Origin of the sequence: Streptomyces sp. NPDC004266 (genome assembly GCF_042874095.1) — a bacterium.
Lineage (GTDB): Bacteria > Actinomycetota > Actinomycetes > Streptomycetales > Streptomycetaceae > Streptomyces.
This window is the reverse complement of the sequence record NZ_JBIAMM010000003.1, coordinates 56358-114028: the sequence shown is the minus strand read 5'-3', so window position 1 is coordinate 114028 and position 57671 is coordinate 56358. Positions and strand designations below refer to the sequence as shown.

General features: G+C 73.3%; 49 protein-coding genes (1 of these 49 only partly in view). 36 read left to right on the top strand and 13 right to left on the bottom strand.

The genetic code is table 11. The features are described from left to right. The 8 genes from glmS to ACFYUZ_RS08415 all read left to right on the top strand — a co-directional run. A protein-coding gene (gene glmS / locus ACFYUZ_RS08450) for a glutamine--fructose-6-phosphate transaminase (isomerizing) (protein WP_389307133.1) crosses the window boundary here: on the top strand, positions 1-284 show its 3' end. The gene continues 1564 nt to the left of window position 1, outside the view; 284 of the gene's 1848 nt are visible here — the last part of the coding sequence; its start codon lies beyond the left edge, outside the window; it ends in the stop codon at positions 282-284. Positions 285-291: 7 nt separating this feature from the next. After that, the gene (locus tag ACFYUZ_RS08445; RefSeq protein WP_190157440.1) at positions 292-660 is read left to right on the top strand and encodes a holo-ACP synthase; all 369 of its coding nucleotides are present in this window, start codon (positions 292-294) and stop codon (positions 658-660) included. A gap of 57 nt (positions 661-717) precedes the next feature. Beyond that, positions 718-2169 (top strand): NAD(P)H-hydrate dehydratase, encoded by a 1452-nt coding sequence (locus ACFYUZ_RS08440; protein ID WP_389307132.1) that lies wholly within the window; start codon positions 718-720, stop codon positions 2167-2169. Positions 2170-2263: 94 nt separating this feature from the next. Further along, entirely contained in the window at positions 2264-3160 is an 897-nt protein-coding gene (locus tag ACFYUZ_RS08435) for a L,D-transpeptidase family protein (RefSeq protein WP_389307130.1), read from the top strand. 20 nt (positions 3161-3180) lie between these two features. Next, on the top strand, positions 3181-4329 hold the full coding sequence (gene alr / locus ACFYUZ_RS08430) for an alanine racemase (RefSeq protein WP_389307129.1): 1149 nt from the start codon (positions 3181-3183) through the stop codon (positions 4327-4329). Between the two features lie 6 nt (positions 4330-4335). Next, positions 4336-5502, top strand: coding sequence for an alpha/beta fold hydrolase (locus ACFYUZ_RS08425; protein ID WP_389307128.1), 1167 nt, complete (start codon positions 4336-4338; stop codon positions 5500-5502). Positions 5503-5512: 10 nt separating this feature from the next. Further along, entirely contained in the window at positions 5513-6034 is a 522-nt protein-coding gene (gene tsaE, locus ACFYUZ_RS08420; protein WP_389307127.1) for a tRNA (adenosine(37)-N6)-threonylcarbamoyltransferase complex ATPase subunit type 1 TsaE, read from the top strand. Between the two features lie 110 nt (positions 6035-6144). Continuing rightward, positions 6145-6300 (top strand): hypothetical protein, encoded by a 156-nt coding sequence (locus ACFYUZ_RS08415; RefSeq protein WP_389307126.1) that lies wholly within the window; start codon positions 6145-6147, stop codon positions 6298-6300. 63 nt (positions 6301-6363) lie between these two features. Here ACFYUZ_RS08415 and ACFYUZ_RS08410 read toward each other — a convergent pair whose 3' ends face one another. Next, on the bottom strand, positions 6364-6930 hold the full coding sequence (locus ACFYUZ_RS08410) for a hypothetical protein (RefSeq protein WP_389307124.1): 567 nt from the start codon (positions 6928-6930) through the stop codon (positions 6364-6366). A gap of 96 nt (positions 6931-7026) precedes the next feature. On the opposite strand from ACFYUZ_RS08410, the gene tsaB reads away from it, so the two are divergent. The 8 genes from tsaB to ACFYUZ_RS08370 all read left to right on the top strand — a co-directional run bounded on the left by tsaB (position 7027) and on the right by ACFYUZ_RS08370 (position 12962). Then, positions 7027-7683, top strand: coding sequence for a tRNA (adenosine(37)-N6)-threonylcarbamoyltransferase complex dimerization subunit type 1 TsaB (tsaB, locus tag ACFYUZ_RS08405; protein WP_389307122.1), 657 nt, complete (start codon positions 7027-7029; stop codon positions 7681-7683). Between the two features lie 32 nt (positions 7684-7715). Next, positions 7716-8180 (top strand): ribosomal protein S18-alanine N-acetyltransferase, encoded by a 465-nt coding sequence (rimI, locus tag ACFYUZ_RS08400; RefSeq protein WP_351192155.1) that lies wholly within the window; start codon positions 7716-7718, stop codon positions 8178-8180. After that, positions 8180-9280, top strand: coding sequence for a tRNA (adenosine(37)-N6)-threonylcarbamoyltransferase complex transferase subunit TsaD (gene tsaD / locus ACFYUZ_RS08395; RefSeq protein ID WP_389307121.1), 1101 nt, complete (start codon positions 8180-8182; stop codon positions 9278-9280). Before rimI ends, tsaD begins: the two co-directional genes overlap by 1 nt. Then, positions 9277-9531, top strand: a complete 255-nt coding sequence (locus ACFYUZ_RS08390) for a hypothetical protein (RefSeq protein WP_389307120.1) — start codon at positions 9277-9279, stop codon at positions 9529-9531. Before tsaD ends, ACFYUZ_RS08390 begins: the two co-directional genes overlap by 4 nt. Before the next feature lie 46 nt (positions 9532-9577). Then, positions 9578-10420 (top strand): polysaccharide deacetylase family protein, encoded by an 843-nt coding sequence (locus ACFYUZ_RS08385; protein ID WP_389307119.1) that lies wholly within the window; start codon positions 9578-9580, stop codon positions 10418-10420. Positions 10421-10518: 98 nt separating this feature from the next. Next, the gene (locus ACFYUZ_RS08380; protein WP_389307117.1) at positions 10519-10884 is read left to right on the top strand and encodes a YciI family protein; all 366 of its coding nucleotides are present in this window, start codon (positions 10519-10521) and stop codon (positions 10882-10884) included. A 61-nt stretch (positions 10885-10945) separates the two neighbouring features. Further along, positions 10946-12151, top strand: coding sequence for an RNA polymerase sigma factor (locus ACFYUZ_RS08375; RefSeq protein WP_389307738.1), 1206 nt, complete (start codon positions 10946-10948; stop codon positions 12149-12151). A 145-nt stretch (positions 12152-12296) separates the two neighbouring features. After that, entirely contained in the window at positions 12297-12962 is a 666-nt protein-coding gene (locus tag ACFYUZ_RS08370) for a hypothetical protein (protein WP_389307116.1), read from the top strand. Here the strand turns inward: ACFYUZ_RS08370 and ACFYUZ_RS08365 are convergent. Continuing rightward, positions 12901-14091 carry an SAM-dependent methyltransferase gene (locus ACFYUZ_RS08365; RefSeq protein ID WP_389307114.1) on the bottom strand — a complete coding sequence of 397 codons (1191 nt, stop codon included), beginning with the start codon at positions 14089-14091 and terminating at the stop codon, positions 12901-12903. The two genes, ACFYUZ_RS08370 and ACFYUZ_RS08365, sit on opposite strands and share 62 nt — an antisense overlap. Positions 14092-14191: 100 nt before the next feature. Between ACFYUZ_RS08365 and ACFYUZ_RS08360 the strand changes: the two genes are divergently transcribed. From ACFYUZ_RS08360 to groL, 4 genes are all read left to right on the top strand, one after another. Further along, positions 14192-15142 (top strand): polysaccharide deacetylase family protein, encoded by a 951-nt coding sequence (locus ACFYUZ_RS08360; protein ID WP_389307113.1) that lies wholly within the window; start codon positions 14192-14194, stop codon positions 15140-15142. After that, a complete protein-coding gene (locus ACFYUZ_RS08355; protein WP_389307112.1) occupies positions 15139-15378 on the top strand; it encodes a hypothetical protein in 240 nt (79 codons plus the stop codon). Before ACFYUZ_RS08360 ends, ACFYUZ_RS08355 begins: the two co-directional genes overlap by 4 nt. Positions 15379-15524: 146 nt before the next feature. Then, a complete protein-coding gene (gene groES / locus ACFYUZ_RS08350; RefSeq protein WP_017239619.1) occupies positions 15525-15833 on the top strand; it encodes a co-chaperone GroES in 309 nt (102 codons plus the stop codon). Between the two features lie 119 nt (positions 15834-15952). Next, a complete protein-coding gene (gene groL, locus ACFYUZ_RS08345; RefSeq protein ID WP_389307111.1) occupies positions 15953-17581 on the top strand; it encodes a chaperonin GroEL in 1629 nt (542 codons plus the stop codon). Between the two features lie 64 nt (positions 17582-17645). Here the strand turns inward: groL and ACFYUZ_RS08340 are convergent, their stop codons facing one another. Continuing rightward, entirely contained in the window at positions 17646-18344 is a 699-nt protein-coding gene (locus tag ACFYUZ_RS08340; protein WP_389307110.1) for an ester cyclase, read from the bottom strand. A gap of 52 nt (positions 18345-18396) precedes the next feature. Between ACFYUZ_RS08340 and ACFYUZ_RS08335 the strand changes: the two genes are divergently transcribed. Continuing rightward, a complete protein-coding gene (locus tag ACFYUZ_RS08335; RefSeq protein WP_389307109.1) occupies positions 18397-21993 on the top strand; it encodes a hypothetical protein in 3597 nt (1198 codons plus the stop codon). 17 nt (positions 21994-22010) lie between these two features. Here the strand turns inward: ACFYUZ_RS08335 and ACFYUZ_RS08330 are convergent, their stop codons facing one another. The 5 genes from ACFYUZ_RS08330 to ACFYUZ_RS08310 form a co-directional block, all read right to left on the bottom strand. Further along, a complete protein-coding gene (locus ACFYUZ_RS08330) occupies positions 22011-23030 on the bottom strand; it encodes a hydroxyacid dehydrogenase (RefSeq protein ID WP_389307736.1) in 1020 nt (339 codons plus the stop codon). Positions 23031-23048: 18 nt separating this feature from the next. After that, positions 23049-23903, bottom strand: coding sequence for a carbohydrate ABC transporter permease (locus ACFYUZ_RS08325; protein ID WP_389307108.1), 855 nt, complete (start codon positions 23901-23903; stop codon positions 23049-23051). Next, positions 23900-24808: a carbohydrate ABC transporter permease gene (locus tag ACFYUZ_RS08320; RefSeq protein WP_389307107.1), complete on the bottom strand. Its 909-nt coding sequence runs from the start codon at positions 24806-24808 to the stop codon at positions 23900-23902. The genes ACFYUZ_RS08325 and ACFYUZ_RS08320 overlap by 4 nt, the downstream gene beginning before the upstream one ends. A 4-nt stretch (positions 24809-24812) precedes the next feature. After that, a complete protein-coding gene (locus ACFYUZ_RS08315) occupies positions 24813-26129 on the bottom strand; it encodes an ABC transporter substrate-binding protein (protein ID WP_389307106.1) in 1317 nt (438 codons plus the stop codon). A gap of 100 nt (positions 26130-26229) precedes the next feature. Further along, positions 26230-27375 (bottom strand): substrate-binding domain-containing protein, encoded by a 1146-nt coding sequence (locus ACFYUZ_RS08310; protein WP_389307105.1) that lies wholly within the window; start codon positions 27373-27375, stop codon positions 26230-26232. A 231-nt stretch (positions 27376-27606) separates the two neighbouring features. Between ACFYUZ_RS08310 and ACFYUZ_RS08305 the strand changes: the two genes are divergently transcribed. Then, the gene (locus tag ACFYUZ_RS08305; RefSeq protein ID WP_389307104.1) at positions 27607-29430 is read left to right on the top strand and encodes a DUF2264 domain-containing protein; all 1824 of its coding nucleotides are present in this window, start codon (positions 27607-27609) and stop codon (positions 29428-29430) included. A 93-nt stretch (positions 29431-29523) separates the two neighbouring features. Here ACFYUZ_RS08305 and ACFYUZ_RS08300 read toward each other — a convergent pair whose 3' ends face one another. After that, positions 29524-30297, bottom strand: coding sequence for an SDR family oxidoreductase (locus tag ACFYUZ_RS08300; RefSeq protein ID WP_225804349.1), 774 nt, complete (start codon positions 30295-30297; stop codon positions 29524-29526). A 62-nt stretch (positions 30298-30359) separates the two neighbouring features. Continuing rightward, positions 30360-31034, bottom strand: a complete 675-nt coding sequence (locus ACFYUZ_RS08295) for an MOSC domain-containing protein (RefSeq protein WP_389307103.1) — start codon at positions 31032-31034, stop codon at positions 30360-30362. 80 nt (positions 31035-31114) lie between these two features. On the opposite strand from ACFYUZ_RS08295, the gene ACFYUZ_RS08290 reads away from it, so the two are divergent. After that, the gene (locus tag ACFYUZ_RS08290) at positions 31115-32008 is read left to right on the top strand and encodes a LysR family transcriptional regulator (RefSeq protein WP_389307102.1); all 894 of its coding nucleotides are present in this window, start codon (positions 31115-31117) and stop codon (positions 32006-32008) included. A gap of 155 nt (positions 32009-32163) precedes the next feature. On the opposite strand, the gene ACFYUZ_RS08285 is transcribed toward ACFYUZ_RS08290, so the two are convergent. After that, positions 32164-32538, bottom strand: a complete 375-nt coding sequence (locus tag ACFYUZ_RS08285; RefSeq protein WP_389307101.1) for a WhiB family transcriptional regulator — start codon at positions 32536-32538, stop codon at positions 32164-32166. 431 nt (positions 32539-32969) lie between these two features. Here ACFYUZ_RS08285 and ACFYUZ_RS08280 point away from each other — a divergent pair, with 431 nt between their 5' ends. The 4 genes from ACFYUZ_RS08280 (at position 32970) to ACFYUZ_RS08265 (ending at position 37359) form a co-directional block, all read left to right on the top strand. After that, complete coding sequence (locus tag ACFYUZ_RS08280) at positions 32970-33581, top strand: response regulator transcription factor (protein ID WP_003948568.1); 612 nt, start codon at positions 32970-32972, stop codon at positions 33579-33581. A 243-nt stretch (positions 33582-33824) separates the two neighbouring features. After that, the gene (locus ACFYUZ_RS08275) at positions 33825-34427 is read left to right on the top strand and encodes a sigma-70 family RNA polymerase sigma factor (protein ID WP_030211429.1); all 603 of its coding nucleotides are present in this window, start codon (positions 33825-33827) and stop codon (positions 34425-34427) included. Between the two features lie 198 nt (positions 34428-34625). Beyond that, positions 34626-36128: an IMP dehydrogenase gene (gene guaB, locus ACFYUZ_RS08270; protein ID WP_389307100.1), complete on the top strand. Its 1503-nt coding sequence runs from the start codon at positions 34626-34628 to the stop codon at positions 36126-36128. A 106-nt stretch (positions 36129-36234) separates the two neighbouring features. Continuing rightward, the gene (locus ACFYUZ_RS08265) at positions 36235-37359 is read left to right on the top strand and encodes a GuaB3 family IMP dehydrogenase-related protein (protein ID WP_093874493.1); all 1125 of its coding nucleotides are present in this window, start codon (positions 36235-36237) and stop codon (positions 37357-37359) included. 59 nt (positions 37360-37418) lie between these two features. Here the strand turns inward: ACFYUZ_RS08265 and ACFYUZ_RS08260 are convergent, their stop codons facing one another. Continuing rightward, the gene (locus tag ACFYUZ_RS08260; protein WP_389307099.1) at positions 37419-38660 is read right to left on the bottom strand and encodes a nucleotide sugar dehydrogenase; all 1242 of its coding nucleotides are present in this window, start codon (positions 38658-38660) and stop codon (positions 37419-37421) included. A gap of 313 nt (positions 38661-38973) precedes the next feature. Between ACFYUZ_RS08260 and ACFYUZ_RS08255 the strand changes: the two genes are divergently transcribed. The 6 genes from ACFYUZ_RS08255 (at position 38974) to ACFYUZ_RS08230 (ending at position 52324) form a co-directional block, all read left to right on the top strand. Further along, positions 38974-40710, top strand: coding sequence for a glycerol-3-phosphate dehydrogenase/oxidase (locus ACFYUZ_RS08255; protein WP_389307098.1), 1737 nt, complete (start codon positions 38974-38976; stop codon positions 40708-40710). A gap of 626 nt (positions 40711-41336) precedes the next feature. After that, positions 41337-43493 (top strand): serine/threonine-protein kinase, encoded by a 2157-nt coding sequence (locus ACFYUZ_RS08250; RefSeq protein WP_389307097.1) that lies wholly within the window; start codon positions 41337-41339, stop codon positions 43491-43493. Between the two features lie 148 nt (positions 43494-43641). Then, on the top strand, positions 43642-46737 hold the full coding sequence (locus ACFYUZ_RS08245; protein WP_389307096.1) for a protein kinase: 3096 nt from the start codon (positions 43642-43644) through the stop codon (positions 46735-46737). Between the two features lie 112 nt (positions 46738-46849). Beyond that, the gene (locus tag ACFYUZ_RS08240; RefSeq protein ID WP_389307095.1) at positions 46850-48622 is read left to right on the top strand and encodes a serine/threonine-protein kinase; all 1773 of its coding nucleotides are present in this window, start codon (positions 46850-46852) and stop codon (positions 48620-48622) included. Positions 48623-48774: 152 nt separating this feature from the next. Next, a complete protein-coding gene (locus tag ACFYUZ_RS08235) occupies positions 48775-50442 on the top strand; it encodes a succinic semialdehyde dehydrogenase (protein ID WP_389307094.1) in 1668 nt (555 codons plus the stop codon). Between the two features lie 52 nt (positions 50443-50494). Then, the gene (locus tag ACFYUZ_RS08230; protein WP_389307093.1) at positions 50495-52324 is read left to right on the top strand and encodes a GMC oxidoreductase; all 1830 of its coding nucleotides are present in this window, start codon (positions 50495-50497) and stop codon (positions 52322-52324) included. A 710-nt stretch (positions 52325-53034) separates the two neighbouring features. On the opposite strand, the gene ACFYUZ_RS08225 is transcribed toward ACFYUZ_RS08230, so the two are convergent. Continuing rightward, positions 53035-53325 (bottom strand): chorismate mutase, encoded by a 291-nt coding sequence (locus ACFYUZ_RS08225; RefSeq protein WP_389307092.1) that lies wholly within the window; start codon positions 53323-53325, stop codon positions 53035-53037. 369 nt (positions 53326-53694) lie between these two features. On the opposite strand from ACFYUZ_RS08225, the gene guaA reads away from it, so the two are divergent. The 3 genes from guaA (at position 53695) to ACFYUZ_RS08210 (ending at position 57625) form a co-directional block, all read left to right on the top strand. Further along, positions 53695-55296 carry a glutamine-hydrolyzing GMP synthase gene (gene guaA, locus ACFYUZ_RS08220; RefSeq protein ID WP_389307091.1) on the top strand — a complete coding sequence of 534 codons (1602 nt, stop codon included), beginning with the start codon at positions 53695-53697 and terminating at the stop codon, positions 55294-55296. Between the two features lie 121 nt (positions 55297-55417). Further along, complete coding sequence (locus ACFYUZ_RS08215) at positions 55418-56206, top strand: class II aldolase/adducin family protein (RefSeq protein ID WP_389307090.1); 789 nt, start codon at positions 55418-55420, stop codon at positions 56204-56206. 186 nt (positions 56207-56392) lie between these two features. Then, positions 56393-57625 (top strand): hypothetical protein, encoded by a 1233-nt coding sequence (locus ACFYUZ_RS08210; protein ID WP_389307089.1) that lies wholly within the window; start codon positions 56393-56395, stop codon positions 57623-57625. The last annotated feature ends 46 nt before the right edge of the window (positions 57626-57671 follow it).

Below are 57671 nucleotides of genomic sequence, written 5' to 3'. Positions count from 1 at the left end.
TCGTGCCCTCGCCGCGCGGCCGCTCCGTCCTCCACGACAAGATCGTCTCCAACATCCAGGAGATCCGGGCCCGTGGAGCACGGACCATCGTCATCGCGGAGGAGGGCGACGAGGCCGTCGTGCCGTACGCCGACCACCTCGTCCGCATCCCCGCCACGCCTACGCTGCTCCAGCCGCTGGTCGCCACCGTGCCGCTCCAGGTCTTCGCCTGCGAGCTCGCCACCGCGCGGGGCAACGAGGTCGACCAGCCGCGCAACCTGGCCAAATCCGTGACCGTGGAGTGAGTGGGAAATGATCATTGGGGTGGGGATCGACGTGGCGGAGATCGACCGCTTCGCCGCGTCCATCGAGCGGACACCGGGGCTGCTCCAGCGCCTCTTCGTCGAGCGCGAAGTGCTCCTCCCGAGCGGCGAACGGCGCGGCCCCGCCTCGCTCGCGGTGCGCTTCGCCGCGAAGGAGGCGCTCGCGAAGGCGCTCGGCGCGCCGGGCGGACTGCACTGGACCGACGCCGAGGTGTACGTCGAGGGCAGCGGGCAGCCGCGGCTGCGGGTACGGGGGACGGTGGCGGCACGGGCGGCGGAACTGGGGGTCCGGCACTGGCACGTGTCGCTGAGCCATGACGCGGGGGTGGCGTCGGCGGTGGTGATCGCGGAGGGGTGACACCACGCCCGGCACGTGTGCCTGCGGAGAGGGCGGGCTCGCGGCAGACTGCTGGGCATGCGTACCGCTTATCGCGTGGAGACCGTCCGGGCCGCCGAGGCCGAGCTCATGGCGCGCCTGCCGCACGGCGCCCTCATGCAGCGCGCCGCCGCCGGCCTCGCCGCCGCCTGTTGTTCGCTGCTCGGGAAGGGGCGGGTGTACGGCGCCCGGGTCGTCCTGCTCGTCGGCAGCGGCGACAACGGCGGCGACGCCCTGTACGCCGGGGCCCGGCTCGCCCGGCGCGGCGCCGGCGTCACGGCCGTCCTGCTCGGGCAGCGGGCGCACGACGGCGGGCTCGCGGCGCTCCGGGCGGCCGGAGGACGCGTCGCCGACGAGCCGTTCGCCCCGCTCGCCCGCGCCGACCTCGTCCTCGACGGCATCACCGGCATCGGAGGACGCGGCGGCCTGCGCCCCGAGGCCGTGCCCGTCGCCCGGGCCGCGCGCGGCTCGGACGCCGTCGTCGTCGCCGTCGACCTGCCGAGCGGCGTCGACGCCGACACCGGGGAGGTCCGGGGCGAGGCGCTGCGGGCCGACGCGACGATCACGTTCGGGGCGTACAAGCCGGGGCTGCTCGTCGATCCGGCCCGGGAGTACGCGGGGGCGCTGCGGCTCGTGGACATCGGGCTCGGCGACGCGCTTCCCGGCGTGCCGGACCTGGAGGCCCTCCAGCACGAGGACCTGGCGTGGCTGCTGCCGGTGCCGGGTGCCGAGAGCGACAAGTACCGGCGGGGCGTCGTCGGTGTCCTCGCCGGTTCCGCCCGCTATCCCGGCGCCGCCGTGCTCGCCGTGTCGGGCGCGCTGCGCGGCGGGGCGGGGGCGGTGCGGTACGTGGGTCACGCCGGTGACGCCGTGATCGCCGCGCACCCCGAGACGCTGGTGCACCCCGGTCCCCCCGACAAGGCGGGTCGGGTCCAGGCGTGGGTCGTCGGGCCCGGTCTCGGGGAGGGCCCGGGCGCCGCCGTCGCCGTCGCGGAGGTCCTGGCCTCGGACGTTCCCGTGCTCGTCGACGCGGACGGCCTGCGGGGGCTCGCCCCGGACGCCGTCCGGGCCCGTACGGCTCCGACCCTGCTGACCCCGCACGCCGGCGAGGCGGCGGCGCTGCTCGGTGTCGCGCGGGAGGAGGTCGAGGCGGGGCGGCTCGCGGCGGTGCGCGAACTGGCGGGCCGCTTCGGGGCGACGGTCCTCCTGAAGGGGTCGACGACGGTGGTGTGCGGGGCGGACGGCGGTCCCGTACGGGTGAACCCGACCGGGACGTCCTGGCTGGCGACGGCGGGCAGCGGCGACGTCCTGTCCGGGCTCGCCGGCTCCCTCCTCGCGGCGGGCCTCCCCGCCCTGGACGCGGCCTCCTGCGCGGCCTATCTGCACGGGCTCGCCGCCCGGCGGGCGGCGGAGGGGGGCGCGCCGGTGACGGCGACGGAGGTGGCGGACTCGCTGCGGGGGGCGTGGCGGGACGTGACGGCGGGGGCGTAGGGCCGTCGGGATCACCCCCACTCGGGCGAACACCGTTGACCCAGCCGTGGGTTACCGCGCGCTGCCGGGGCGCGGGGCGGATTGGGTGGGTGGGGTGACCAGTTGGAGAAGTCGTACCGCCCCCCTGTGGCTCGTCCTCGCCGCCTCGCTCGCGTGGGGACCCGTCGCCCTCGCCGCCCCGCCGGACCCCGGCGCGCCCGCCCTCGCCGCTCCTCCCGTCGGCGATCCCGATCCGCTCGTGCCCGGGATCGTCGGCGCCGGGTCGGCCGAGTACCCGATGGACACGCCCGATCAGGTGCTGCCGCCCCTCCAGCCGGAGGGCGACATCCCCGTGCCCGAGCCCGAGGAGGAGGTCGACGAGCTGGTCGAGTACCTGCCGCGCAGCGCCGTCGGCGCCGTCGGCACCGCCTGCACCGCGAAGGCGAGCACCCATCAGCGGCGGGTCGAGCGGCTGCTGGGGCTGAGGGTCGACGGGAAGCAGTCCGCCGCCGACTGCCGGGCGATCCGCGCCTTCCAGGTGAAGGAGAAGATCAAGCCGGCCTCCGGGTACGCCGGGCCCGTCACCTGGGCCCGGGCCGAGCTGCTCGCCGCCCGGAAGAACCTCGACCCGGGGCGGCGCTGCCCGGTGAAGACGTACGCCGTCGCCTGCGTCGACCTCGACCGCCAGCTCATGTGGGTGCGAAAGGGAAAGAAGGTGACGTACCAGGTCGTCAACGTACGGACCGGACGGCCCGGTTACGCCACCCGCACCGGCTGGCACACCGTCTACTGGCGCCACAAGGACCACTGGTCGTCCATCTACGACACCCCCATGCCGTACGCCCAGTTCTTCAGCGGGGGCCAGGCCTTCCACGCCGTCTACGGGCAGCTCGCCACGCCCGGCGGCAGCCGTGGCTGTGTCAATCTGAGCCACGCCGACGCGCGGAAACTCTGGGGGGTCCTCCGTAAGGGTGACCGGGTCTACATCTGGGGAAAGCGGCCCGGGCACTGACACCTGAGAGACTGGGCGCGATGACTGAGACACCTCCGCCCCCCAGGGCCCGCGCCGAGATCGACCTCGGCGCGCTGCGTGCGAACGTCCGCACGCTGCGCGCCCGTGTCGCCCCCCACGTCCGGATCATGGCCGTGGTCAAGGCCGACGCGTACGGACACGGCGCCCTGCGCTGCGCCCGCGCCGCTCTGGAGGCGGGCGCGGACTGGCTCGGCACGGCCACCCCGCACGAGGCGCTCGCGCTGCGCGCCGCCGGGATCACGGACGTGCCCGTCCTGTGCTGGCTCTGGACCCCCGGGGACCCCTGGGACCAGGGCATCGAGGCCGGTCTGGACATGTCCGTGAGCGGGATGTGGGCGCTGGAGGAGGTCGTCGAGGCCGCCAGGGCGGTCGGGAGGACGGCCCGCATCCAGCTCAAGGCCGACACCGGGCTCGGGCGCAACGGCTGCCAGCCCGCGGACTGGCCCCAGCTGGTCGGGGCCGCCCTGAAGGCTGAGGTCGACGGGCACGTGAAGGTGACCGGCCTCTGGTCGCACTTCGCCTGCGCCGACGAGCCGCACCACCCCTCCATCGCCGCCCAGCTCGACGTCTTCCGCTCGATGCTGGACCACGCCGAGCGGGCGGGCGTCCGGCCCGAGGTCCGGCACATCGCGAACTCCCCGGCCACCCTCACCCTGCCCGAGTCCCACTTCGACCTGGTCCGGCCCGGCATCGCGATGTACGGGGTCTCGCCGAGCCCCGAGCTCGGCACCTCCGCCGAGCTCGGCCTGCGGCCCGTCATGTCGCTCAAGGCGAGCGTGGCGCTGGTCAAGCACGTGCCCGCCGGGCACGGGGTGAGCTACGGACACCACTACGTCACCGGGGGCGAGACCACCCTGGGACTCGTCCCGCTGGGGTACGCCGACGGGGTGCCCCGGCACGCCTCCGGGCGCGGTCCGGTCCTCGTCGCCGGCCGGGTCCGCACGGTGGCCGGGCGCGTCGCCATGGACCAGTTCGTGGTCGACCTCGGCGGGGACACCCCCGAGCCCGGCACCGAGGCCGTGCTCTTCGGCCCCGGCGACCGGGGCGAGCCGACCGCCGAGGACTGGGCGGTGGCCGCCGACACCATCGCGTACGAGATCGTCACCCGGATCGGGGCGCGCATCCCGCGCGTCTACCCGGGGGAGTAGCCCGCCATGGGGGAGTCGAGCGGGAGCAGCTGGCGGCGTGCCGGTTTCGCCGGTGCCGCGATAGGCGTCCTCGCCGCCGGAGCGGCCGCCGGGGTGGCCGTCGAGCGGCTCACCGTCGGCCGTTCCGTGCGGCAGAAGGCGCGGCTCGCGCTGGACGCCACCGGCCCGTACGGCGGGCTGCGGGGCACGCCCGGACGGGCGCTCGCCGACGACGGGACCGTCCTCCACTACGAGGTGGACGAGGTCGAGCAGGAGGCCTCGTCGGCCGGCCGCCGCCGACGGCTCTTCGGGCGGAAGGAGCCCGCCCCCGTCACCGTCGTCTTCAGCCACGGCTACTGCCTGAACCAGGACTCCTGGCACTTCCAGCGGGCCGCGCTGCGCGGTCTCGTCCGCACCGTCCACTGGGACCAGCGAGGCCACGGCCGCTCCGGGAGCGGGGCCTCCCAGGCCGGGCCCGACGGGGTGCCCGTCTCCATCGACCGGCTCGGCCACGACCTCAAGGCCGTCCTCGACGTCGCCGCGCCCGAGGGGCCGCTCGTCCTCGTCGGGCACTCCATGGGCGGCATGACGGTGATGGCGCTCGCCGAGCAGTACCCGGAGCTGATCCGCGACCGGGTCGTCGGCGTCGCCCTCGTCGGCACCTCGGCGGGGAAGCTGGCGGAGGTGTCGTACGGGCTGCCGCTCGCCGGCGTCAACGCCGTCCGGCGGGTCCTGCCGGGCGTCCTGCGGGCCCTCGGCTCCCAGGCGGAGCTGGTCGAGCGCGGGCGCCGGGCGACCGCCGACCTCTTCGCGGGGCTGATCAAGAAGTACTCGTTCGCGTCGAGGGACGTGGACCCGGCGGTCGCCCGCTTCGCGGAACGGATGATCGAGGCGACCCCGATCGACGTGGTCGCCGCCTTCTACCCGGCCTTCGCCGAGCACGACAAGGCCGCCGCCCTCGCCGCCCTGCGCGAGCTGCCGGTGCTCGCGCTCGCCGGGGACAACGACCTGGTCACCCCCAGCTCGCACACCGAGGCCATCGCCGCCCTGCTGCCGGACGCGGAGCTCGTCATCGTCCCGGACGCGGGCCATCTGGTGATGCTGGAGCACCCGGAGGCCGTCACCGACCGGCTGGCCGACCTGCTGGTGCGGGCCGGTGCCGTCCCGGCCGGGGAGCCCTTCCGCACGAGCTAGATTTGCCGGTATGGAAGCAGCGCACCAGCCCGTCTCCGGCGCCACCCCGCCCCCCTCCGGCGCCACCCTCTCCGTCGACTCCCCGCAGCAGATGCAGGAGCTCGGCCGCCGGCTCGCGAAGGTCCTCCGCCCCGGCGACCTCGTCATGCTCACCGGTGAGCTCGGCGCCGGGAAGACGACCCTGACCCGCGGCCTCGGCGAGGGGCTCGGGGTGCGGGGCGCCGTCACCTCCCCGACCTTCGTCATCGCCCGTGTCCACCCGTCCCTGGTCGGCGGCCCGGCGCTGGTCCACGTCGACGCGTACCGCCTCGGCGGCGGGCTCGACGAGATGGAGGACCTCGACCTGGACGTCTCGCTGCCCGAGTCCGTGATCGTCGTCGAGTGGGGCGACGGCAAGGTCGAGGAGCTGACCGACGACCGGCTGCACCTCCTCATCCACCGGGTGACCGGCGACACCGACGACGACCGGCGCACGGTCGTGCTGCGCGGGATCGGCGCGCGCTGGGCCGAGGAGGACCTCGCGCTGGTCTGAACGCACGTAGATTCCGACAACGTGTCGGGAAGGTGTTGCGTGGGTCCCACGAGCCGTGGTCACATGGATGCACGAGCTGGTTAGGTGTACCTAACCTACGGGAGGCATGCATGGCGACGCCCGAACGCGCGGAAACCGCCCGGGACCACGTCCCGATGAGTGAGCTGCTCGCGTCCTGCGCGGCCGCCCGAGCCCTCTCGACCCCACCGCCGGAGCCGTCCGAGCAGGGGGAAGGGGACGAGCCCGTACGGGACGAGGCGGCGTAGGCCCACGCCCCGGGCGGGCGGGAAGCGGGTCGGGCGACGAGCCCCGGGCGGGCGGCGGGCCGGTCAGGCGACGACGACGACCTTCGCGCCGATCACCGCGAACGTCCACATCAGATCGCCGTCGGCCCGCTTCATCCGGATGCCGCCGGTCTTCCGGGCCGGGTCCGGGGAGGGCGTCGAGCCGTCGACCGCCGCGCTGAAGCCGATCGCCACGTCCTGGGCCGTCGCGAACCGCACCACGTGCTCGATCTGCACGCCGTCCGAACCGCGCACCGAGCCCGAGCGCGAGGTCACCGTGTACGTGCCGGGGGCCGGGTCGACCGTGCTCGGCCACACCTTGAACGTACGGGTCACCTTGCCCGTCCCGTCCACGAGCCACACCCGGCGGTCGGTGAGCGCGTACACCACCCGCTCGCCGCTGCCCGAACCGACGGGGACGGCGAGGGGGTCCCTGGCCGGCTGCTTCGGGCCGCCGCTCGGCGAGGTCGCGGGGGCGGCCGTGCCCGAGGTCCGCGGCTTCGCCGACAGATCGGCCGGAGCGTTCGCCGAGGCCTGGTAGGCGAGGACGCCGACCGCGACGACGGCCGCCGCGGTGAGCCCGGCCACGAATCCCGAGCTGCTCCTTGCCACCGTGCCCACCTCTCGTACGTACGTATCGAAGGGTGACGGTAGCAGCCGCCGCCCCGAGGTTCGGGGCAGCATGCCCGGGAGCCGTAGGCTGTTCGCGTGCTGTTGCTCGCCATGGATACCGCCACCCCCGCCGTCACCGTCGCCCTCCACGACGGCGAGGCCGTCGTCGCCTCGTCGAGTCAGGTCGACGCCCGCCGTCACGGGGAGCTGCTGCTGCCCGCCGTCGACCGGGTCCTCTCGGAGGCCGGGCTGAAACTGGACGCGGTCACGGGGATCGTCGTCGGCGTCGGCCCCGGCCCGTACACCGGCCTCCGGGTCGGCCTCGTCACGGCCGCCGCCTTCTCGTCGGCGCTGGGCGTGCCGGTGCACGGCCTGTGCACCCTCGACGGCCTCGCGTACGCCTCCGGGATCGACGGGCCCTTCGCCGTCGCGACGGACGCGCGCCGCAAGGAGGTCTACTGGGCGCGGTACGCGGACTCCCGCACCCGTGTGGGCGACGCGGCCGTCGACCGGCCCGCCGAGATCGCCGAGGCCCTCGCCGGGCTCCCGGTCGTCGGCGCGGGCGCCCGCCTCTACCCCGAGGCCTTCCCGGACGCCCGCGACCCCGAGCACCAGTCGGCCGCCGCGCTCGCCGGGCTCGCCGCCGAGCGGCTCGCGGCCGGCGGGGACGGCTTCCTCGACCCGCTGCCGATGTACCTGCGGCGCCCCGACGCGCAGGTGCCGAAGAACTACAAGGTGGTCACCCCCAAGTGAGCGCCGCCGTGACCGGGGCCGTGCTGCGCGAGATGCGCTGGTGGGACATCGAGCCCGTGCTCGCGCTCGAAGCCGAGCTGTTCCCCGAGGACGCCTGGTCCGAGGGGATGTTCTGGTCGGAGCTCGCGCACGCCAGGGGACCGCGGGCCACCCGTCACTACGTGGTGGCGGAGGACCCCGCCGACGGCCGTCTCGTCGGATACGCCGGGCTCGCCGCCGCCGGCGGGCTCGGCGACGTGCAGACGATCGCCGTCTCCCGCGACCAGTGGGGCACGGGCCTCGGCGCCCGGCTCCTCACCGACCTGCTCAAGGAAGCCACCGCCTTCGAGTGCGAGGAGGTCCTCCTCGAAGTGCGCGTGGACAACACCCGGGCCCAGAAGCTCTACGAGCGCTTCGGCTTCGAGCCCATCGGTTTCCGGCGCGGCTACTACCAGCCGGGCAATGTCGACGCGCTCGTGATGCGACTGATCGTTCAAGGAACTGGGACTGAGATCTGATGGCTGCTGACGAACCGCTGGTACTCGGCATCGAGACCTCCTGCGACGAGACCGGCGTCGGCATCGTCCACGGGACCACGCTCCTCGCCGACGCCGTCGCCTCCAGCGTCGACACCCACGCCCGCTTCGGCGGCGTCGTGCCCGAGATCGCCTCCCGCGCCCACCTGGAGGCCATGGTCCCGACGATCGAGCGCGCCCTGAAGACGGCCGGGATCTCCGCGAGGGACCTCGACGGCATCGCCGTCACCGCCGGACCCGGCCTCGCGGGCGCCCTGCTCGTCGGCGTCTCCGCCGCCAAGGCGTACGCCTACGCCCTGGGCAAGCCGCTCTACGGCGTCAACCACCTGGCCTCGCACATCTGCGTCGACCAGCTGGAGCACGGCAAGCTGCCCGAGCCGACGATGGCCCTGCTCGTCTCCGGCGGGCACTCCTCGCTGCTGCTCTCCACCGACATCACCTCCGACGTGCGGCCGATGGGCGCCACCATCGACGACGCGGCCGGCGAGGCCTTCGACAAGATCGCCCGCGTCCTCGACCTCGGCTTCCCGGGCGGCCCGGTCATCGACCGGCTCGCCAAGGAGGGCGACCCCGGGGCGATCGCCTTCCCGCGCGGCCTCAGCGGCTCCCGCGACCCCGCCTACGACTTCTCCTTCTCCGGCCTCAAGACCGCCGTGGCCCGCTGGATCGAGGCCAAGCGGGCGGCCGGCGAGGACGTGCCCGTACGGGACGTCGCCGCGTCCTTCCAGGAGGCGGTCGTCGACGTGCTCACCCGCAAGGCCGTCCGGGCCTGCAAGGACGAGGGCGTCGACCACCTGATGATCGGCGGCGGCGTCGCCGCCAACTCGCGGCTGCGGGCCCTCGCCCAGGAGCGCTGCGAGCGCGCCGGGATCCGGCTGCGGGTGCCCCGGCCGGGCCTGTGCACGGACAACGGCGCGATGGTCGCGGCCCTCGGCTCCGAGATGGTCGCCCGGGGCAGGGCGGCCTCCGACCTGGAGCTGTCGGCGGACTCGTCCCTGCCGGTGACGGACCCCCACGTGCCGGGCCACTCCCACGACCACGACCACGTGCACGAGGTCAGCAAGGAGAACCTGTACTCGTGAGGCTCACGCTCATGTGGGAGGCCAGGGCCGCCCAGGGCCGGGGCGCCGAGCTCCTGGAGTGGGCGCGGGCCCAGGTCCTCGCCCGTGAGCCGGTCCGCCGGGAGCTCTTCCGGGCCCCGCAGGACCGGGTCCTCGTCCTCACCTGGTGGGAGGCGGAGGCCTTCGACGCGGAGCTGCCCGAGCTGCCGGAGCCGGACGCGGAACTGATCAGCCGTCCGGTCCACCGCTGGCGCTTCGAATCGGTCGAATAAGCGGGGATCGAGCAACCTTTCGAGCCTCTCGGGCATCCCACAGCGCGTGAAGAAGACGATCGCGCTGTGGGCGGCCCTGACCACCGTCGCCCTCCTGGTGACCGGCTGCACGGTGGAGGAGCCCGCCGCCGCCCAGACCCCCGCCCCGGCGAGGACGACCGCCCCCGCGGCCGCACACGAGGCCCCCGAAGCCCCGGGAGCCGCCGCTGCCGCCGCGTACCGGAGATGGGGCCTGAAGCCCTTCGCCGCCCCGCCCGCCCCGCCGGCGGTCAAGCCCGTGGCCCGCGCGGCCGGCGGACCGGTGCCCGTCATCAGCGAGATACCCACCCGCGAGAAGATCGTCTTCATCACGATCGACGACGGGGCCGAGAAGGACCCCGAGTTCGTCACGATGATGAAGGACCTGAAGGTCCCCTTCACGATGTTCCTCACGGACGCCGCCATCCGCGCCGACTACCGGTACTTCGCGCCGCTCGTCGCCCAGGGCCACGGCCTCGCCAACCACACCCTCACCCACCCGAACCTGCGCACCCTCTCCCCGGAGGCCCAGCGCCGGGAGATCTGCGGCCAGCAGACGAGGCTGAAGCAGCGGTACGGCACGACCCCGCGGCTCTTCCGGCCGCCGTACGGCAACTGGAACGAGGCCACGCGCGCGGCGGCGGGGGAGTGCGGCCTCGACGCGATCGTGCTGTGGCGCGAGTCCATGCAGATCAAGAACATGCAGTACCAGCGCGGCGACCGGAAGCTGCACCCCGGCGACATCATCCTGGCCCACTTCCGGGGCCCGTCCGAGCTCAAGGGCCGGACGATGACCGAGACGACGGCGACGCTGCTGCGGAAGATCCAGGAGCAGGGGTTCACGGTGGCGCGCCTGGAGGACTACGTCTGAGAAGTTCTCCGGGCGCGGTGTCGATGCGGACGGATCCCGTTCGACGTATGTGTGGACGGCGGGGAACGGCCCCGCCCACCGCACACCGAGGAGTCGTCATGCCCCGCTTCCTGTCCCTCGTCCGCATCGAGGAGAACACCATCGACATGGAGAGCGCCGACCCCGGCTTCGAGGAGCGCATGGGCGCCCTCTTCGAGGAGATCACCAAGGCCGGCGCCATGGTGGACACCGCCGGGCTGAGGCCGACCGCCGAGGCCACCCGGATCAGCTGGTCGGACGGGAAGCTGTCGTTCACCGACGGCCCGTTCACCGAGACCAAGGAGGTCGTCGGCGGCTACGCGATGCTCCAGTGCAAGGACATGGCCGAGGCGGTCGAGTGGGGGAAGCGGTTCCTGGCCGTCCACCCGCCGCACTGGAAGGTCGGCCTGGAGGTCCGCGAGGTCGAGGAGATGCCGGAGGGCTGATCCGCACTGTGCTGTCATGTGAGACGTGACGGTGGAGAGCACGCTGGAGACGGTCTTCCGGATGGAGTCGGCGCGGATCATCGCCACGGTGACGCGGATCGTCCGGGACGTCGGCATCGCCGAGGAGCTCGCCCAGGACGCGCTCGTCTCCGCCCTGGAGCAGTGGCCGCGGTCGGGCGTCCCGGACAGCCCGGGAGCCTGGCTGACGGCCGCCGCGAAGCACCGTGCCGTCGACCTCGTGCGGCGCCGCGAGACGTACGCCCGGAAGCTCGCCGAGGTGGGCCGGACGCTCGACGAGGCGTCGTACGACCCCGAGCCGTCCGGCCCCGGGGACATCGACGACGACGTGCTCCGGCTCGTCTTCACCACCTGCCACCCGGTGCTCTCCGCCGACGCCCGCGCGGCGCTCACGCTGCGGCTCGTCGGCGGTCTGCGGACGGACGAGATCGCCCGCGCGTTCCTCGTGCCCGAGGCGACGGTCGCGGCGCGGATCACCCGCGCCAAGCGGACGCTCGCGAGGACGGGCGTGGAGTTCGAGGTGCCGTACGGCCGGGAGCGGGCGGCCCGCCTCGGCTCCGTCCTGGAGGTCGTCTACCTGATCTTCAACGAGGGGTACGCGGCGACCGCCGGCGACGACCTGCTCCGCCCCGGCCTGTGCGAGGACGCCCTGCGGCTCGCCCGGGGCCTGGCCGCCCTGATGCCGGGGGAGGGCGAGGCGCACGGCCTCTGCGCGCTCCTCGAACTCCAGGCCTCCCGCACCCCCGCCCGCACCGGCCCCGACGGGCTGCCGGTGCTCCTCGCCGAACAGAACCGCAGCCGCTGGAACCGGCTCCTCGTGCGCCGCGGGTACGCCGCCCTCGCCCGCGCCGGGGACGGCCGCGCCTACGGGCCGTACGCCCTCCAGGCCGCGATCGCCGCCTGCCACGCGCGGGCCGCCTCGTACGAGGAGACGGACTGGGCGACCATCGCCGCGCTCTACGGACGGCTCGGCACCCTCACGCCCTCCCCGGTGGTCGAGCTGAACCGCGCGGTCGCCGTGTCGATGACCGAGGGCCCCGCCGCGGCCCTGGCCCTCGTCGACGCCCTCGCCGGCGAACCGTCCCTCGCCCGCTACCACTTGCTCCCGAGCGTCCGGGGCGACCTGCTCGCCCGGCTCGGCCGGACGGAGGAGGCCCGCGCGGAGTTCGAACGCGCGGCCGCGCTCACGAGGAACGAGAGCGAGCGGGAACTGCTGCGGGGCCGGGCCCGGAAGTCGGGCCGGGCGTAGGGGAGTCGGGCCGGGCGTGGGCGAGTCGGGCCGGGTACGGGGGAGCCGGGCCGGGTGCGGGGGAGCCGGCGGCGGCGGGGTCCGCGCCGAGGAGATCCAGGGGGCGTCCGGCCCTTCCGGCGAGGCGCGCCTTAGGGTGCTGGGCATGTCCCCGCGCACCCCGCTCCCTCCTCCGCCCCCGCCCGCCGAACTCCGGAGCTGGCCCGACCGGGAGGCACGGCTCGCCGACCGGGCGCTGGCGCTCGACGAACTCGGCAGGCGGCTGCTCGGCGGCGGGCGGCTCGCGCTGTTCCTGCTCTGGTTCCTCCTGCTCGAACTGGGCTGGGCGCTGATCGGCGTGCTGCTCACCGCGATCGGCGCGCCGCTCGTCGACCCGATGACGGCGATGCTCGGGCTCTTCGCGGCGGTCCCCGGCATCGGGATCCTCGTCCCGGCCGTCTGGCTGACCGTCCGTAGCCTGCGGCGCGACCGGACCGTCCGTGAGCGCCTCGTGCTGTGGGCGGCCCTCGACCGGCACGGTCCGACGGACGCCCGGCTGCGCGCCCCCGTCCTCAGCGTCTGCTGGCTGCTGCTGTCCTTCGCGATGTGCGGGACGGGTCTCTGGCTGGGCTTCGCGGTCCCGGCGGGCGCCGGTCGGGACGACGGCTACGGCCTGGTCGCGTACGGCATGGGCGCCGCCCTGATCCTCTGGGTCACGGGGCTGACCGGCCTGGCGAAGGCCGTGGGCCACTACCGCTTCGCCGTGCGGCTCACCGCCCACCGCCCGCGGGCCGGCCGATCAGCATCGTCGGGGCTCCCGCGACCCGAGTGAGCAGCACCGTCGCGGCGTTGGGGCCCTTCGGCTTCACCTTGCGGCGGATCTCCTCGGGTTCGACCGCCGAGCCGCGCTTCTTCACGGTGAGGGTGCCGACCTCGCGCTCCCGCAGCAGCGCCTTCAACTTCTTCAGGTTGAAGGGGAGTTCGTCGGTGATCTCGTACGCGGCGGCGTACGGCGTGGGGACGAGCGCGTCCGCCGTCACGTACGCGATGGTCTCGTCGATCAGACCGCCGTCCAGCTCCTGGGCCACCTCGGCGACCAGGTGCGCGCGGATCACGGCGCCGTCCGGCTCGTACAGATAGCGGCCGACCGGGCGGACCGCCGGGTCCGGCAGCCCCCGGCCCGTCAGGGTGGTCCCGGAGGGCAGCAGCGTGGCCCGGCGGGCGCCCGGCTCCGTGCCGAACCAGAGCACGGCCTCCTTGACGTCCCCGCCGTCCGAGATCCACTCGGCCTCGGCCTCCTCGGGCACGGCCTCGTGCGGGATCCCCGGGGCGATCTTGAGCGCGGCGCGCGGGGCCTTGCGGGCCGCCTCGACCGCCCAGGAAAGCGGCGGGGAGTACGCCTCGGGGTCGAAGATCCTGCCCCGGCCGCCGCGCCGCGCCGGGTCGACGAAGACGGCGTCGTACGGGCTGGTGTCGATCTCGGTGACGTCCGCGCACCGGACCTCGATCAGCTCCGCGAGGCCGAGCGCCGCCGCGTTGGCCCGGACCGCCTCGGCGGTCAGCGGGTCCCGGTCGACGGCGAGGACGGAGATCCCGGCGCGGGCCAGCGCGATCGCGTCGCCGCCGATCCCGGAGCAGAGGTCCGCGACGCTGCCCACGCCCAGCGCCTTCAGCCGCGCCGCCCGGTACGCGCCGACCGAGGCGCGGGTCGACTGCTCGACGCCGTTGGGCGTGAAGTACATCCGGTACGCGTCCTCGGCGCCGAACTTCGCCACCGCCCGCTGCCGCAGCCGCGCCTGGCCGAGGGCCGCGCTGACGAGTTCGGCGGGGTGGTCGCGGCGCAGCCGGGAGGCGACCGCCAGCTCCTGGGCGGGGTCGTAGTCGCGCAGGGCGGCGAGGAGCGCCTGCCCCTCGGGGGTGAGCAGGGCGGCGAAGGAGGCGAGGTCGGTCACCCGTCCCATTCTGGGCCCTGGGGGGCTGTGGGCCGGCCGGGGGACGGTGGGCGCGGCACGGCGGTGTCGTGACCCGGAAGGAGCCCTCGCGCTGACAGGATGCGGCGCCATGCAGCTCGTACGACAAAAGGACTGGATGATGGCAAAAGGTGTGCACCGCTCCCGCCGGACGCTCGGGGCGGCGCTCGCCGTGGCCGCCCTCGCCTCCGCCGCCACGGCCTGCTCCGGCGGTGCCGAACCCGAGCGCGGCGCACCCGCACCCGCCCCCGCCGCCGCCGGGCAGCAGGCCCCGGCCGCCCGCGCCCTCGACGCGTACGTCGAGAGGGTCCGCGCCAAGCGCGCCGCCCGCGTGCTCGCCGCCAGGAAATGGGGCCTCGCCAAACCCCCGCTCGAAGCCCCCGCCCCGCCCGCGGTCAAACCGAGGATCACCACCCGCAAGGGCTTCGAGACGGACGGCGAGGGGCTGCCGCCCGTCTTCACCACCGTGCCCACCAAGCAGAAGGTCGTCTTCCTGACGATCGACGACGGCGCGGAGAAGGACCCCCGGCTGCTCGCGATGATGAAGGAACTGCGCATCCCCTACAGCGCCTTCCTCAGCGACTACGTCGTCAAGGACGACTACGGCTACTTCGCGAAGATGCAGAAGTCGCAGGAGTCCGGCGTCTCCCTGCACAACCACACCCTCCACCACCGCTACCTGCCCGCCCTCTCGTACGGCGAGCAGAAGCGCGAGATCTGCGGCATGCAGGACGTCATCCAGAAGCAGTTCGGCAAGCGGCCCCCGCTCTTCCGCCCGCCGTACGGCAACTACAACGAGGACACCCTGCGCGCCGCCAAGAGCTGCGGCGTCAAGGCCGTCCCGCTCTGGGCCGCCGAGGCCTTCCCCGACCACATGGAGTGGCGCGAGTGGGACCGGGACCTGCACCCCGGCGACATCGTGCTCACCCATTTCCGGGGCAAGGAGGACTGGAAGGGCACCATGCCGGACATGATCCGCCGTGTGATGAACGTGATCACGTCCAAGGGGTACGCGGTGGCGAAACTCGAGGACTACGTATGAGGTGGGTCGCCGCCCTCGCCGTGACCGGAGCGCTCCTCGCCCTCCCGGCCTGCGCCTCCTCGGTCGACCCGATCGAGCGGCTCGGCCGGAAGGCCGCGGAGCGGGTGAACCCCCGCCCCTCGCCGGTCCGGCACGCACGGGCGGCGGTGGACGCGAAGCGCTGCGAAGGGGCCCGGGCGCCCCGTGCGGTCACGCCACGGAGCGATGAATTGGCACTCCGCTTGACCGAGTGCTAATCGCGGTCATAGTCTCGGCTCTGGCACTCCCCACTGGAGAGTGCCAACACAGCGACGGGCAGGTCCGGCACCCGCGACGACGGATCCACCTGGTCGCCACCTCAGACAGTTAACCCCGTGAGATCTCCGAAGGGGGAGGTCGGATCGTGACGACCACCAGCTCCAAGGTTGCCATCAAGCCGCTCGAGGACCGCATCGTGGTCCAGCCGCTCGACGCCGAGCAGACCACCGCCTCTGGCCTGGTCATTCCGGACACCGCCAAGGAGAAGCCCCAGGAGGGCGTCGTCCTGGCCGTGGGCCCGGGCCGCTTCGAGAACGGCGAGCGTCTGCCGCTCGACGTCAAGACCGGCGACATCGTGCTGTACAGCAAGTACGGCGGCACCGAGGTGAAGTACAACGGCGAGGAGTACCTCGTCCTCTCGGCTCGCGACGTGCTCGCGATCGTCGAGAAGTAATTCTCCGAAGTACCGAAGTACCTGAAGCAGATGCTTTGAGCTGCGCCCCGAGGCCCCTTTCCCAGGCGCCCCGGGGCGCGGTTCGTTCCACCCGAATCCGAGAGGGCTGAACCGCTCCCATGGCGAAGATCCTGAAGTTCGACGAGGACGCCCGTCGCGCCCTTGAGCGCGGCGTCAACAAGCTTGCCGACACGGTGAAGGTGACGATCGGCCCCAAGGGCCGCAACGTCGTCATCGACAAGAAGTTCGGCGCCCCCACCATCACCAACGACGGTGTCACGATCGCCCGCGAGGTCGAGATCGAGGACCCGTACGAGAACCTCGGCGCCCAGCTCGTGAAGGAGGTGGCGACCAAGACCAACGACATCGCGGGTGACGGCACCACCACCGCCACCGTGCTCGCCCAGGCCCTGGTCCGCGAGGGTCTGCGCAACGTCGCCGCCGGCGCCTCCCCGGCCGCCCTGAAGAAGGGCATCGACGCCGCCGTCAAGGCCGTCTCCGAGGAGCTCCTCGCCACCGCGCGCCCGATCGAGGACAAGTCCGACATCGCCGCCGTCGCCGCGCTCTCCGCGCAGGACCAGCAGGTCGGCGAGCTCATCGCCGAGGCGATGGACAAGGTCGGCAAGGACGGTGTCATCACCGTCGAGGAGTCCAACACCTTCGGCCTGGAGCTCGACTTCACCGAGGGCATGGCCTTCGACAAGGGCTACCTGTCCCCGTACATGGTGACCGACCAGGAGCGCATGGAGGCCGTCCTCGACGACCCGTACATCCTGATCAACCAGGGCAAGATCTCCTCGATCCAGGACCTGCTGCCCATCCTGGAGAAGGTCATCCAGGCCGGCGCCAGCAAGCCGCTCCTGATCATCGCCGAGGACGTCGAGGGCGAGGCCCTCTCCACCCTCGTCGTCAACAAGATCCGTGGCACCTTCAACGCCGTGGCCGTCAAGGCCCCCGGCTTCGGTGACCGCCGCAAGGCGATGCTCGGCGACATGGCCACCCTCACCGGCGCCACCGTCATCGCCGAGGAGGTCGGCCTCAAGCTCGACCAGGCCGGTCTCGACGTGCTGGGCACCGCCCGCCGCGTGACCATCACCAAGGACGACACCACCATCGTCGACGGTGGCGGCAACTCCGAGGACGTCGCGGGCCGCGTCAACCAGATCAAGGCCGAGATCGAGTCCACGGACTCCGACTGGGACCGCGAGAAGCTCCAGGAGCGCCTCGCGAAGCTCGCCGGCGGCGTCTGCGTCATCAAGGTCGGCGCCGCCACCGAGGTGGAGCTGAAGGAGAAGAAGCACCGCCTGGAGGACGCCATCTCCGCGACCCGCGCCGCGGTCGAGGAGGGCATCGTCTCCGGTGGTGGCTCCGCGCTCGTCCACGCCGTCAAGGTCCTCGAGGGCAACCTCGACAAGACCGGCGACGAGGCCACCGGTGTCGCCGTCGTCCGCCGCGCCGCCGTCGAGCCGCTGCGCTGGATCGCCGAGAACGCCGGCCTCGAGGGCTACGTCATCACCTCGAAGGTGGCGGAGCTGGAGAAGGGCAACGGCTTCAACGCCGCCACCGGCGAGTACGGCGACCTGGTCAAGGCCGGCGTCATCGACCCGGTGAAGGTGACGCGCTCCGCCCTGGAGAACGCCGCCTCGATCGCCTCCCTCCTCCTCACCACCGAGACCCTCGTGGTGGAGAAGAAGGAAGAGGAGCCGGCGGACCACGGCCACGGCCACGGTCACGGCCACTCCCACTGAGGCGGCTGACCGACAGCTGAGGCCCGGTGCTCCCGTCGCGGGAGCACCGGGCCTCACCGCTTCCCTACGGCTCCACGGCGCCGAGCTGCCCCATGAGCCCGAGCATGTCGTACTGCCACCAGCCCTCGACGGCCTTGCCGTCCTCCCGGAACCGGTGGACGACCATCCCCGTCATGCTCACCTCCATCCCGGTCGGCTGGATGCCCATGAAGTCGCCGACATGGGTGCCCTTCCAGGTCCAGCGCGTGCAGACCCGGTCGCCGTCGGCGATCTGGTCCTCGACGGTGAAGCCGAAGTCGAACGCCGCCCGCCACATCTCGGCCTCGCGCCGCAGCGCGTCCATGCCGACCGTGTCGGTCGGGTTGCTCGGATCGTGGTCGTGGTACCCCTCGGCGAACACCTCGTCCAGCGGCGGGAGCTCCCCCGGCTCCGAGAGCAGCTCGAAGAACCGGCGGGAGGCCGCCTTGTACATCTGCTCGTCCCGGACCACGTCCAGGTCGGTGAAGGTCGGCATCTCGTCACAGAGCGCGACCATCTCGCGGAAGATCCGGTCGGTCTCGGGGAGCTGCGAATTCCGCATGGCCACGTCGTACGAGGGGAACTCGACGATCTCCACGACGTGGGAGGCGTCGGAACGGTCCTTGCCGACGATGCTGTGCGTCGCGGTCCGCTTGCCCTTGGTCTGCTCGACCCACCGGTCCATGAGCCGGTTCAGGTCCTCGACCCGGCTCGTCTTGCAGTCGATGATCTGCACGAATGTCATGACGCCTCCCGGCCCAGGTAGGACCTTTCCAGTTTAGGTCGGGGCGCGGGAGATGCCCTGGCAGCATGGGAACGTGGAGCGGGGGATCAGCGTCGACAACGGCGCGGGGAACGTGGTGATCGGCGACGGCAACGTGGTGGTGCCCGGCACCGGGGCGTGGCCGCCGGTCCGATCGGCTTACCGCGAACGGGTCGCGATCGGCGCACCGCCCGAACTCGTCGACAGGGAAGCCGAACTGGCGGAGCTCGCCGACTTCTGCCTGACGGGACGGGGCTGTCTGTGGTGGCGTGCCGACGCATGGGCCGGGAAGACCGCCCTGATGGCGTGGTTCGCCCTCCATCCGCCGGCGGGCGTACGCATCGTTCCCTTCCTCGTCACCGGCCGCTGGGCCGCCCAGAGCGACAGCACCGCGTACGTGGACGTCGTCCTGGAGCAGCTCGCCGAACTGGCCGGGCAGGGACTGCCGGCGCTGCTCACCCCCGCCACCAGGGAGGCCCACCTCCTGGGCCTGTACGACGCGGCGAACCGCGCCTGCGCCGAGCGCGGCGAGCGGCTCGTCCTCCTCGTCGACGGCCTCGACGAGGACCGGGGCGTGACGACGGGCCCCGACGCCCACTCGATCGCCGCCCTCCTCCCGTACGGCCTTCCGGTCGTCGTCGCCGGTCGCCTCAACCCGCCGCTCCCGCCCGACGTCCCCGAGGACCATCCGCTCCGGACCTCCGTGACCGTACGGATCCTCAGCCCGTCCCCGGCCGCCCGCGTCGTCCGCTCCGAGGCGGAGCGCGAGCTCAAGGGCCTGCGGAGCGCCCGGGGACTCCCGAGCGACCTGCTCGGTCTCCTCACGGCCGCGGGCGGCGGCCTCACGGCGGACGACCTCGCGGAGCTGACCGGGGAGGATCCCTACGAGGTCAGGGACCTCCTGCGCACGAGCGCCGGCCGCACGTTCGCACGGGTCGGTGACGCGTACCTCCTCGCCCACGAGGAGCTGCAGAACCTGGCGACGGAGATGGTCGGGCCGCGGGAACTGGGCCGGTACCGGGACCTCGTGCACACGTGGGCGGAGAAGTGGAGGTCCCGGGGTTGGCCGGAGGACACTCCCGCGTACCTGCTGCGCGGCTGGTTCCCCGTGCTGCGGGCGTGCGGTGACCTGGAGCGGATGGTGGGGTGCGCGCTGGACCGGCCCCGGCGCGACCGGCTCCTCGCCGCGACGGGCGGCGACCGGGCGGCCCTGACGGAGATCGAGACGACGGAAGCCGCTCTCGTCGACGCGGGCGTGCCCGACCTCCTCGACGTCCTGCGTCTCGTGATGGCCCGCGAGGAGCTCGTGGGCCGGAGCGACCGGATCCCGCCGACGCTGCCGTGGGCCTGGGCCAAGCTGGGCCGTTTCCACCGGGCGGAGGGTCTCGCCCGCAGCATCGTCAGTGACGACTGGCGGGCACGGGCGCTGGTGGACACGGCGGAGCAGCTCCACGACGCCGGGCACCCGTCCGACGCCGCCGCCCTGCTGGCCGCCGCGCGGGACGCCGCGATCCTGTGCGACAACGCGTTCGACGACGAGCGGGAGCGGTCGCTCGAAGCGGTCGCCCGTGGCTGGGCCCGCGTCGGCCTGCACGACGAGGCCGTCGAGACCGCTCGTCTGGTGGAGCACCCGTGGAGGAGGGCGGAGCTGCTCTGCGAGGTGTCCCGTACCGGTGTGGGGGCGGCGGGCGCGTGCGACCGGATCGTCGCCCTCAGCCGGGCCGAAGAGGACGCGACGGCACGGGCGTTGCTGCTGGCCACGGCCGCCGCGGGACGCGTGGGGCGGGGGGACGTCGAGGGGGCCCTGCGGCTCGCGGAGGAGGCGGGGCCCGAAGGCGAGATCCTGCCGTTGGCCCACATCGCCTCGGCCCTGCTGCGGGCCGGTGACGGGCGGGCGGCCGGGATCCTGGACCGCGTGGACGCGGCGGTGCGCCCGTCACCCGTTCTCGTCGGTGTGGTCGGAGCGTTGGCGGAGGGCGGTGAGTACGGTCGGGCGGTGGCGGCTGCGGAGCTGTTCGACGAACCGGAGCAGCGCGGCTGGTCGCTGCGCGATGTGGTCGCCGCTCTGGTGGCCGCCGGGCAGGGGGACCGGGCTCGCGCGCTCGCCGAGGATATCGAGGACTCGGAGGCCAGGGGGGCCGCGCTGCGTGAGGTCGTGACCGGTCTCGCCGCCGATCCCGCGGCCGCCGGGGAGCTCGCCCGGTCCATCGAGGACATCGGCGAGAGGGAGCGTGCCCTGCGCATCGTGGTGGAGGCGCTGGCGGAGGCGGGCGAGTTCGACCGGGCGGAGGCCCTCGCGCGGGGGTGCGCCCCGTTCGTCACGTTGTCCCGGGAACCGCTGGGTGTCGTCGTCGAGGCGCTGGCACGCTCCGGCGACCTGTGCCGAGCGCGTGACCTCGCGATCGACGTGCCGTACGGCAAGGGTGGATTCGCACTGGTACGCGGTGTGGTGGCGGGCTGCCTCGACGGCGGTGGGCGGCCCGAGGACGTCGCCGCGGCGGCGGAGCTCGTGGCGGAGGTGGAGTCCGGGGTCAGGGCGGATTCCCGGCCCGGGAGCCTCGACCTGTTCCATGCGGCGCTCGCGCTGGCGGAGGAGGGCTTCGTCGATCCGGCCCGTGATCTGCTGCGCGGTTTCGAGGGCTGGATGCAGCTGGCGGAGAGTCTCGACGAGGACGGACCCGACCCCATCGGCTGGAAGGTCCGCGCGGCTCCGGCGGTCGAAGCCCTGGTGCTGCTCGGGGAGTACGACCGTGTCCGCACCGCGCTGAGGGGGCTCACGCTTCTGCCCTCGACCTACGCGGCGGTGGCGAACTCGGTGCGGCGCCTCTCCCGCCGAGGACAGTTCGCGCAGGCCGAGGCGGTCGCGGAAGCCCTGGAGGAGGCCGAGCGGGAGCACCTGTGGAGCGTCCTGGCCGAGGGGGCCGCCGATCACGGGGACCCGGCGGCGGCGGAGTCGTACGCACGGCGCGTCGGCCCCGCGCACGAGCGGGTCGCCGCCTGGACCGCGGCCGCGGCGGCCTGGGCGAAGGCGGGGGAGGCGGAGCGGGCCGGAACCTGTCTGGACGAAGGGCTGCTCCACTACGAACCGGGCCCCTACGCCTTCACGGCCGTCCCGGGCATCGTCCGCGCCTTCTTCGCGCTGGGAGCGGAGGAGCAGGGGGACGCCCTGCTCGCGGACATCGCCGCCCGTGCGACGGACACGTCCCACTGGATGACCTCCGTGCTCCTCACGCAGACCGTTCACGGCCTCGTGGCGGCGGGCGCGTACGACCGCGCGCGCGGCTTCGTCCGGTCCCTCCCGGACGAGGACGGCGTCCTCCACGTGTGGATCACACTCGTCATGGCCCTTGCTGAGGCCGGGGAGCGCGACAGGGCGGCTGCCGAGATCCGGTCCAGGGGACTGCCCGACGACACGGAGGGCGTCGGCGGGATGCCGTTCGGGCTCGGCAGACTGGTACGGGTCGTCGATCCCGCACGCGGGCGGGTGCTGCTCGCGCGGCTCCTTCGGCAGCACGACCTCCAGGACCTCCTCGGCGACGTCCTCCATCTCGAGCCCGCCGCTGCTCTCCTGGTCGCCGAGACGTGCCTGCCCGGTTCTGCGGAGCGGGTCCGGACCCCCGGCGCGTCCTGAGGGGGCCCGGAAGGCCGTTACGCCGAGCGCTGGAGGTCCGAGGCCCGCACCTCCTCCGCGAACGGCTTGCCGAGGGCGTAGCGCGCCACCTCCTCGATCGCCTGGTCCGCCATGCGGTGGAGTTCATTGCCGAGGGAGCCGGCGACGTGGGGGGTGAGGAGGACGTTCGGGAGGGTCCAGAGCGGGGAGTCGGGCGGGGGGAGTTCCGGGTCCGTCACGTCGAGGATCGCGTGGAGGCGGCCCGAGACCAGGTGGGGGAGGAGGGCCTCCTCGTCGATCAGGGAGCCCCGCGCCGTGTTGATCAGGGTCACCCCGTCCGGCATCGCCGCCAGCTGCGCCGCGCCGATCATGTGGTGCGTGGAGGGGAGTTGCGGCGCGTGCACCGAGACGATCGTGCTGCGGGCGCAGAGTTCGTCGAGGCCGACGAGTTCGGTGCCGGGCGGCGCGGCCGTCACGTACGGGTCGTACAGCAGGATCTCGAAGTCGAAGGGGCGGAGGAGTTCGAGGACCCGGCGGCCGATGCGGGAGGCGCCGACGACGCCGATCGTGCGGCGGTGGTTGCCCCAGGTGGTGGACTCCTCCAGCCAGGCGTGGTCGGTGCGCAGTTCGGCGTACCGCTGGGCCGAGCGGAGGACCTGTTTTCCGGCGAAGAGGATGGCCGCCAGCGTGTACTCCGCGACGGGCAGCGCGTTGGCGGCGGCGGCCGAGGTGACGCGCAGGCCGCGTTCCCAGCAGGCGTCGGTGATGTGGTGCTTGACGGAGCCCGCCGCGTGGACGACGGCCTTGAGCCGTGGGGCCCGTGCCAGGACCTCCGCCGTGAGCGGGGTCGCTCCCCAGCAGGTCAGGAGGATCTCGGCCTCGGCGAGCGCGGCGGCGACCCGGGGGCCGGGGGCGGTGAGGTCGTGGGCGACCAGGTGGGGGTCGGTGTGCGCGAGCCGTGACAGGAGGGTGCGGTGGCCGGGCGTGAGGAGGCGTTCGTCGACTCCGGGGCCCATCGCGAGCAGGAGCGTCGGGCGGTGGTCAGTGGCGGGGTGCATGGTGGTCACAGGCCTTCCTCACTTGACGCTGCCGGCCGTCAGACCGGCCTTCCAGTGGCGCTGGAGGGAGACGAAGGCGACGACGAGGGGGACGACGGCGAGCAGGGATCCGGTGACGACGAGGGGGTAGAAGTCGGGTTCGGCGTGGGCGTTGCTGTTCCACGCGTACAGGCCGAGGCTCAGCGGGTAGAGCTTCTGGTCCGAGAGCATCACCAGGGGGAGGAAGAAGTTGTTCCAGACGGCGGTGAACTGGAAGAGGAAGACGGTCACGAAGCCGGGCATGACCATGCGCAGGCCGATGGACCAGAAGACGCGCATCTCGCCGGCCCCGTCGATACGGGCGGCCTCCAGGGCCTCGTCGGGGATGTAGCCGGCGCAGAAGACCCGGGAGAGGTAGACGCCGAAGGGGTTGACGAGGACGGGGATCAGGACGGCCCAGTAGGTGTTGACGATCCCGATCTCGCTGGCCAGGAGGTACATCGGCAGGGCGAGCGCGGTGGTGGGGACGAGCACGCCCAGGAGGACGAGGCCGAAGAGCTTCTCCTTGCCGCGGAAGTCGTAGACGTGGAAGGCGTATCCGGCGGCGACGCTGATGAGGGAGCAGGCGAGGGCGCCGATTCCCGCGTAGAGGAGGCTGTTGGCGTACCAGTGGAAGTAGACGCCGTCGTTGTACGCGGCGAGCCGGGAGAGGTTGCCGCCGAGGTCGAAGCCCTCGAAGGAGAAGGCGTCTCCGGCGAGGAGGCCGCCGGCGTCCTTGGTGGCGGCGGTGAGCAGCCAGACCAGAGGGAAGAGCATGTAGACGACGGCGAGCACGAGGGCGCCGTTGACGGCCGCCTTCGAGAGCCATCGGCCGGGGGTGCGGGGCCGGCTCACGCGGTCTTCTCCTTCCGGGCCGTGCCCGCCTTGCGGCGGCCGGTCAGCCGGGTCACCGCGAAGGAGAGCAGCGCCGCCGTCAGGGCGAGGAGCACGGAGGCCGCGGCGGCGAGTCCGTAGTCGTTGCGGTCGAAGGCCGCGGTGTAGGCGTACATGTTCGGCGTCCAGGTGGAGGTGACGGCGGAGCCGGTGCCCTTGTTGAGGATGAGGGGCTCGGTGAAGAGCTGGAGGGAGCCGATGATCGTGAAGAGGCCGACCATCGCGAGCGAGGCCTTGACGAGCGGGACCTTGATGGCGAAGGCGATGCGCCAGGCGCTCGCGCCGTCGACGGTGGCGGCTTCGAGGACGGAGCGGTCGATGGCCTGGAGGGCGGCGTAGAAGATGACCATGTTGTAGCCGAGCCACTCCCACAGGGCGATGTTGACGACGGAGGGCAGGGTGCCCTCGGGGGAGAAGAAGTCGAAGCCGACGCCTCCGGCGTCCATGGCCTGCACGACCGGGCTGAGCTGGGGCGTGTAGAGGTAGACCCAGATCAGGGCGGCGATGATGCCGGGGACGGCGTGCGGCAGGAAGAGCGCGAGCTGGAAGAAGCGGCGGGCGCGGGCGAGCGCCGAGTCGAGCAGGAGGGCGAGGCCGAGGGCTCCGGCGAGCAGCAGGGGGATGTAGAGCAGGCAGTACCCGAGCAGGACGCCGAAGCCTTCGAGGAAGGCCCGGTCACCCAGCGCCGCGGTGTAGTTGTCGAGTCCGGTGAAGACGGTCTCGGTGCCGCCGAATCCCAGTCCGGACTGCTTCTCGGTGAAGAGGCTGAGCCAGACCGCGTATCCGATCGGCACCACCATCACCGCGGTGAACAGGACGAAGAAGGGGGTCAGCAGGAGCGTGGCGGCGCGGGTGCGGGCCTTCACCGGGTCAGCCCTCGACCTTCAGGCCGCGCTTGGTGAGTTCGGCGACGGTGGCGTCGTGGCCGGCCTTGACGGCGTCGGCGATGGACGGGCCGCCCCGGGCGATCTTGCCGAACCGGTCCTTGATCGCGGTGTTGGTGGTGCCGGTGGTCGGGCCCCAGGACCAGTGGGGGTTGATGGAGGCTCCGGCGGACTCGAAGAGGGCGTAGATGTCCTGGCCGCCGTAGTAGCCGGCGTCGAAGGCCTTCTTGGCGACCGGGCGCAGGGCCGCGGCGGCGGGGAAGGCGGAGGAGGTGCCGGAGGCGATCCGGGCCTTCACGCCCGCCTCGGTGGTGGACATCCATTCGGCGAAGGCGACGGCGGCGGCCTTCTGCCTGCTGTCCTTGGTGACGGCGAAGGAGGTGCCGCCGAGCATGCCGCTGGCGGGCTTGCCGTCCCAGGTGGGGACGGGGGCGACGGCCCACTTGCCGCTCAGCTCGGGGGCGTTGCCCTTGAGGACGCCCGCGCCCCAGGAGGCGCCGAGGTAGCCGATGGTGGTGCCGTTCTTGAGGGAGCCGACCCATTCGGGGCTGAAGGAGGCGTCCTTGTGGACGAGGTCGGCGTCGAGGAGGCCCTGCCAGTAGGCGGTGACCTTGGTGGTGGCCGGGTCGGTGGTGTCGATCTTCCAGGTGTCGTTCTCGGCCTTGAACCACTGGGCGCCGGCCTGCCAGGCCATGGCCTCGAAGGTGGTGGGGTCGTCGGGGAAGAAGGTCGCGATGCGGGCCTTGGCGTCGGCCTTCTTGACCTGTTCGGCGGTCTTCTTGAACGCGTCCCAGGTGGTGGGGACCTGGAGCTTGTACGTGGCGAAGAGGTCCTTGCGGTAGAAGAAGGCCTGCGGGGCGGCGTCGAAGGGGACGGCCCAGGACTTCCCGCCGAGGGTGGTGAGCTCGACGGACTGCGGGAGGAGCTTGGCGCGGTCGGCCTCGGTGAACTGGTCGCCGATGTCCTGGAGGGCGCCGGAGCTCACGAACTCGGGGAGCGAGGCGTACTCGATGGAGACCAGGTCGGGGGCGTTGCCCGCCTTCACGGCGTTGGAGATCTTGGCGTAGCCGCCGGCGGTGCCGGAGGGGATCTCCTCGAACTTCACCTGGATGTCGGTGTGGGAGGCGTTGAAGGCGTCCACGACGTCCTTGGAGCCCTTGGCCCAGCCCCAGAAGGTGATGGTCACGGGCCCGTTCGGCTTGCTTGCGGTGTCGTCACCGCCGCCGCCGCAGGCCGTGAGGACGGCCAGGGCGGTGGCGGTGCCGGCTATGACGCGGGACGTTCTGCTCCAAGTACGGGTCACGGCACGGCTCCTGAGGGCGGGCGGCTGGAGGTTGTGGCCGTGATCCTGTGACCGTTCATGACCGAAGTCAAGAGCGAAAGATTGATTGATCGAAAAAAGATCAGATCGAAGGTGCGGGACCGCCCGCGGAGCCCCCGGTGGAACCGCTCGCGGAGCCCCCGGTGGAGCGCGCCCCGCACGAGTCCCGCACCCGCAGCCGCGGCAGCAGGCTCAGGTGCCGCCGCGCGGCCTCCTCCTCGGCCCCCTCGGTGAGCCGCTCCACGAGCAGTTCCGTGGCGTGCCGCCCCACCTGACGCTTCGGCGGCGCGACCGCCGTCAGCGGGGTGTCGGCGAGGGCGGCGACCTCGTCGTCGTACGCGATCAGGGCCAGGTCCTGCGGCACCCGCACGCCCAGCTCGGCCAGGCGCTGCACGATCTCGATCGCGTCCACGTCGTTGTGGACCAGGGCCGCGCTCGCCAGGCCCGAGCCGACGGCCTCGTGCAGCGCCCGCACCGCCCGCTCGAAGCCCTCCGGGTCCGCCTCGGCCGGTACGGAGTCGATGACCGGGCGCGGCTCCTTCAGGCCCAGCGTCCCCAGCGCCTCGGCGTAGCCCGCGCGCACCGCGAGCGCGGTCGGGGAGTCCCGGCGGGCCACGAGCAGCGGGGTCGCGTGGCCGAGCGAGAGCAGATGGCGCAGGGCGAGCAGCACGCCGTGGGCGTGGTCGGAGGAGACCCGGTCCAGGCCGTCGAGCGGGCTGCCGGGCTCGGCGCGGCGCTCCAGGAGCACGGCCGGCACGGGCAGTTCGGCCAGCCAGTCCCCGTACGCGAGCCGGTCCTCGGGCCCCCGCCAGCCGGGCGCGACGAGGACGCCCTCGGCGCCGGCCGCGAGGAGGCCCTCGGTGCGGGCGCGGTCCTCCTCCGGCCGGTAGTCGGAGATGCGCAGCACGAGCCGCGCCCCGGCGCGGGCCGCCGCCTCGTGCGCCCCGCGGATGACCTCGGCGAAGTAGTACGTGGCGGAGGGGGCGAGCAGGCCGAGGACCAGGCCCTCGCCGGGGCGTCCGCCGCCGGGGCCGCCCTGTCGCCGGGGCCAGGAGACCTGGCCGTGCACCCGGTCGAGCAGGCCCCGGCCGGCCAGGACCTCGACGTCGCGGCGGGCGGTGACGGGGGAGACCCCGAGGCGTTCGGCCAGTTCGGAGACGCGGGCGGTGCCGCGCTCGCGCACCAGGGCCAGCAGTCGGTCGTGTCGTTCGGCAGCACTCTCGCGCACGGCGCGGTTCCCCCTCGCGGTGGTGGTGGTCCGTGGATCCCGGTGGTGCGGCGGCTCCGTCGGTGCGTCGGCTCCAGCGGTCCGTCGACCCCGGGGTGGGCCACCCTAACCCAGAAATGATCGAACGACGGGAGTTTCGATCATTCGCTCCGAATCTCTTGACGTTCGATCGGAGCCTGTTCAGGATTCCCGACGACGCAGAGGTCGCCGCAGGGAGCCCCAGGGAGCATCATGCCCACGCCGCCCGAGAACCGTGAGCTCAGCCCGCACACCGGCTGGACCCGTGCCCACTGGGAGGCCACCGCCGACCGACTCCTCCTGGACGTACGTCCGTTCACCTCCCCGGGCCACGGCCTCATCGACCTCCCCGGACCCCGCCCCAGCTGGTCCGGTCCCCGTTCCGACGGCCTGGAGGGCTGGGCCCGCACCTTCCTCCTCGCCGCCCTCCGCGTCGCGGGCGCCCACGGCGAGGACCCCCACGGCCACCTCGACCGGTACGCCTCGGGGCTCACCGCCGGCACCGAGAAGCCGGGCCGGGACGACCGGGACTCCTGGCCCCCGATGGCCGACACCCGCCAGGCGGTCGTCGAATCCGCCTCGATCGCCCTCGGCCTCCGCCTCACCCGCCCCTGGCTCTGGGACCGCCTCGACGACCGCACCCGACAGCAGGCCGTCGACTGGCTCCTCCCCGCCCTCGGACCGTCCCCCGTCGACAACAACTGGTGGCTCTTCGGCCTCACCGTCGCCGGCTTCCTCCAGGACGCCGGAATCGAGACCGACCGTGCCGCCGCCACCGTCGACCGCTCCCTCGCCCGCGTCGAGGACTGGTACCTCGGCGACGGCTGGTACAGCGACGGCGACAACCGCGCCTTCGACCACTACAACGCCTGGGCCCTGCACTTCTACCCCGTCCTCCACGCCCACCTCGCCGGCGACCGGGAACTCCTCGACCGGTACGGGCCCCGGCTGCGGGCCCACCTCGACGCGTACGTCCACCTCTTCGACGCGAACGGCGCCCCCGTCCCGTACGGGCGGTCCCTGATCTACCGCTTCGCCGCGGCCGCCGCCCCCTGGCTCGGCGCCCTCACCGGCCACACCCCGCTCACCCCCGGCGCCACCCGCCGCCTCGCCTCCGGCACCCTGCGGTACTTCCTCGACCGCGGCGCCACCGACGAGCGCGGGCTGCTCGGCCTCGGCTGGCACGGCCCGTACCCGCCGCTCGTCCAGGAGTACTCGGGACCCGGCTCCCCCTACTGGGCCTCCAAGGGCTTCCTCGGCCTCCTCCTGCCCGCCGGCCACCCCGCCTGGACCGCCCCCGAGGAACCCCTGCCCGCCGAACGCGCCGACACCGTCCGCGCCTTCGCCCCCGCCGGACTGCTCGTCCAGACCACCGCCGCCGACGGACTCGTACGCCTCCACAACCACGGCAGCAACCACGTGCACAGCGCACCCGGCGAGGAGGACGACCCCGGCTACGCCCGCCACGCCTACTCCACCCGTACGGGACCCACCACCGGGCCCGCCCCCGCCGACAACCACTTCGCCCTGATCGTCGACGGGAAGGCCACCACCCGCGGCCCCGCCGCCCCGGCCGGCACCGGCCCCGACCGGGCCGCCTCCCTCCACCACCCGCTGCCCGGCGTCCGGGTCCTCTCCGCGACCCTCGTCCACGGCCGCGCCGAGCTCCGCGCCCATCTCGTCCTCGGCGCCCCGGAGGGGACCCCCGTACGGCAGACCGGCTGGGCCGTCACCCCCGAGGGCCCGCACGCCCAGCTCCACCCGGTCCACGGCTACCGGCCCGGGACCACGGAACTCCCCACCGGGGAGACCCTTCAGGGTCCCGGCAGCCGCACCCTCGCCCTGCACGGCGCCACCAGCGGCCCCGCGTCGCTCTTCGTCGCCCTCGCCTCCCTCACCGCCGAGCCCGACCCCGCCCCCGTCTCCGACCTCGCGAACGTCCGGACCGACGGACACCTGGTGACCGTGACCTGGCAGAACGGCACCACCGCCCGACTGAACCTTGACCTGGAGTGCGGCGGGGCGCCGGTTCGATAGGTCGCACGTTCTGCTGATCGCCGGCGAACGCGCGCCACGTCCGTAGGGCCATGGAGCGGGCGCCGCCGAGGCCGACCGGGCCGCCGGCGGGCGCTACCGCGGCCCGTACTTGCGGCCCGCCTTGGAGGAGACCCCGCCGAGCAGGCCGCGCGGCGCCAGCTTCACCACACCCATGAGGGCCTTGTAGCGGGGGTCCGGGATCGACAGCGTCTTCCCCCGCTCCAGGTCGGTGAGCGCCGCCGCCACCAGCTTGTCCGCGTCGAGCCACATCCAGCCCGGGATGTTGTCCGTGCCCATCCCGGCCCGCTCGTGGAACTCGGTCCGCACGAAGCCGGGGCAGAGCGCCATCAGCCGCACCCCGCTGCCCGCGAGGTCCCGCGCCGCGCCCTGCGTGAACTGCACGACCCAGGCCTTCGAGGCTCCGTAGGTGCCGCGGGGCACGAAGGCCGCCACCGAGGCGACGTTCACCACGGCGCCCCGGCGGCGGTCCTTCATCGAGGCGGCGGCGGCCGAGGTCAGCCGCAGCACCGCCTCGCAGTGCACCGTCAGCATCTTCAGCTCGTCGGCCATGGAGACTTCCAGGAAGCGGCCCTTGTTGCCGAAGCCGGCGTTGTTCACCAGCATGTCCACCGGCTGCTTCCGGTCCGAGAGCCTGGCCTCGACGGCGGCGATCCCGTCCTCCTCGGAGAGGTCCGCCGCGAGCACCTCGGCCTCCACGCCGTGCCGGTCGTGCAGCTCGGTCGCCTGCTCCCGGAGCCGCTTCACGTCCCTGGCCACGAGCACGACGTCGTGGCCGTCCGCCGCCAGTCTCCGTGCGAAAGCGGCCCCGATGCCCGCGGTGGCGCCCGTAATCAGTGCAGTCGTCATACGGGCAACCTAGTGCCTGTCCTCCGGGCCGGTCCGGGCCCGTGGGGCCCCCGCTCCCGCGCCTAGGCCGTCGCGTACTTCTCCGTGTACTGGCGGGCGAGCGCGAGGAGCCCGGACTCCATCCACTCGGCGGCGGCCAACGTGGAGGGCAGCAGGGCGCGTTCGGTGGTCGCGGCGCGGTGGAGGAGCGCCACGGTGATGTCGTGGTCGGGCCGGTGCAGCACCGTGATCGGGTCGCCGGCCCGCACCTCGCCCGGCACGATCACCCGCAGCAGCGCGCCGGGGCCGGCCTCCGACCGCGTGAACCGCTTCACCCAGCCCTTCTCCTCGACGAAGCCCGCGAACGTACGGCACGGGATGCGGCCGCCGGTCACCTCCAGGACCACCTCCTCGCCGATCCGCCACCGCTCGCCGATCAGGGCCCCGTTCACGTCGAGGCCGCGGGTGGTGAGGTTCTCGCCGAAGGAGCCGTTCGCCAGTTCGCGGCCGAGCTCCCGCTCCCACAGGTCCATGTCCTCCCGGGCGAAGGCGTACGCGGCCCGGTCGTCGCCGCCGTGGAAGCGCAGGTCGCAGACCGCGTCCCCGGCGACCCCGCTCGCCCCGACACCGGGCGCCCCCGGCGCCTCGATCCGCACGGGCCCCTCCACCGGGCGCTTGTCGATGCCCGTCATCCCCGAGGCGGCGTCCGTGTACTCCACGGCCCTGGCGCGGCCCACATTCACACTCAGCAAGGTCATGCGGGCACTGTACGGGCGGTGATCTCAAAGGCGCCCGTGAAAATGGGCAGCTTCACCCAAGAGTCGCTTATGCTGGACGCATGATCGAGGCCCGCCACCTCCGCGTCCTGCGCGCCGTCGCCGCCACCGGCTCCTTCTCGGCCGCCGCGCGCGAACTGGGTTGCACCCAGCCCGCCGTCAGCCAGCAGATGAAGGCGCTCGAGTCCTCCGCCGGCACGCCGCTGCTGATCCGTACCGGACGCGAGATGCGCCTCACCCAGGCCGGCGAGGTCCTCGTCCGTCACGCCTCCGGCATCCTCGCCGGGCTCACCGCTGCCGAGGAGGAGGTCGCCGCCATCGCCGGGCTCCGGGCGGGCCGGGTCCGCCTGGTCTCCTTCCCGAGCGGCAGCTCCACCCTCGTGCCCACCGCCCTCGCCGCGCTGCGGGCCGCGCACCCCGGCACCCGGGTCTCCCTCGTCGAGGCCGAACCGCCGCGCTCGATCGAGATGCTCCGTGAGGGCGACTGCGACATCGCCCTCGCGTTCCGGTACGGGGCCGGGCAGGACGAGTGGGACGACCTGGTGGTCCGCCCGCTCCTCGCCGACCGGCTCGTCGGCCTGGTGCCCGAGGGGCACCGGCTCGCCGGGGCCGGAGCGGTCGGCATCGCGGAGCTCGCGGACGAGCCCTGGATCGCGGGCTGCCCGCGCTGCCGCCGCCAGCTCGTGGACGTCTGCGAGGACGCGGGCTTCACCCCCCGCATCGACTTCGCCACCGACGACTACCCGGCCGTGGTGGGGCTGGTCGGCGCCGGTCTGGGCGTGGCCGTCCTGCCGGAGCTGGCCATCGAGTCCGTACGCCCCAAGGGTGCGCGGACCGTGGCCGTGGAGCCGGCCGTGGAGCGGGAGATCGTGGCCCTGACGCTGCCGGACCTCGCGCAGGTCCCGGCCGTCGCCGCCACGCTCGACGAGCTGGTCCGCGCCGCCGAGCGCGCGTAACCGCGCCGCCACGCGCGTGCGGCCTGGCGGGTTCGCACCGCCGTGCGTGCGGCCGTGTCACGCCGCCACGCGTGCGCGAGCGATTCACGGCGTACGCGGGCGCGTGGTTCCGTTCCTCGTCCAACTGGTGCTCAACGCAACAGAGAAACGTTCCTTCACATACGTTCCCCGAGCGATGTCATGGTCGTCATGGAAGTCGCGGACGCGCCGGACGCGGCCGACGCGGAGGTCGGCGCCGTCGCGATCAGGCGATTGCGCGCGCGTCCCATGAGTTCTTCGCGTTCGTCCTCGGTGAGGCCGCCCCATACGCCGTAGGGCTCCCGCACGGCGAGTGCGTGTGCCGCGCACTCCGCGCGCACCGGGCACCGCATGCAGACCTCTTTCGCCGAGTTCTCACGCGCACTCCGTGCCGCGCCGCGCTCTCCCTCGGGGTGGAAGAACAGGGAGCTGTCGACCCCGCGGCAGGCCGCGAGGAGTTGCCAGTCCCACAGATCGGCGTTGGGTCCGGGAAGGCGGGAGAAATCTGCCATTGCGCTTGTCCCCTTGAAACCGTGTCGAACGGATAGGTGGGCGGGTGGATGGCTGATGGCCGGGCTCCTCGGGTCCCGACGGGTCCGGGTTGCTACACCTACTGTCGAAGTAGATGTAAATATGACTCATTGCGAATCTAGTCACAGACACCGCGAAAAGGGAAGAAAACCCGCCAAATGGGGCAGAGCTTGCGATGTTTGGGCGAACGGGCTGCGTCGCTCTCCTCTGCGCACGCTCCCTCACGTAGAGTGCCGAAGACGCCGTCCGACCCGTAACTCTTTCGAGTGACCGTCGTTGAGAGTGCGGAGGCGGTTGGAGGAACAAGCGATCGGGCACATGTCCGAGAGCGTCAACCGCACAGGTGACGATACGTACAGCCCTGGAGGCTCAAGGTGACGCGCAACAGCTGCGAGAGCCGCGGAGGTCAGGCATGACATCCGTCCTCGTCTGCGACGACTCCCCGCTTGCCCGAGAGGCGCTCCGCCGCGCGGTCGCGACCGTGCCCGGCGTCGAGCGCGTGACCACCGCGGCCAACGGCGAGGAAGTCCTCCGCCGCTGGGGCGCGGACCGCTCGGACCTGATTCTGATGGACGTGCGCATGCCCGGCCTGGGCGGCGTGGAGACCGTCCGCCGGCTGCTCTCGGCGGACCCCGGCGCCCGCATCATCATGCTCACGGTCGCCGAGGACCTCGACGGCGTCGCGCTCGCCGTCGCCGCGGGCGCCCGCGGCTACCTGCACAAGGACGCCTCGCGCGCCGAGCTGCGGGCCACGGTCACACAGGCGCTCGCCGACCCGACCTGGCGGCTCGCCCCCCGCCGTCTCCGCTCGGCCGAGATGGGCGCCGCGCCCACCCTCACCGCGCGCGAGATCCAGGTCCTCGAGGGCATGAGCCACGGCCGGTCCAACGCGGAGATCGGGCGCGAGCTCTTCCTCTCCGAGGACACGGTCAAGACGCACGCCCGGCGCCTCTTCAAGAAGCTCGGCGCCTCCGACCGGGCGCATGCCGTCGCGCTCGGATTCCGCTGGGGTCTGGTCCGCTGAATCGCAGGTCACCTGCCGTCTCCCCGTCCTCGCCCGCGTCCGTCGTGGGGTGGACGGGGTGGGCTTGTGTCACTTCCCCGCGGAATGCCGCATCCTTGAGATGTGGAGTTCCTCGGGGACGAGTCGATCGAGCGGGAGGGGAGGGCGCGGGAGATGAGTGCCGGCGCACCTGCTCATAACGCTTCGGTGCACAACTACGGACGCGGTGCCGCGAACCGAGAGGCGTCGGGGCACCATGGAGCGATGCGCGACGACGAGACCGTGGGTTCCCCCATGCCTGCCGGGCAGGGGGAGATCGGCGCGCTCGTGCACCGCGCGGTCGACGGCGACGCGCAGGCCACCCACGACCTGCTCGCGCGCGTCCACCCGCTCGCCCTGCGGTACTGCCGCACCCGCCTCAACCGGCTGCCGGGCGACGCCCGGCACTTCGTCGAGGACCTCGCCCAGGAGGTCTGCGTCGCCGTCCTGATGGCGCTGCCGCGCTACAAGGACACGGGCAGGCCCTTCGAGGCCTTCGTCTTCGCCATCGCCGGGCACAAGGTCGCCGACCTCCAGCGGGCCGCCATGCGGCACCCGGGGTCCACCGCCGTGCCCTCCGACGAGATGCCCGAGCGGCCCGACGACTCCCTCGGCCCCGAGGAGCGCGCCCTGCTCAGCGACGACGCCGAGTGGGCCAAGAAGCTGCTCGCCAACCTCCCGGAGAACCAGCGCGAACTGCTCGTGCTGCGGGTCGCGGTCGGACTGACCGCCGAGGAGACCGGTCAGATGCTCGGCATGTCCCCGGGCGCCGTCCGGGTCGCGCAGCACCGCGCCCTCAGCCGGCTCCGGGCGCTGGCCGAGCAGTAGCCCGACGGCACGCGCACCGGCCAGTGGCCCGACGGCACGCGCCCTGGCCGACCAGTAAGCCTTGCCGGGCGCCGTCGTCCCTTTCGTACACGTGTGAACGTCCAAAGCTGCCCGCTGATCTTGCTCGTGGAATGAGACACGGCTCCAGGCCGTTAGCATGGACATCCCGCACCGATCAAGGCCATTTGGGAAGGTGTCATGACTGCCAACGTCGACGGAGTGCCCGAGAAATTCGCGACACTCGGGCTGACCTACGACGACGTGCTGCTGCTGCCCGGCGCGTCCGACATGGCGCCCGACCAGATCGACACCGCCTCGTACATCTCGAAGAACGTGCGGGTGAACATCCCGCTGCTCTCCGCCGCGATGGACAAGGTCACCGAGTCCCGCATGGCGATCGCCATGGCGCGACAGGGCGGTGTCGGTGTGCTGCACCGCAACCTCTCCATCGCCGACCAGGCCAACCAGGTCGACCTGGTGAAGCGGTCCGAGTCCGGCATGGTCACCGACCCGATCACGGTCCACCCGGACGCCACGCTCGCCGAGGCCGACGCGATCTGCGCCAAGTTCCGCATCAGCGGCGTCCCCGTGACCGACCCGGCCGGCAAGCTCCTCGGCATCGTCACCAACCGCGACATGGCCTTCGAGACGGACCGCGACCGCCGGGTGCGCGAGGTCATGACCCCGATGCCGCTGGTCACCGGCAAGGTCGGCATCTCCGGCGTGGACGCCATGGAGCTGCTGCGCCGCCACAAGATCGAGAAGCTGCCGCTGGTCGACGAGGCGGGCGTCCTCAAGGGCCTCATCACGGTCAAGGACTTCGTCAAGGCCGAGAAGTACCCGAACGCCGCCAAGGACAAGGAAGGCCGGCTGATCGTCGGCGCCGCCGTCGGTGTCGCCGGTGACGCGTACGAGCGCGCCCAGGCCCTGATCGAGGCGGGCGTCGACTTCATCGTCGTCGACACCGCGCACGGCCACTCCCGCCTGGTCGGCGACATGGTCGCCAAGATCAAGTCGAACTCCTCGGTCGACGTCATCGGCGGAAACGTCGCCACCCGCGACGGCGCCCAGGCGCTGATCGACGCCGGTGTCGACGGCATCAAGGTCGGTGTCGGCCCCGGCTCCATCTGCACCACCCGCGTGGTCGCCGGCATCGGCGTCCCGCAGGTCACCGCGATCTACGAGGCCTCCCTCGCCGCCAAGGCGGCCGGCGTCCCGGTCATCGGCGACGGCGGTCTGCAGTACTCCGGCGACATCGCGAAGGCCCTCGTCGCCGGCGCCGACACGGTGATGCTCGGCTCGCTGCTCGCGGGCTGCGAGGAGTCCCCGGGCGAGCTGCTCTTCATCAACGGCAAGCAGTTCAAGTCGTACCGCGGCATGGGCTCGCTCGGCGCCATGCAGTCCCGCGGCGAGCAGCGCTCCTTCTCCAAGGACCGCTACTTCCAGGAGGGCGTCGCCTCCGACGAGAAGCTCGTGCCCGAGGGCATCGAGGGCCAGGTGCCCTACCGCGGCCCGCTCGCGGCCGTCGTCCACCAGCTGGTGGGCGGCCTGCGCCAGTCGATGTTCTACGTCGGCGGGCGCACGGTGCCGGAGCTCCAGGAGAACGGCCGCTTCGTCCGGATCACCTCGGCGGGCCTCAAGGAGAGCCACCCGCACGACATCCAGATGACGGTCGAGGCGCCGAACTACAGCAGGAAGTAACAGAGCGCGACGCGTGGGGGCGGTTCCGGCATGTGGCCGGAGCCGCCCCTCACGCTTGTGTCGGGGATACTGGTAGGCGCAGACGTAGAGGGAAAGGCCACACATCGTGACTGAGATCGAGATCGGGCGCGGCAAGCGCGGCCGCAGGGCGTACGCGTTCGACGACATCGCCGTCGTGCCGAGCCGGCGCACCCGGGACCCGAAGGAGGTCTCGATCGCCTGGCAGATCGACGCCTACCGCTTCGAGCTGCCGTTCCTGGCCGCCCCGATGGACTCGGTCGTCTCGCCGCAGACCGCCATCCGCATCGGCGAGATGGGCGGCCTGGGCGTGCTGAACCTGGAGGGTCTCTGGACCCGGTACGAGGACCCGCAGCCGCTCCTCGACGAGATCGCCGAGCTGGACGAGGCGACCGCGACCCGCCGCCTGCAGGAGATCTACGCCGCGCCGATCAAGGAAGAGCTGATCGGGCAGCGCATCAAGGAGGTGCGCGACTCCGGCGTCGTCACCGCCGCCGCGCTTTCCCCGCAGCGCACCGCGCAGTTCTCCAAGGCCGTCGTCGACGCCGGCGTGGACATCTTCGTCATCCGCGGCACGACGGTCTCCGCCGAGCACGTCTCGGGCGCGGCCGAGCCGCTGAACCTGAAGCAGTTCATCTACGAGCTGGACGTCCCGGTCATCGTCGGCGGCTGCGCCACGTACACCGCGGCCCTGCACCTGATGCGCACCGGCGCGGCCGGCGTCCTGGTGGGCTTCGGCGGCGGCGCCGCGCACACCACCCGCAACGTCCTCGGCATCCAGGTCCCGATGGCGACCGCGGTCGCCGACGTGGCCGCGGCCCGCCGCGACTACATGGACGAGTCCGGCGGCCGGTACGTGCACGTCATCGCCGACGGCGGCGTGGGCTGGTCCGGCGACCTGCCGAAGGCGATCGCCTGCGGCGCCGACGCCGTGATGATCGGCTCCCCGCTGGCCCGTGCCACGGACGCGCCCGGCAAGGGCCACCACTGGGGCATGGAAGCCGTCCACGAGGACGTGCCGCGCGGCAAGCTGGTCGACCTGGGCATCGTCGGCACCACCGAGGAGATCCTCGCGGGCCCGTCGCACACCCCGGACGGCTCGATGAACTTCTTCGGCGCCCTGCGCCGCGCGATGGCCACCACGGGCTACAGCGAGCTCAAGGAGTTCCAGCGCGTCGAGGTCACCGTCGCGGACGCCCAGCACAAGCGCTGAGCCCGTTCCGTACGTTTCCGAAGGGCCCCGCACCGTCCGGTGCGGGGCCCTTCGGCTCGTCACAGGCGGTGGGCGGATCCCGCGGGGGTGGCGCCGCGGGTGTCGAGGAGGAGCTGCGCCTTCACCGAGAGGCCCTGCAGGTCGTACGTGCGGTGGTGCTGGAGGAGGACCGTCAGGTCGGCGTGGGCGGCGGCCTCGTAGAGGGAGTCCGCGCGGGGGACGGGCAGGTCGCGGACGCGCCAGTCGGGGACGTGGGGGTCGTGGTAGCTGACGGCGGCGCCCAGGTCCATGAGGCGGCGGGCGATCTCGTCGGCGGGGGAGCCCTGCCGGTCGGGGAGGTCGGGCTTGTACGTGATGCCCAGGAGCAGGATCCGGGCGCCGCGGGCCGACTTGCCGTGCTCGTTGAGGAGGGTGGCGGCGCGCTGGACGACGTACCGGGGCATGCGCTCGTTGACCTGGCCGGCGAGCTCGACGAGGCGGAGCGGGCGGTGGGCGCCGACGGTGTCGACGGGGACGCCGTGGCCGCCGACGCCGGGTCCGGGGCGGAAGGCCTGGAAGCCGAAGGGCTTGGTCTCGGCGCAGCGGATGACGTCCCACAGGTCGACGCCGAGTTCGTGGCAGAGGACCGCCATCTCGTTGACGAGGGCGATGTTGACGTGCCGGAAGTTGGTCTCCAGGAGCTTGACCGTCTCCGCCTCGCGGGGGCCGCGCGCGCGTACCACCTTGTCGGTGAGCCGGCCGTAGAAGGCGGCCGCGGACTCGGTGCAGGCCGGGGTGAGGCCGCCGATGACCTTGGGGGTGCCGGCGTAGCCGTGGGTGCGGCTGCCGGGGTCGAGGCGGCCGGGGGAGTAGGCGAGGTGGAAGTCGCGCCCGGCGCGCAGGCCGGATCCCGCCTCCAGGGTCTCGCGGAGGAGGCCCTCGGTGGTGCCCGGGGGGACCGGGGACTCCAGGAGGACGGTGGTGTGCGGGCGCAGCCGGGCGGCGAGCGTGCGGGCGGCGTCGGTGACGGCTGTGAGGTCGAGCGTCCGGTCGGGACCGAGTGCGGTGGGGGCGCAGAGGACGGCGGTGCGGACCCGGCCGAGCTCGGCGGGGTCGGTGGTCGGCCGGAAGCTTCCCGAGAGCATCCGGCGGATCTCGGGGGCGGTGAGGGAACCGTCGACCGGGGAGCGGCCGGCGGCGAGTTCGGCGACGGGGTGGGGGTCGGTGTCGTAGCCGATGGTGTCGATGCCTGCGGCGGTGGCGGCCTGGGCCAGGGGGAGTCCGTGGGGGCCGAGGCCGATGACGGCGAGATCAGCGGGCATGAGGGGGTGGGCCGTCCTTCCCGATAGCCGGAGGGAACGCGACGCGCAAGCCCGGTGGACAGAACGGGTCGAGCGCAATGTCAGACTAGGCGTAAATATGACCGATACGCGGCATTGTGGGCCGAAGATCGCCGAGTGTTATCCACAGGTCGGCGGCGAGGCGGTGGCTGAAGTCGCGGGAGCGGGCCAGAATCGAGCTGTGAGCCGGACCACACGGGCCCGGTTCGCGGCTTGTGCGCGTCCCGCCCGCGAAGAGGTGCGGCGGCGTACGGAGTCCGTGCGGGACAGACGGGGGACGACGGGAGGCAGCAGCGTGAGGACAGCGACACTGGGACCCGCCGAGCGCGCCGAGGCGCTCGCGGCCATGGCCGAGCGAGAGCTGGACGTGCTGGTCGTCGGTGCCGGAGTGGTCGGCGCCGGGACCGCCCTCGACGCCGTCACCAGAGGACTCTCCACCGGTCTCGTGGAGGCCCGCGACTGGGCCTCCGGCACCTCCAGCAGGTCCAGCAAGCTCATCCACGGCGGCCTGCGCTATCTGGAGATGCTGGACTTCGCCCTGGTGCGGGAGGCGCTCAAGGAGCGCGGACTGCTCCTGGAGCGGCTCGCACCCCACCTGGTGAAGCCGGTCCCCTTCCTCTACCCCCTCCAGCACAAGGGCTGGGAGCGGTTCTACGCCGGCTCGGGAGTCGCGCTGTACGACGCGATGTCGCTCTCCTCCGGCCACGGCCGCGGACTCCCCGTCCACCGGCACCTCTCCCGCCGCGGCGCCCTGCGCGTCGCGCCCTGCCTGAGGAAGGACGCCCTGGTCGGCGCCCTGCAGTACTACGACGCCCAGATGGACGACGCCCGCTTCGTCACCACCCTCGTGCGCACCGCCGCCTCCTACGGCGCCAGGGTCGCCAGCCGGGCCCGCGTCACCGGCTTCCTCCGCGAGGGCGAGCGGGTCGTCGGCGCGCGCGTCCAGGACGTGGAGGCCGGGATCGCGTACGAGGTCCGGGCCAAGCAGATCGTCAACGCCACCGGCGTGTGGACGGACGACACCCAGGCCCTCATCGGGGAGCGCGGCCAGTTCCACGTCCGCGCCTCCAAGGGCATCCACCTCGTCGTCCCCAAGGACCGCATCCACTCGACCACCGGACTGATCCTGCGCACCGAGAAGTCCGTGCTCTTCGTCATCCCCTGGGGACGCCACTGGATCGTCGGCACCACCGACACCGACTGGGACCTCGACAAGGCGCACCCCGCCGCCTCCAGTGCCGACATCGACTACCTCCTGGAGCACGTGAACACCGTGCTCGCCACCCCGCTCACCCGGGACGACGTCCAGGGCGTCTACGCCGGGCTGCGCCCCCTGCTCGCCGGCGAGTCCGACGCCACCAGCAAGCTCTCCCGCGAGCACACCGTCGCCCACCCGGTCCCCGGCCTCGTGGTCGTCGCCGGCGGCAAGTACACGACGTACCGCGTGATGGCGAAGGACGCCGTCGACGAGGCGGTGCACGGCCTCGGCCCTGGGGTGTCCCCTGCACGAAGTGCTTGGGGAAGTGTCGCCCCCTGCGTCACCGAGGACACCCCGCTCCTCGGCGCCGAGGGCTACCGCGCCCTGTGGAACGCGCGGGCGAGAATCGCCGCGAGGACCGGGCTGCACGTCGTCAGGGTCGAGCATCTCCTCAACCGCTACGGCTCCCTGACGGAGGAGATCCTCGACCTCGTCGAGGCCGACCCGAGCCTCGGCGAACCGCTCGCGGCGGCCGAGGACTACCTGCGCGCCGAGATCGTCTACGCCGCCTCGCACGAGGGCGCGCGCCACCTCGACGACGTCCTCACCCGGCGGACCAGGATCTCCATCGAGACCTTCGACCGGGGCACGCTCAGCGCCCGCGAGTGCGCGGAACTCATGGCTCCGGTCCTCGGCTGGGACGGGCGCCAGATCGAGAAGGAGGTCGAGCACTACGAGAAGAGGGTGGAGGCGGAGCGGGAGTCGCAGCGGCAGCCCGACGACCTGACCGCGGACGCCGCACGGCTCGGGGCGCCGGACATCGTGCCCATCTGACAGGACGTCCGGGGGGCCGCCTCCGGTGGGAACCTCGGGGGCGCGCGGAGGCGTCGTATCCCGGAGTACGGACCCGGGGGCGTCACCCGCCCCGAGGTGAGAGACAATGGCCTCTCTTCCAGGGCGGGTTACCGCATCGCGCGGGAAGCGGCAGACGCGGCGAAGATCAGGGATCGCAGAGGGGACGCATGTCGGAGGCGGAGCAGTCGCGGGACAAGGCGAGGGACCCCAGGCGGGACGCCGCCGCGGGGGCCGCGACCGACGGCGACCGAGGAGCGGTTCCGGCCGCGCGTGAGCCGGAGCGAGACACGAAGGACGCGCAGGTCAGCCGGGGTGCGCAGAGCCCGGAGGGGGTGCGGGAGCCGGGGCGGGACGTCGAGGACGCGAAGCCCGCGGAGCCCGCGGGGCCGACGGCGTCCGGGGGGTCCGCGGCGTCCCCGGCGGCTGCGGGGTCAGCGCCGGACGCGACGGTTCCGGAGTCCGGGAAGTCCGGGAAGTCTGTGGAGTTCGCGAAGTCCGCTGCGCCCGCGAAGCCTGCGGAGTCCGGGGAGTCCCCGAAGTCCGCGGAGTCCGTGAAGTCCGCACCGGAGGCGGCGGTTCCGGCGGCCCGGGGGGCCGGGTCGGACATGAAGGAGCCTCAGGATGCCCCGTCCGCCCGGGCGACGGGCGCGAGCGCGACGGCTTCGGGTACGACGGGTTCGGGCGCGACGGGTTCGGGCGCGACGGGTTCCGGGGCCGGTGGTGGTGACGCCGTCGTGGCCGGGCGGCTGCGCGGCACCGAGCCCTCGACCGGACGCGCCGGTTTCGGGGCCGGTGACGGCGACGGCGAGAGCGACCGCCGGACCGGTCCGGCCACGCCGCGCGGCGGCGACAGGTTCCGCAAGGCGCCGGTCGGCGAGGGACGACTGCTCGCGGGACGCTACCGGCTCGGCGCGGTCCTCGGGCGCGGCGGCATGGGCACCGTGTGGCGCGCCGTCGACGAGACCCTCGGCCGCACCGTCGCCGTCAAGGAACTCCGCTTCCCCACGAGCATCGACGAGGACGAGAAGCGACGCCTCATCACCCGGACCCTGCGCGAGGCGAAGGCCATCGCCCGGATCCGCAACAACGGCGCCGTGACCGTGTACGACGTCGTCGACGAGGACGACCGCCCGTGGATCGTCATGGAGCTCATCGAGGGCAAGTCGCTCGCGGACGCCATCCGCGAGGACGGCACGCTCACGCCCCGGCGCGCCGCCGAGGTCGGCCTCGCCATCCTCGACGTGCTGCGTTCGGCGCACCGCGAGGGCATCCTGCACCGCGACGTGAAGCCGTCCAACGTCCTGATCGCCGAGGACGGCCGGGTCGTCCTCACCGACTTCGGCATCGCCCAGGTGGAGGGCGACCCCTCCATCACCTCCACCGGCATGCTCGTCGGCGCCCCCTCGTACATCTCCCCGGAGCGCGCCCGCGGCCACAAGCCCGGCCCGGCCGCCGACATGTGGTCGCTGGGCGGCCTCATCTACGCGGCGGTCGAGGGCAGCCCGCCGTACGACAAGGGCTCCGCCATCGCCACCCTCACGGCCGTGATGACCGAGCCGGTCGACCCGCCGAAGAACGCCGGCCCCGAGCTGGAGCAGGTCATCTACGGCCTGCTCGCCAAGGACCCGGCGCAGCGGCTCGACGACGCCCGCGCCAGGGTCCTGCTGCGGGCCGTCCTCGACGCGCCCGAGCCGGCGCCCGCGGCCTCGCCCGAGGTCACCACCGTCGTACCGCTGCCGCCGCGCCCCGAGCGGGCTCCGGCGGCTCCGGCGGCCGAGAAGGGCCCCGACGCGGCCGCGGACCGGATGCGGGGCGCGCTGAAGTCCGTGCGGAACGCGGCGGCCTCCGCGAAGGCCGAGCCGACGCAGGCCCCGAGGCTCGCGACCGAGCCGCTGCGCGGCGGCGGCAAGCCCGCCCCCGCCCGAGCGCCGCTGACCGACGTCGTGCCGCGCCGCACCCTGGTGATCATCGCCGCGGTCGCCGTCCTCGCCGTGCTCGGGACGATCCTCGCGGTCTCCCTCGGCGGCGGGGGCGACGAGGGCGACCAGGGCAAGGGCGACGGGGGCACCACGGCCTCGGCCGGCGCCACGGCCGGCGGCGACGGCTCCGGGGGCGCCGACGGCTCCGGCGGTTCCGGCGGGGCCCAGGGCCAGTCCTCGGGCGGCCCCGGCCAGCAGGGCGGCGTGCAGCCCGGCGACAACGGCAGCACGGGGTCGACGGGCGCCGACGGCACGACGGGGGCCGCGGACGGGCGGAACGGCACCACGCCCTCCGGCAAGCCCGGCGGCGACGCGGGCACACGGCTGCCCGCCGGCTACGCCCTCGTCACCAACGGCCCGCTGCACTTCTCGATGGCGATGCCGGCGTCCTTCAGGCAGCGCTCGATCCCGGGATACTCGCTCGGCGCGATCTTCAGCGAGAGCGGCGGCTTCCCGCGCGTCCAGGTCGACTACAACGGCAGCCCGAAGGACGACGCGGCGAGCGCCTGGGAGCTGGCCAGGTACGGCGTGGCCGCCACCAGCCAGGACTACCGGCACATCGGCATCAGGCCCGTCTCGTACAAGGGCTACCCGACCGTCGCCGACTGGGAGTTCGAGCGCACGCAGAAGGGCATCCGTGTCCACGTGCTCAACCGCGGCTTCAAGGTGGACGCCACGCACGGCTACTCCATCATGGTCAGCTGCGCGGCGGACGAGTGGAACGGCGCGGAGTGCAAGACGCTGCGGGAGACGGCGTTCGCCACGTTCAGCCCCAAGGACTGACCGGTGCCACGTATCGTGAGGTTCGAGGACCGAACACAGCCGAACAGAGCCGACAACTGCGCGGTGCCGGACCGGAACTGACGGACTCGTGCGATCCCCGGGGATCCGCGGGTCCACGGGGGACATCGTGCGCGCGTGGGGAGGCGTCGTGGACGACTACGCGGGAAGGGTGCTCGCCGACCGCTACCGCCTGCCGCTGCCACCGGCGGACGCCGACGCGTACGAGCCGGTGGAGACGCGCGCCTTCGACACGTACAGCGGGCAGGAGGTCCTGGTCCGCCAGGTGCCGCTGCCGGAGTTCGTCGACGCCGAGGTGCTCGACGGGCAGGGCGGTCCCGCCGATCCCCACGGCGGTGCGGGCGCGGCCACCCGCCGGCCGACCGAACCCGTCGTGCGCCGGGCCGTCGAGGCCGCCCAGGCCGCCGCGCAGATCCCCGACCATCCCCTTCTCGACCAGGTCTTCGACGTCTTCGCGGAGGCCGGCTCGCTGTGGATAGTGAGCGAGCGCGTGGCGGCCAGACCGCTGGCCGCGCTGCTCGCCGAGCGGCCCCTCAACCCGTACCGCGCGGCCGAGATAGGCGCCGACGTCCTCACCGCCCTGCGCGCCCTCCACGCCCACGGCTGGGTGCACCGGAACATCACGGCCCGGACCGTGCTCGTCTGCGACGACGGCCGCGTGGTCCTCAGCGGCCTCGCGGTGGGCGCCGCGGAGGAGGCCCTCTGCGGCTACGCGACGGTCCCGGAACCGCCGGACGAGTTCGCACCGCCGCCCCCGGCGCCCGAGCGCGAGGCACACGGGCCGACGGCACCGGGCCAGGGCGCTCACGCGGCTGATCCGTACACCGCCGATCCCTACGCCCCTGAGGAGTACGGGGAGGAGGAGTACGGGACCGAGGAGTACGGGGCGGAGGCGTACGGCTCCGAGGGGTACGGGCTTGAGGAGCACGGCTCCCAGGGGTACGAGACGGAGGAGTACGACTCCGAGGGGTACGGCTCCGAGGGCTACGGCGCCGAAGGGTACGGATCGGACGGGTACGCGTCCGACGGGTACGGCTCCGAGGCGTACGAGGCGGAGGCGTACGAGGAGGGCGAGGTCGAGGCGTACGAGGAGGGCGACGAGGACGGGGAGGCCGACGGGTTCGACGGCGAGCCGTACCCGGACGACACCGGCACCGGTCACGGCCCCGACGGGCCCGCCGCCCCCGACTCCTACGGCGTCGACCCCTACGGGCGGGCCACGCCCGCAGTCGCCGAGACACGGCCCCTGGCCGCGCCGCCCACCGCCGACGTGCGGGCCGCGCGGGCCGGGGCCATCGCCGCGTACCGCGCCGGCGCGCGAGCCGCCGCCCGCCTCGGCGAGACCGGCGCGCTCCCCGTCCAGCGCCCCGCGCCGCCGGAGTCGCCCGGCCCGCCCCCGCCGCCGACGGCGCAGGCGTCCGGCGCGCCCGAACCGCAGTGGTGGGCGCGGGTGGCCGAGGACGAGGACGACGAGGACGACGGCGACGAGCCGTACGGCGGCGGCCCCCAGGCCGGCCCGCCGCGCGTGATGCTGGCCGGCAGCTGGAGCGACGGCCCGCACGCGGCGCGCGACGGCTCCGGGCCGATCCCGGCCGGCGGCGGCCCCCTGCTGCCCGGTTCGGGCCGTCCGGCCCTGCCCGCCGGGTACACCGCGGCGACCCCGGACCCCACGCTCCCGGTCCCCGTCGGCGCCCGGGGCGAGGCGCCGCTCGCGATCCCGGCCCAGGCGCACCGGGGCCCGGCCACCCGCCTCGCCGCCGAGCGGGCCCGCCAGACCCGGATCGCGGTCGTCGGCGCCGTGACCGAGCGCTGGGCGCCCGAGCAGGCCGGGCCCGTGCACGAGAACTGGCGCCTCGCCCCGCCGATCGGCCCCGCCACCGACCTGTGGGCGCTCGGCGCGCTCCTCTACCGGGCCGTCCAGGGCCACGCCCCGTACCCCGAGGACAGCGCGAGCGAGCTGGTCCAGCTGGTCTGCGCCGAGCCGCCGGCCTTCGCCGAGGAGTGCGGGCCCCTGCGCCCGGTCGTCGAGTCCCTGCTGCGTCAGGACCCCACCGAGCGGCCCGACTTCGAGGAGCTGCGCGGCTGGCTGCGCTCCCTCGTCCGCTCGGCGCCGGAGCCGGACGCCGGGCTCGGAGCCGTACCGCTGCCGTCCTTCGACGAGGCGCGGCTGCCGATCGTGCGCCGGCGCGGCGAGCTGGTGCGCCGGTGGCGCGGGGGAGCGGGGGCGGGCCGTCACCGCCACAAGCGCGGCAAGGACCCGCGCCCCGCGAACCGGGTCGAGGCCCCGCGGGGACCCGTACGGGACGACGGGTACGACCAGGAGCACGGCTACGAGTACGGCCGGGAGCACGGCTCCGCGCGCGTGCGGCCCGATCACCGCGAGGAGTTCCGCGAAGGGGCCCGCGGGGGGTTCCCCGAAGAGTTCCGCGACGAGTTCGACGGGGAGATCCCGCAGCGCGCCCCCCGCGCGCCCCGGTCCTCGGCGCGCCCGTCGTCCTCCCGGACCCAGGACTCCCCGCGCTCCCTGGGGCGTACGCTCCTGATCCTCGTCTTCCTGCTGCTGGTGGGAGCCGTCGCGTACGCCGTCCTGTTCATGCCGGGGAAGGAGGAACGGCCCGCCACGCCGACGGCGCCCACGACCGCGACGGGCTCGGCGCCCGGCCCCTCCGCGACCACGGAGCCGCCCGCCGGACCGAGCGCGAAGCCGACCGCGGGACCGGCCACGAGACCGGCCACCACCCCGCCCCCGGCGGCCCCTTCGGCTCCCGCGCTCGCCGCCGGGTACGACCTGCGCCAGGACCCGGAGGGCTTCCGGATCGGGGTCCCGAAGGGGTGGCGGCGCAGCCCGATCAACGACGCCGGACAAGTGCGCTACACCGGCGGCGACTTCACGCTGATCGTCGTTCCCGGCCGGGACAGCGTCCGGGACAACGGCGCGGACCCGCTGGAGTACCAGAACGCCAAGGAGCGCGAGCTGGCGCCCTATCGGTCGTCCAGCTGGTCGCAGGTGGTGAGGGCGCGCCGGGTGGACATCGGCCGGACTCCGACGGCGGAGGGCGACTACACCTGGCTGGACGGCACGGGCCGCGAGGTGTTCGTGCGCAACCTCGCCCTGATCGACGGCGGTCGGTACCACGTCGTCCAGGTCATCGGACCGGAGAGCGAGCGCGACAAGGTGTCCGAGGTCTACGAGCAGGCCACGAAGGCGTTCCGTCCGGGACGGTGATACGTATGTCCTACCGGCCCCCGGTCACAGTGCTGTTCCTATGACCGCCCCGAGGTTCCGTCGCCCGCACCCCCCTCCGTAACCTGGCTTCAGAAGGAACGGGCGGGGGCAAGTGGAACATTCTCAGAGCACAGGGGCGGGGCTGCTGCTCGCCGGTCGCTACCGGCTGGGCGAGTCCATCGGGCGCGGCGGCATGGGCAAGGTCTGGCGCGCGCACGACGAGGTGCTGCACCGCGTGGTGGCGGTGAAGGAGCTGACGGCGGGTCGTTTCGTGGCCGAGGCCGACCGGCTCGTGCTGCACGCCCGGACGCAGAAGGAGGCGCGGGCCGCCGCGCGGATCACGCACCCGGGCGTGGTGACCGTCCACGACGTCCTGGAGCACGACAACCGGCCGTGGATCGTGATGCAGTACGTCGACGGGCCCTCGCTCGCCGACGCCGCCAAGGAGGCCGGCACGATCGAGCCCCGCGAGGCGGCCAGGATCGGGCTGCACGTCGTCGGCGCCCTGCGCGCGGCGCACGCGGCCGGGGTGCTGCACCGGGACGTCAAGCCGGGCAACGTGCTGCTCGCGCGCGACGGGCGCGTCCTCATCACCGACTTCGGGATCGCGGCGATCGAGGGGGACTCCACGATCACGCGGACCGGCGAGATCGTCGGCTCCATCGACTACCTGGCGCCCGAGCGCGTGCAGGGCGGCGACCCGGGTCCCGCCTCCGACCTCTGGTCCCTCGGCGCCACGCTGTACACGGCGGTGGAGGGCACCTCGCCGTTCCGCCGCACCTCCCCGATCAGCACCATGCAGGCCGTGGTGACCGAGGAGCCGCCGCATCCGGAGAAGGCGGGGCCGCTGGCCTCCGTCATCGTGGCCCTGCTGCGCAAGGACCCGGCGCAGCGGCCGCGCGCGGACGAGGCCGAGCGGATGCTGCTCGACGCGATGGAGGGGCGCGCGCCGACGGCGGCGCAGGCGTACGTGCCGACCCAGCGCGTGGCCATGGAGGACCTGGACTCGGCGGTGGGCGCGCACGGCCCGGGCGGCGACGCGCGTAGCGCGGACGCCGTGGGCGGCGGTACGGGTACGGGCACCGGTACGGAGAGCCTGACGCCCGGCGAGCCGCGGAAGGCCACCGCGCAGTGGCCCCATCCGCCTCACCAGTCCGACCAGGCCCTTCTGTCGCACCAGCTCCAGGCCCAGCACCAGCCCCAGGCCCAGCTGTCACACGTACCCCCGCAGCACCCCACGCTCGTCCCCGCCTCCCCGCCCGCCTCCGGCCGTGGCCGCTGGCGCACCGCCGTGCTCGCGGCGCTGCTCGCCGGTGTCGTCGCGGGCGGTGCCGTCTTCGCCGCCATGAACCACGCGGGCGGCGACCGCGGCGGCGGCGACGGCGGGCGGGCGACGGCGACGTCCCCCGCCGCCAAGGGCTCGGAGGGCGGCGTCCCGGCCGGCTGGCACCGCGTCAAGGACCCGGAGGGCTTCAGCCTCCTCGTACCGGACGGCTGGAAGCGGCAGACGGAGGGCGACCAGATCGACTACACCCCGGACAACGGCCGCCACCGCATCCGCATCAGCATCGACCGCAGCCCCGACTTCGAGAATCCGTACATGCACGCCCTCGACCTGGAGGTCCTCCTCCAGAAGCGCATGGACTACAAGCGGGTCAAGCTCGACCAGGTCACCTACCGCGACCAGGTCCGCTCCTGCCTCTGGGAGTTCACCTGGACCGAGAAGAAGAACTTCCCCGGACCGCGGCACGCGATCGACCAGATGTACTACGAGGACGACGGCACCGAGTACGCCATCTACATGTCCTCGCCCGAGTCGAGCTGGGAGACCACCCGGGAGCAGTTCGACATCGTCGTCCAGCACTGGCGCGCACCGGGGGACTGAGGGGCGGAAAAATCTCCGCGGGTGGCCTCCGCGGGTCATAAGCCCCTGATCAGGGCTTATGTGCCAGTGATCGCTGGCGCGATGTGTGCGGACGGTGAAAACGCGTTACCGACGGGTACCCAAAGGCCGGGACGCGGCCTACGCTCGGCCCCATGACGGACTCGCAGGCCCCCGCCGCCCTCACGGTTCCCGCCGACACCGCCGCCGAGGCGGCCCGCCCGGCCGCGCCCGCCGGCGCGACCAACCCGGTCGCGCCCGCGCCCGCCGGCGCGCGGACCGCCGCCGACGTCGTGACGCCCGAGCTGGTCGCCCGGCTCACCCGCGGAGTCGTCGGCTCCGGCCGGACCGCCAACCACACCCCCTTCACCGGGGAGAAGCTGGCGGACCTGCCCGAGTCCACCCCCGAGGACGTCGCCGAGGCCTTCACGCGCGCGCGTGCCGCCCAGACCGTCTGGGCCGCCACCCCGGTCCGGACCCGCGCCGCCGTCCTCCTGCGCTTCCACGACCTCGTCCTCCAGCGGCAGGCCGAGGTCCTCGACCTCATCCAGCTGGAGACGGGCAAGGCCCGCCTGCACGCCCACGAGGAGGTGCAGGCCGTCGCCGTCGCCGCCCGCCACTACGGCCGCAAGGCCGCCTCGTACCTGCGCGCCAAGCGCCACACCGGCGTCGTGCCGACCCTCACCAAGGTCACCGAGCTGCGCCAGCCGCGCGGGGTCGTCGGCCAGATCGCCCCCTGGAACTACCCCCTGGAGCTCTCCGTCGGCGACGCGCTCCCCGCCTTCGTCTCGGGCAACGCCGTCGTCATGAAGCCCGACACGGAGACCGCGCTCACCGCGCTCTGGGCCCGCGACCTGCTCATCGAGGCCGGACTGCCCGCCGAGGTCTTCCAGGTCGTCCTCGGCGAGGGCCCGGTCGTCGGCCCCGAGGTCGTCGCCCACGCCGACTACGTCTCCTTCACCGGCTCCACCCGCACCGGCCGGGAGGTCGCCCGGGGCGCGGCCGCCCGCCTCGTCGGCGTCTCGCTCGAACTCGGCGGCAAGAACGCGATGCTCGTCCTCGAGGACGCCGACATCGAGAAGGCCGCCGCCGGAGCCGTCCGCGCCTGCTTCTCCTCCGCCGGACAGCTCTGCATCTCCATCGAGCGGCTGTACGTGCACGAGTCGGTCGCCGACGCCTTCCTCGACCGCTTCGCCGCCCGCACCAAGGCCATGCGGCTCGGCAGCTCCCTCGCGTACGGGGCGGACATGGGCTCCCTCGTCGGCGAGCGGCAGCTGGAGACCGTCACCAAGCACGTGGAGGAGGCCGTCGCCAAGGGCGCCACGCTCGTCGCCGGCGGCGTCGCCCGCCCCGACATCGGCCCCCTCTTCTACGAGCCGACCATCCTCGACGGCGTCGAGGCCCCGATGGCCGTCTGCGGCGAGGAGACCTTCGGCCCGGTCGTCTCCGTCTACCGCTTCACGGACGAGGACGAGGTCGTCGAGCTCGCCAACGCCACCCCGTACGGCCTCAACTCCTCCGTCTGGACGAAGGACTCGCGCCGCGGCCACGCCGTCGCGGCCCGGCTGCGCACCGGCACCGTCAACATCAACGAGGGGTACGCCCCGGCCTACGGCAGCGTGCAGTCCCCGATGGGCGGCATGAAGGACTCCGGGCTCGGCCGCCGTCACGGCTCCGAGGGCATCCTCAAGTACACCGAGGCGCAGACCGTCGCCCAGCAGCGGCTGATCCCGCTCGCCCCCTCCTTCGGGATGGACGACGAGAAGTACGCCGCGTTCATGAGCGCGTCCCTGAAGGCGATGAAGGTCCTGCGCCTGCGCTGACGTCCTTCCTCGGCGCCCTGTCCTTTCCACACCTTTTCGTACGAGGAGAGCCATGACCGCGGTACCCCCTGCCCAGAACCAGGCCGAGGACGGCTCGGAGGACGGCTACGACTACGACGTCCTGGTCGTCGGCTCCGGCTTCGGCGGTTCGGTCACCGCCCTCCGCCTCACCGAGAAGGGCTACCGGGTCGGCGTCCTGGAGGCCGGGCGCCGCTTCACCCGCGCGACCCTGCCCAAGAACTCCTGGGACCTGAAGAACTTCCTGTGGGCCCCCGCCCTCGGCCTCTACGGCCTCCAGCGCATCCACCTGCTCGGCAACGTCATGGTGCTCGCGGGCGCCGGCGTCGGCGGCGGCTCCCTCAACTACGCCAACACCCTCTACGTACCGCCCAAGCCCTTCTTCGACGACCCGCAGTGGAAGGACATCACGGACTGGCAGGACGAGCTGCGGCCGTACTACGACCAGGCGAAGAGGATGCTCGGCGTCCGCCTCAACCCGACGATGACCCCCTCCGACGTGCACCTGAAGTCCGCCGCCCAGGCCATGGGCATCGGCGACACCTTCCACATGGCACCGGTCGGCGTCTTCTTCGGGGACGGACTGGACGCCGTCGGCGAGGACGGGACCGGCACGTCGAGGGCCGAGCCCGGCGGGGAGGTCGCCGACCCCTACTTCGGCGGCGCGGGGCCGGCCCGGCGCGCCTGCACCGAGTGCGGCGAGTGCATGACCGGCTGCCGCCACGGCGCCAAGAACACCCTCAACGAGAACTACCTGTACCTCGCCGAGAAGGCGGGCGCCACCGTCCACCCCATGACCACGGTCGTCACCGTCACCGAGGACTCCCGGGGCGGCTTCGCGGTGAAGACCCTGCCCACCGACGACCGCAGGAAGGGCAAGGGCCGGACCTTCACCGCCCGGCGGGTGGTCATCGCGGCCGGCACGTACGGCACGCAGACCCTCCTGCACCGGATGAAGGACAGCGGACTGCTGCCCCGCATCTCGGACCGGCTCGGCGAACTCACCCGCACCAACTCCGAGGGACTGGTCGGCGCCCAGACCACCGACCGCCGCTACCGCAAGCGGCACGGCACGGAGAAGGCCGACTTCACCAGGGGCGTCGCCATCACCTCGTCCGTCCACCCGGACGAGAACACCCACATCGAGCCGGTCCGGTACGGCAAGGGCTCCAACTCGATGGGCAGCCTGACCGTCCTCCAGGTGCCCTACGGCGCCCACCGGGTGCGGAACTGGTTTCTCAACCTGCTCAAGCACCCGGCGCTCGCCGTCCGCTCGCTCTCCAACTGGCACTGGTCCGAGCGGACCATCATCGGCCTGGTCATGCAGTCCCTCGACAACTCCCTCACGACCTACCGCAAGCCCGGAGGCCTCGGAAAGGGCCTGCTCACGGCCCGCCAGGGGCACGGCGCGCCCAACCCGGTCCAGATCCCGGAGGCCACCCAGGCCGCCACCCTCCTCGCCGAGGAGATCAACGGCTTCGCCGGCTCCAACGTCGGCGAACTGATGGGCACCCCGCTCACCGCGCACTTCCTGGGCGGCTGCCCGATCGGCGCCGACGGCACGACCGGCGTCATCGATCCGTACCACCGGCTCTTCGGCCACCCGGGGATCTCCGTCGTCGACGGCGCGGCCGTCTCCGCCAACCTCGGCGTCAACCCGTCCCTGACGATCACGGCCCAGGCGGAGCGCGCCATGTCCTTCTGGCCGAACAAGGGCGAGGAGGACCCGCGCCCGCGGCAGGGCGAGGCGTACGTACGGCTCTCGGCGGTCGAGCCGAAGTCCCCCGCCGTCCCGTCCGAGGCCTTCGGCGCCCTGCGGCTGCCGTTCCTGGGGATCCCGACGGTCCCGCCGAAGAAGGACTGAGCGCCACCGGCACACAGAAAGGGCGCTGCACCCCCCTCCGAGTGCAGCGCCCTTCCGGCTTTGGTGTTGCTGCATAGATGACCTTCGGGACCCGCCCTTGGTTGTAGCGGTTGCACAGGATCTTTGTGTGACGCGCGTCACGTCCTGGGGCGGGCCGTGTCACCGGGGGCGGGGCCGGGGCGAGTCCGGGCGTGAAGGACGCGAAGAAGGACGCGAGGAGGGGCGCGAAGCAGGGCGCCCGGAAAGGCGTGAAGAAGGGCCCCGCGCTCGCGATTCCGGTCGCGGCGCGGGGCCCTCGGGGTCGGCACCGGTGTCAGGGCAGCGGCGGTGCCGAGCGGGGCGGCGCCGGGGGGTGCGCCGCAGGGGGAGGGATCGTGGATGGCGGGATCGGGGACCGGGGATCAGGGGGACGGGAGGATCGGGGGATCGGCCGGTTGCGGCCGGCCCCGGGCGTCCCCGGGACCGACCGCCCTTTCTGGGTGACCGGGCTGCTGTCCCCTGCTGTCCGGTCACGCGCGCTGGTGCGAGGTCCCACGACGTACCCGAGGGGTACGCCACACGCCCCAGCGAAGCCACGCGTGGTTTCTTTCGGGCCCGCCCCTGGCTGGCACGGACAACCGGACCAACGAAGCCCGGCCGGAGCCGGTCACGCGCCGTACGGGTGAGGGCGCTCCCGAACTCGGGTGCGGGAGCCCACCCGCACGCGTCCCTCAGATGCGGCCCCGGCACAGCTCCAGCATCGTCATCGCCAGCGCCGTGCCCGGCTTGCCCAGCGCGTCCCTGTAGTGGCCGAGGACCTCCATCTCGCGGGCCAGGTTCACCCGGCGGCCGCCGGAGGAGATCCGGGCCTCCTGGATGACGGACGAGATGGCCATCCGTTCCTGGATGAGGCCGATGATCCGGTCGTCGAGGGCGTCGATGCGCTCGCGGGCGTCGCCGATCAGCACCGCCGCCTCGTCGGTGCGGGCGCCGGTCTTCTCGGTCTGGGTCAGGGCGGTCATGTCGGGGCTCCTCGTGGTGTCGGGTGCCCCGGGGCGACATGGCCCGGAGACAAGCAGAACGCCCCGGGCCTTGTCGGCCCGGGGCGCCTGGGAAGTCGCTTGTCAGTGGCTCAAGCAGCACGACCATGGCAGCCGGTGGGCCGGTTGCCATAGGTAAAGACGAAGGTCGGGTGCTTGCGCATGGCGACAGTATGGACCCCTTCGCACACCCCGTCACAACCCGGGTTCGGATGGTGAGACGAAAAGAGCCACCGGCGCGCCGGTAGAATCGACAAATAGCCCCCCTTTCGAGGGAACCCTCAGGACCTCTCAGGACCCCCGCAGGGAACCTCGCAGGGAAACCTCTCCTACCGCCGGAAGGCCGCCGTAGTGTCATCAGCGACTCCCGCTGCCGCGCCCGACGTCTCCAACCCGGACGTAGTCCTCGTTGTCGACTTCGGCGCCCAGTACGCCCAGCTCATCGCCCGTCGCGTCCGTGAGGCGCGGGTCTACAGCGAGATCGTCCCGTCCACCATGCCGGTGGCCGAGATGCTGGCCAAGAACCCGAAGGCGATCATCCTCTCCGGCGGCCCGTCCTCCGTGTACGCCGAGGGCGCCCCGCGCCTCGACCGCGAGATCTTCGAGGCGGGCGTCCCCGTCTTCGGCATGTGCTACGGCTTCCAGCTGATGGCGACGACCCTCGGTGGCACCGTCGACAACACCGGCGCCCGCGAGTACGGCCGGACCCCGCTGCACGTCTCCAAGGCCGGCTCCACCCTCTTCGAGGGCACCCCGGTCGAGCAGTCCGTGTGGATGTCGCACGGCGACGCCTGCTCCGCCGCCCCCGAGGGCTTCGCCGTCACCGCCTCCACGGACGTCGTGCCGGTCGCCGCCTTCGAGAACGACGAGAAGAAGCTGTACGGCGTCCAGTACCACCCCGAGGTGCTGCACTCCACGCACGGCCAGCAGATCCTCGAGCACTTCCTCTACCGCGGCGCCGGCATCGAGCCCAGCTGGACCACGGGCAACGTGATCGAGGAGCAGGTCGCGGCCATCCGCGCCCAGGTCGGTACCAAGCGCGCCATCTGCGGTCTCTCCGGCGGCGTCGACTCCGCCGTGGCCGCCGCGCTCGTGCAGAAGGCCATCGGCTCCCAGCTCACCTGCGTCTACGTCGACCACGGCCTCATGCGCAAGAACGAGACCGAGCAGGTCGAGAAGGACTTCGTGGCCGCCACCGGCGTCCAGCTGAAGGTCGTCGACGCGCAGGAGCGCTTCCTCACCGCCCTCGCCGGCGTCTCCGACCCGGAGACCAAGCGCAAGATCATCGGCCGCGAGTTCATCCGCGTCTTCGAGCAGGCGCAGGCCGAGATCGTCGCCGAGGGCGCCGCCGACGGCGAAGAGGTCGCCTTCCTCGTCCAGGGCACGCTCTACCCGGACATCGTCGAGTCCGGCGGCGGCACCGGCACGGCCAACATCAAGTCCCACCACAACGTGGGCGGCCTCCCCGAGGACCTGGAGTTCGAGCTCGTCGAGCCGCTCCGCCAGCTCTTCAAGGACGAGGTCCGCATGGTCGGCCAGGAGCTCGGCCTGCCCGAGGAGATCGTCCAGCGCCAGCCGTTCCCCGGCCCCGGCCTCGGCATCCGCATCGTCGGCGAGGTCACCAAGGAGCGCCTGGACCTGCTGCGCGAGGCCGACGCCATCGCCCGCGAGGAGCTCACCGCGGCCGGTCTCGACCGCGAGATCTGGCAGTGCCCGGTCGTCCTCCTCGCCGACGTCCGCTCCGTGGGCGTCCAGGGCGACGGCCGCACCTACGGTCACCCGATCGTGCTGCGCCCCGTCTCCTCCGAGGACGCCATGACGGCCGACTGGTCGCGCCTGCCCTACGAGGTGCTCGCCAAGATCTCGACCCGCATCACCAACGAGGTCGCCGACGTGAACCGTGTCGTCCTCGACGTCACGAGCAAGCCGCCGGGCACCATCGAGTGGGAGTGACCCCTCCCGCACGCGTACGAGGCCGCCGCCCCGCACTCCGGGGCGGCGGCCTCGCCGCTTCCCGCCGGGATGTCCGTCCGGACTCTGGTGACTTGACCGGCCGGGCGTTACCTTCCGGCGCATGAGCGTGATACCGGACCCCGTCCCCGTCGAACGGCTCCACTTCGCCCTGCCGCCCGTCCACGCGACGGCCGAGGAGGAACGCACCCACCGCAAGCAGCGGCTCGCCGGCGCGCTCCGTGTCTTCGGACGGCTCGGGTACGAGGAGGGCGTCTCGGGCCACATCACCGCCCGCGACCCGGAGCACCCCGACTGCTTCTGGGTGAACCCCTTCGGCGCCCCCTTCGAGGAGCTCACCGCCGGCGACCTCATCCTCGTCAACGGCGAGGGACAGGTCGTCCGGGGCGGCCACCACGTCAACCAGGCCGCCTTCACCGTCCACGCCCAGGTCCACCGCGCCCGGCCCGACGCCGTCGCCGTCGCCCACACCCACTCCGTCCACGGCCGGGCCCTCGCCGCGCTCGGCGAACTCCTCGACCCGATCACCCAGGAGGCCTGCGCCTTCTACCAGGACCACGCCCTCTACGACGCCTACACCGGCGTCACCGTGGACCCCGAGGAAGGCCGCCGGATCGCCGTCGCCCTCGGCACCTTCAAGGCGATCGTGCTCCGCAACCACGGGCTGCTCACCGTCGGCACCTCCGTCGACGCGGCCGCCTGGTGGTTCATCGCCCTCGAACGCTGCGCCCAGGTGCAGCTCGCCGCGCGGGCGGCCGGCAAGCCGGTGCTCATCGACCACCGCGAGGCGGTCGCCACCCGGGAACAGCTCGGCAGCGACCTCGTCGCCTGGATCAACTACCAGCCCCTGTGGCGCAGGATCAGTCGAACGGACCCCGAACTCCTGTCGTAACACCATCGCTTCACCCTTCTGTACGTCAATGAGATGGCTCGGCAATCACTCTCCGGCGGGGCGCACGCGGCGGGCGCGAGAGCCGCCGGTACGGCACAATTCCCTGGAATCAACGGCTGGTTGGCCTTTCGGGGCGCGCCCGGACGCATCGACGCGGGCCGTGAAGTGAGCTCGGGAGTGAGCACCGTGGCGGTTCAAGAGGCGAGACGGTACGGCGAGCACGCGACGGCCTGCGCCGGCTGCGCCCACTGCGGGCAGGCCGGGCACCGGCGCGCCGTCGCCGCCTTCCTGGCCCGGCGCGACGAGCTCGCCGCCGGACACGGCGTCCCCGCGGCCGTCGCCCACTCGCCGGTCGCCGCCCGCCAGTGGGTCTCCGACGAGCTCGCCCAGTCCGCCCGCGCGGTGACCGTGCACGGCCGGGAAGCCGGGCTCGCCTGGCTCGACCGCGTACGCCGCGGAGGTCTCGGCGCCGTCTGGGGCGCCGTCCTCGCCCTCCTCCTAGGCCAGGCCCTCACCGCCATCGGCGGCGGCTGGACCGGCGCCCGCACGGCCGGCCTCTGCACCGCCCTGGTCCTCGCCCTCCTCCTCAGCGCCGCCGCCCACGCCCACCGCGCCCGGGGCGGCCTCCTCGCCCCGCTGATCGGCGAGGACAACCGGCTCTCCACCACCCGCGCCGTCGCCGCCGGCTGGCTGCTGCTCCTCGGCTTCACCCTCCTCTTCCTGGCCTTCCGGTCCCCCGGCGCGACCGCCTTCGGCCTGGCCCGGGGCGCCGGCCTGCTGACCGTCCTCGCCCTCGTCTCCTCCGTCACCGTCACCGCCCGTCTCGTCGTCGCGCGGGGGATCGCCGCCGGCCGCCTCCAGAAGGTGCGGGCCGACCGCCCGCGCGCCGCCGACCTGGTCTGCGACGACAGCGGCCGGGCCGCCCTCGCCGACGTGCAGTACCTCCTCGTCTCCGGCGCCGTCCTCGCCCTGGCCGCCGTCGGTCCGGCCCGTGACCCCGACCGGCTGCCCGAGGTGCCCTGGTCCCTCGTGCTGCTCGTCGGCGTCTCGGCGGCCTGGCACCTCGCCGCCAAGATCACCGAGGGCGTGCGCCCCACGATCCACTCCGTCGTCCGCTCCCGGGAGGCGGGCGACCTCGACGCCCCCATCCGTACGGGCGACGACATCGAGATCCGCGGCTGCGGCTTCGTCCCGCCCGGCGCCGGCGCCCCCGACCCGCTGACCCGTCTGGTCGTCCGCATCGGCGCCGTCCACGCCCACGTGCCGCTGGTCCCGGTCCCGGGCGGTTTCGCCAACCCCACCGACGCGACCCTGACCGTCCCGCTCCCGGCGGACGTGGAACCGGGCCGGGTGGAGGTCTCGGTCGTCACGGCGGCCGGCGTGGAGACCAACCGGGTCACGATCGACGTCCTGGACTGAGCGTCCCGACCCCTTCCCGTGTCTTCGGCGCCGGGTGCGAGGAGAA

Bases quoted from the DNA above. Each gene is read 5' to 3' on its own strand.
- ACFYUZ_RS08445 (WP_190157440.1), top strand. From the start codon at position 292: ATGATCATTGGGGTGGGGATCGACGTGGCGGAGATCGACCGCTTCGCC.
- ACFYUZ_RS08440 (WP_389307132.1), top strand. From the start codon at position 718: ATGCGTACCGCTTATCGCGTGGAGACCGTCCGGGCCGCCGAGGCCGAG.
- alr (WP_389307129.1), top strand. From the start codon at position 3,181: ATGACTGAGACACCTCCGCCCCCCAGGGCCCGCGCCGAGATCGACCTC.
- ACFYUZ_RS08425 (WP_389307128.1), top strand. From the start codon at position 4,336: ATGGGGGAGTCGAGCGGGAGCAGCTGGCGGCGTGCCGGTTTCGCCGGT.
- tsaE (WP_389307127.1), top strand. From the start codon at position 5,513: ATGGAAGCAGCGCACCAGCCCGTCTCCGGCGCCACCCCGCCCCCCTCC.
- ACFYUZ_RS08415 (WP_389307126.1), top strand. From the start codon at position 6,145: ATGGCGACGCCCGAACGCGCGGAAACCGCCCGGGACCACGTCCCGATG.
- rimI (WP_351192155.1), top strand. From the start codon at position 7,716: ATGCGCTGGTGGGACATCGAGCCCGTGCTCGCGCTCGAAGCCGAGCTG.
- tsaD (WP_389307121.1), top strand. From the start codon at position 8,180: ATGGCTGCTGACGAACCGCTGGTACTCGGCATCGAGACCTCCTGCGAC.
- ACFYUZ_RS08380 (WP_389307117.1), top strand. From the start codon at position 10,519: ATGCCCCGCTTCCTGTCCCTCGTCCGCATCGAGGAGAACACCATCGAC.
- ACFYUZ_RS08375 (WP_389307738.1), top strand. From the start codon at position 10,946: ATGGAGTCGGCGCGGATCATCGCCACGGTGACGCGGATCGTCCGGGAC.
- ACFYUZ_RS08370 (WP_389307116.1), top strand. From the start codon at position 12,297: ATGTCCCCGCGCACCCCGCTCCCTCCTCCGCCCCCGCCCGCCGAACTC.
- ACFYUZ_RS08365 (WP_389307114.1), bottom strand. From the start codon at position 14,091: ATGGGACGGGTGACCGACCTCGCCTCCTTCGCCGCCCTGCTCACCCCC.
- ACFYUZ_RS08360 (WP_389307113.1), top strand. From the start codon at position 14,192: ATGCAGCTCGTACGACAAAAGGACTGGATGATGGCAAAAGGTGTGCAC.
- ACFYUZ_RS08355 (WP_389307112.1), top strand. From the start codon at position 15,139: ATGAGGTGGGTCGCCGCCCTCGCCGTGACCGGAGCGCTCCTCGCCCTC.
- groL (WP_389307111.1), top strand. From the start codon at position 15,953: ATGGCGAAGATCCTGAAGTTCGACGAGGACGCCCGTCGCGCCCTTGAG.
- ACFYUZ_RS08340 (WP_389307110.1), bottom strand. From the start codon at position 18,344: ATGACATTCGTGCAGATCATCGACTGCAAGACGAGCCGGGTCGAGGAC.
- ACFYUZ_RS08335 (WP_389307109.1), top strand. From the start codon at position 18,397: ATGCCCTGGCAGCATGGGAACGTGGAGCGGGGGATCAGCGTCGACAAC.
- ACFYUZ_RS08330 (WP_389307736.1), bottom strand. From the start codon at position 23,030: ATGCACCCCGCCACTGACCACCGCCCGACGCTCCTGCTCGCGATGGGC.
- ACFYUZ_RS08305 (WP_389307104.1), top strand. From the start codon at position 27,607: ATGCCCACGCCGCCCGAGAACCGTGAGCTCAGCCCGCACACCGGCTGG.
- ACFYUZ_RS08300 (WP_225804349.1), bottom strand. From the start codon at position 30,297: ATGACGACTGCACTGATTACGGGCGCCACCGCGGGCATCGGGGCCGCT.
- ACFYUZ_RS08295 (WP_389307103.1), bottom strand. From the start codon at position 31,034: ATGACCTTGCTGAGTGTGAATGTGGGCCGCGCCAGGGCCGTGGAGTAC.
- ACFYUZ_RS08290 (WP_389307102.1), top strand. From the start codon at position 31,115: ATGATCGAGGCCCGCCACCTCCGCGTCCTGCGCGCCGTCGCCGCCACC.
- ACFYUZ_RS08285 (WP_389307101.1), bottom strand. From the start codon at position 32,538: ATGGCAGATTTCTCCCGCCTTCCCGGACCCAACGCCGATCTGTGGGAC.
- ACFYUZ_RS08280 (WP_003948568.1), top strand. From the start codon at position 32,970: ATGACATCCGTCCTCGTCTGCGACGACTCCCCGCTTGCCCGAGAGGCG.
- ACFYUZ_RS08275 (WP_030211429.1), top strand. From the start codon at position 33,825: ATGCGCGACGACGAGACCGTGGGTTCCCCCATGCCTGCCGGGCAGGGG.
- guaB (WP_389307100.1), top strand. From the start codon at position 34,626: ATGACTGCCAACGTCGACGGAGTGCCCGAGAAATTCGCGACACTCGGG.
- ACFYUZ_RS08260 (WP_389307099.1), bottom strand. From the start codon at position 38,660: ATGCCCGCTGATCTCGCCGTCATCGGCCTCGGCCCCCACGGACTCCCC.
- ACFYUZ_RS08250 (WP_389307097.1), top strand. From the start codon at position 41,337: ATGAAGGAGCCTCAGGATGCCCCGTCCGCCCGGGCGACGGGCGCGAGC.
- ACFYUZ_RS08235 (WP_389307094.1), top strand. From the start codon at position 48,775: ATGACGGACTCGCAGGCCCCCGCCGCCCTCACGGTTCCCGCCGACACC.
- ACFYUZ_RS08230 (WP_389307093.1), top strand. From the start codon at position 50,495: ATGACCGCGGTACCCCCTGCCCAGAACCAGGCCGAGGACGGCTCGGAG.
- ACFYUZ_RS08225 (WP_389307092.1), bottom strand. From the start codon at position 53,325: ATGACCGCCCTGACCCAGACCGAGAAGACCGGCGCCCGCACCGACGAG.
- ACFYUZ_RS08215 (WP_389307090.1), top strand. From the start codon at position 55,418: ATGAGCGTGATACCGGACCCCGTCCCCGTCGAACGGCTCCACTTCGCC.